Origin of the sequence: Phocaeicola salanitronis DSM 18170, from assembly GCF_000190575.1 — a bacterium.
Taxonomy (GTDB): domain Bacteria; phylum Bacteroidota; class Bacteroidia; order Bacteroidales; family Bacteroidaceae; genus Phocaeicola; species Phocaeicola salanitronis.
Window position 1 is genome coordinate 2,132,042 of sequence record NC_015164.1, and the last position, 57,671, is coordinate 2,189,712.

The following is a 57,671-nucleotide window of genomic DNA, read 5'->3' on the forward strand; positions in this document are numbered from 1 at the left end:
CCTTCTGCCGTATGGTTGAAAACCACATCCAGGATAACTTCAATACCATTCGCATGAAGTTGCTTGATAAGATTTTTCAATTCATCCACCTGCATACCGAAACGCCCGGTAGATGCGTATGCGGCTTTAGGGGCAAAGAAGCCTACATTGCTATATCCCCATACGTTGTAAAGCATATGCCCATCAACCGGAGAAGGCTTGCTGTTCTCAAATTCGTCAAACTCATGAATCGGCATCAATTCCACGCAATTCACGCCTAACTCCTTCAAATAAGGAATCTTTTCGGCTATGCCGGCAAAGGTTCCGGGATGCTTTACATTCGCATCCGCACCGCATGTAAAATTACGGACGTGCATTTCATAGATGACCAGTTCATTTACCGGAGTTTCCAACGGAAGGTCGTCTTCCCAATCAAAGTCATCACAAACCACACGGGCACGGTATTGATATACATTGTCCCAATCGGGCTGGGCACCCCATACGTCACGTCCTGCAATCAACTTGGCATACGGGTCCATCAAGATTTTCGTCTTATCAAAACGATGACCTTCCTTCGGATTCCACGGCCCGTCCATCCGATAACCATATTCGATATTCTCGAAATCCAAATCGAAGACCATCATCGAGAATACATTTCCCATCTTAAATTCCTTCTGGAAAGGTATTTCGACAAACGGTTCCGGTTCATGATTATGGAAAAGAACCAACGTACAATCCGTAGCGTAACGGGAATAGACCGAAAAGTTTACAGCATTTCCCATTACGGTAGCCCCGAAAGGATAAGGACGCCCTGTACGCAATTTCAATCCTTTATACTCATGTGTCGGGAATAAATCTACTCGCTGCATACTTACCCTATTTGACTTTGACATTCTTCTACCGTATCGAAGTATTTAAAGAAATGTTCGAAGCCTGTAATAGCCATTACTTCCCTCACCTCTTTAGATACACCTACCAAGTACACATTCAAGCCATTGGATGCAGCTACTTTATAAGCATAAAGCATGACACGCAATCCGGCACTCGATACATACTTACATTCAGACAAGTCCAAAATCACACTTTTGTTTTCATCCAAAATAGACAATATGACTTGCTGTTCTTCTTTGCTGGATGAAGCGTCCAACACAGAACCTACTTTATGAACTTCCGCACTCATCTTTTTCAATCTTTAGGAACAATAACGACTTTGACTTTCGGACGATATTCTACGGCAGGCAGCTGTATGGTCAACTTATCTGCATCGAAATTCTTCCATTCCCGTCCGTCAATCCATACTTCCTGCAATTTCACGCTTCCTACAGGCAAGATATCGGGTTGTACACGCAATACATTATCCTTGAAACCATTTACCATAGGTTTGAAATATAAGGTCAACGGTTTCTTGGTATTCAGCAAATTGGTATAAGTAGCTGCCAGATAAGCTAATTCTACTGAATGGTAAGCACTCATCGAGTGGCTTCCCTTCTTACGTTCCGTACCCAGCAGGTAAGGCAAGCCATTAGCCAATACATTGAAATAAACGGCTCCGTCTTCATGGTCAAGGAAATAAGTATTATAGAAGGCAGCTGATTCACGTGCATATTTCAAATATTCCTCTTTGCCATAGATACCATACAGAATCTCGTATGCCAAAATCGCCTGCTCCTGTTGCCACCATGCCTTACGGTCGTGCCATGCGAAACGATAATATTCTTGATTGCCATGCAAACGGCGTTCCATCACATCATACCAACCGCCACGCTGTACGTCCAAACCTACTTGAGGCATGACCTCTGCAATGTGCTGGGCAAATTCTTCATACGATTTCTTCGGGCAGATGCTATTGATACGCATCAAGTTCCATGCAATCTTCAGATTATGCCCCACTACCGCACGGTCTTGTTGCCATCCCCATGTCAGGTCATGACTCCAATCGTCCATAAAACGCTCATTTACAAACGGGCTATTCTCATAATCCGGGAAATGTGTAGTGATAGTATCGGCTGTATATTCCAAGAAATCCTTGTATTTCTTTTCCTCAGTAGCCAGATACAAGTTAATCAAATAAGCAGGAGCATGATCACCTACAGAGTTCCAGTTCTTACGCATCCGGTTCGGGCCAAGGCTTGAACTGTCCGGACTCAACAATACCGGGTCTATATGCGAATAATATCCTTCTCCTTTCTTATCCTTGAAGAAACGTTCGAAAAGGTCGATAGTCAATTCAGCATCGCGCAAAATAGAAGGGTCACCGTTCACACGGTAAGTCTGAATCGGACCAGCCAATGCATAAATCTGCTCATACATCGGGATGGCATCGTAATCATCGCCAAACTCAGAAGTAAAGATTTTCTTTTCTTTGTCCCCATCAATGTCAATGCCATGATACCAATAAACCACATTCTCATCTACATCGTAGAAACGCATGTGTTTTTTCAGGTATTCCACACCTTTTTCAGCTGTTTCCAAGAAAATGTCTTCACCTGTCAGCATAAAAGCGGAAGCCATACCGTAAATCATACGTGAAATCGTATCGGTTTCCTGGCGGAAAGAGTTCACTTCCCGTTTGCCGCCCAGGCTTACCGCCGTACGGTATTTTTCATAATCGATTTCACCATCACCGAACTGCGCACGGACAAAAAAGTTACAGATACTTTTTGCCTGATTAGCCCACCAGTTGGATTCTTCAAAACGGAACTTACCTAATTCTCTTTCCGGAAAATCTATCTGTTTTGCTTCAAATGTATACTGCCCGTCATGTTGGGGATAGAAAATACCAAAGACAAAAGCCATACGGCCATTTTGAGACAAAAGCTGATAAAGATTACCAGTAGCATCCTGGTAAGGTTCGTCCAAATTACGCATCAAACGCGCAAATGTAGTATCTGTTAACAATACAGGGAAAGAACGTTTATCTGTTGTTGTCAACGTAAAACATTTCTCACTTTCATTAAAATCGCTTACATATCCGGCAATCAGATCTGTAAATTCAAACTGCATCTTATCGGCAGGTTTGAATACTTTAAAATTGTCTTTCATAAAAAAAGGTCTTTTATTGTACTACATGTGTTATTTCAATCGTTTCAATATCAACATCGTAATGTCATCGCTTTGAGGTTCGTTCCCGACAAAATCCTTCAAGTCTTCCAAAATAGCTTCCGCTATTTCTTCGCTCCCTGCACCCGGTACACTCTTCAAGGTTTTCTCTAATCCGCTTTCCGAAAACATTTCCCGGTTTTCATTAAAGGCTTCTGTCACACCATCGGTGTAGAGAATCAACGTGTCTCCCGGCTCCAAAGTCAAGCTCGAATTTGTATAGACAAAATCATCAAATACGCCTACGATAAAATTCTTGGAAAGCGGTAATGGTTCTACGGTATTATTCTTACGCAATAAATACGGAGGATTGTGCCCTGCATTCGTATAGTCCACCTCGCCGGTCTTGATATTGTAAATACCATAAAAGACCGTTACAAACATCGAGTCAAGACTTTCGTTACACAACAATTTATTAGCATAATTGATGCATTCATGAGAAGGGACTCCCCTGATGCCTGTAGCACGAATCAATGTCCGGCTTACTGCCATAAACAAGGATGCCGGGACACCTTTCCCCGATACATCGGCTATTACAAAGCCGATTCGTTCTTCGTCTATCTGGAAAAAGTCGTAGAAATCTCCACCCACATCTTTCGCCGGAGTCATTGAGGCATAAATGTCAACAACATCAGCCAACTTAGGGAATGGCGGAAATTTACGAGGCAATATAGCCTGCTGAATCTCACCAGCCACCGCTAAATCATTTTTAATAGACTCCAACTGATCATGTTCATTCTGCGATTCTCTGACAAAATTTATTTGCTCAATCGCCTTTTCTATCGTGCGTGACAAATCATCCAAATCAATCGGTTTAGTAGCGAAATCAAATGCACCGTTGTTCATCGCCGAACGGATGTTGTCCATATCGCCGTATGCAGACACCATAATGCATTTCAATGCCGGATTCCTCATCTCGTTGATGCGGGTCAACAAAGTAAGCCCATCCATTTCGGGCATATTGATATCACTCAAAATAATATCAAAGTCTTTCTTTTCCAACACCAATTGCAAGGCTTCCAAACCATTATGCGCAAAGGTGAACTCGTATTCACCCTTGCGGATTTTCCGACGAAAATACTGGGTCAGCAGTATTTCCAAGTCCTGTTCATCGTCTACGCTTAAAATTTTAATTGCCATATCTTATTCATTCTAATAATTTATACCTTTAAATTCTTTCTACGTCACTTCGTAGATATGCAATTTTCTAACGGTTTTTTCGGCAAAGTATGAGCAAATGCCACCACCAAAAAACCGATTATCACAGAAGTAACGGCACACACAATAAAACGCATTCTACCAGAACCATCCATCGAATTATCTACAAACAAGTCCGTATAAAGCGGAGACACAAATTGTCCCACTTGAGCCACCGACATGATAATAGCTACTCCTAAAGTCCGCTGGCGCGGAGTGACAATGCGCGGCAAGAAAAGAGAAATGGGAGGCAAAGCGAAGCCGCCGCCAAGCCCCACGACCAAACATCCTGCCATCAAGACGCTATACGAATGAGAGCAAGCGATAATGACATATCCTGCCGCCATTATCACCGTGGCAAAAGGCATGGTCCAGTCTTTCAGATTCCGCATAATCCAAGCCAACAACACACCGGCAATAATCGCCGGGATACGCATCAGAGAAAGCGCATAGCCACACTCTTTCGCATTGCCGATACCCTCCACGTCCATAAACAACGCCAAGTCGGTATTTATCACAAAGTAACAAGCAAATATCATCATGGCAAAAAACGCTAAAACAAATATCTTCTTATTCATTCCCGTTTTCTTGCCTACACCACCTGCAGCATTTTTGGGGGAAGCCAACGGTGGAATAGAAGGCATAAACAAAGCGGTCAATACGATTGATATAACCACAAAGGCGTAACACAAGAACGAATAACGCCACGAAATACTTGCCAACACACCCGACAAACTCATAAAAAGCAAACCGCCCAACTGGTTAAAAGAGCCTTGTAAGCCCAAAAGCTTGCTACGTTTATTGGTATCCGGAGCAAAATCAAATATCAGTGAAGTGGATAAAGGAGTCATAATGCCTAAACCTATTCCGAAAAACAAACGCATTAACAACAAAAGCCGGAAATCGTTCACAAAACCTCCAGCCACACCAAATACAAGAAAAAGTATCATCCCGGTAAGCAAAAGCTTTTTCTTGTCTATCTTAGCAGTAAGACGCGCGGAAAACAATCCTATCGGCATCATTATCAACGTAGGCAAGGTTAAAACCAACTTGGCTTGTGTTTCCGAAATATGCGGGAATGCATCCCGTATAGCAGCCAAGGCAGGAGATACTGCCGTAGGTGCCATAATAGTAAGCACAGATACCGATAAAATAGACGGTATCAACATTTTCGAATATTTCTTTGTCTCTTCCATTTTTATATTCAATTATCCTCCCATTTTTTATAAGAACATGCGGACAGGCTTGCCTACAGTCACACTCAAGCGCAGATAATTCACCACGCCTCCTATATACGAAGGCTTATCCGCATTGTAACGACAAAGCATCATTGATAAACAACTTTCTGCCAAACACATGTGCCGATGATGAACCGGCATTATCATTCAGGAAAGATATGGTAGAATAAATATTTGTCCGATCCGGCAAAAGAATTTTCCGTGCCATGAATGTCCGTATTCAACCTGATTAATATGTCCGGAAAATGAATATATACTTCATAAGCAATTCCAGTTAACTGCTACAGCCCACGAAGATAACTGACTTGGCAAAGTAAGTATATATTCATTTTGCACACCATTGCTCCGGTTCATTACGGACATGCATTTTTATATTTATACCCTCCCCAAACTGAAAGGCGGATACACTTCACTATCTACCAACACATCAATAATGCAAGGCTTGTTCAACGCGATGGCATCCTGCAACGCCGGCAAGAATTCTTCCAATTTTTCTACCCTATATCCTTTCGCTCCACATGCTTCGGCATACTTCACAAAATCCGGATTCTCAAACTGCATATATGCCTCGTCATTATACATATTCAGCAAGAACTTCTTGATGATATTAAATTCACTGTTATTGAATATAATCCAAATAACAGGAATGTTATATTGCACTGCTGTCATCAATTCGAATCCTGCCATCTGATAGCATCCATCACCCACGCCTGCAATCACCACTTTATCCGGATTAGCGCATTTCACTCCCAAGCAGCCGTTCGTATGGCTTGCCATCGGTCCGAAACTTCCCGGATTCTGATAGCGCTGATTCTTATTCAACTGCAAATAACAGCTCAACCACAACATGTGCGAACCGGCATCACCCATTACAATGGCATTGTCTGGCAGATTCTGAGACAAGACACGGACGATATCTCCCGGAAAAATCCGTTGGGCATCCGTATGCACCGGTTCCTCATAATAATGTCTGTTGGGCAATGTACCGATTTGCAAGGAGGGCAAATTACGTTTCTCCAACAAAGGCAATAACTCCTGAAGTGCCAATTTGATATCGCTTACCACCGCTACATCAGCTTTATACACTTTATTGATTTCAGCCGGATCAATATTCACATGAATCAACTGTTTATTCGCATATAAATCCGGTTGGAATGAGAATGTAGCATTTTGAGCGAACGAATTTCCCATCGCGAGCACGACTTCCGCCTCCTGAAAATACGTATTAGCAGCCTTGTCACCCGATGTTCCATACATGCCTAAACACAAAGGATGATTCTCCGGCAATAATCCTTTGGCATCCATTGTCTGGACAAACGGTATTTGATACCTTTCTATTAATTGGAGCAATTCGCCGGATGCCTCACTACGCACGCAACCATAACCAATCATCGCCAGCACTTTCTTATTCTTACTGATTGCATCAGCCAATGCATCCGCCGCTTTTTGCAGAGCTTCTTCCGTTGCCTTAACCGCTTTTACACGGATGTTAATCGGACGGAAATTGGTTACTTCTGCCGTAGTCACATCTTTCGGTATATGGATATGCACCGGTCCCGGACGCCCGTCGAATGCTGTATTTATAGCGTCTTCCAAGATATCACACGTATCTTCTGCCCGCTCCAATACATACGATTTTTTAGTCGTAGCCGAAAACATCACCTGCGAATCAGGCGTACGGCTCAATCCTGTAGATTCGTTCAACGCACCTTTTCCCCGTTGTCCCATTGAAGTATATCCTGTTATAGCCAATATGGGCAACGAATCGGATAATGCTACCGCCATGCCTGAGAACAAATTAAACGCACCCGGACCTCCCGTCGCAAAGCACACACCCAAATTATTCGGGTTAAACATAGTGTAGCCACATGCCATGAACGACGCCGCCTGCTCATTGCGGATAATAACGGTCTTTATTTTTTTCGAATCGCGCAGAGCCAACAACATAGAGGCGTTTACCTGTCCGCTCCCTCCAAATACATAGCTCACGCCGATATCTTCCAGTGCTTTTACGATGGTTTGGTTTACATCCATAATAAATCCTTTTTATTATATGTTAGTTTTACTTCTGTTTATCAGCCCACTCATCCTCGTTAAACTTTGCTTTCGCGCTTTTAGGAGGATTCTCAGAAAATAATTTTCCGCCTGTAGCTGCCTCGTTCAAACCGTATCCGTTAAAAAAAAGATAAATACGGTCTTTAGGCACTCCGCTTACTTCGGAAAAGGTAGAGATGAACTTATCGGCTACAATCTTCTTTTGCTCGTCGGTCATCTCAATGCTATGAATTATTATTGCCGGCATTTTGCTTTTTGATTAAAAAAGGAATAAGTCATGTGCGGAATTAACCCCACACATGACTCTCCTTATAATTATTATTTAAGAGAATTCAACACTTTCACAATCATATCACCGTATGCGATAGATGATTCTACCGAAGTACCGGTAATAAACGGATGATCGTAATAAACTTGCGGGTCTTCACGACTTGCATTGATACGTGCTATACAAGCGCCGTTAGGACCTACAGCGTCACGAACCAAGTCTTCGATAGGCCACAAGAATCCCGGAGTAATCACATTCGTACCGCAATTGTCAGGAGTTGCACCATACAATTCGTATGACATAGCCATACCCGGACCATAGAAATCCCATGCACGTGGATGAGCACAAATCTTCTTGCCATACACAATCGACTTATAATCATTTTCCGGGTCGCGGAGGAATACCAATGTAGAAACGGCATAGCACAATGCAGCCACAATCTTACCGCTCTTATAAGCATCCATAATCAGCTTATGCAATTCCCAGCAATTACACATATCCAACATAGCACCCGGACCGCCAGTCAAAGCAATCGCATCATAATCAGCCATGTTTACTTCTGAGAATTTCAACGGATGTGCCCATTCTTCGCCATCTACCAATTCCTTGCAGCGGTCGCAAACTTCTTTCGGATTAGTCTTGATATTCTGTACACCGTCTACAAAATCAGGGTCTACACTGATTTGGAAAGGAAGCGGTTTCTTTCCTTGCGGAGTAGCCAAAGTCACTTCAAAACCAGCTTTCTTACATGCATCCCACGGAGCCTGCAATTCCTCACCCCATGAACCATAATTCGTTGCAATAATTAAAACTTTCTTTGCCATAATCTCAATAGGTATTTAAAATTAAACATACAGGGAAAAAACCTGCTTTTTTAACACTCTTACTTTGTAATAACCAATTTATCCGCATTCAGAACTTGGAAGGTATCGCCACGTTGCATCGCCTCGTCACGCTGATAAACCAAGCCTTCAGCTTTTACATCCGACACGGCATTATCTCCCGTCAGTGTCAAACGAGTATGCGCGAAATCAAAGATTCCGCTATTGCAGACAAACAAATCTTTCGTTTCTGTAAAGTTCCGGGCTTCCGTATGCCATTCGCCTATCTCTACATGATACGGAAAATCTTTAGCCGACTGAGCGTTTACGCCCACTTCCGCTACCAGAAAATCATAGGGCCCCGACTTTGACACCGTAATCGAGCCGGTATTTTCCATGCGATGAATATGTTCTTCCTTGCCTACCATCTCGCTATAGATACCAAACGCAACCGCCTTCGGAGTAGAAGCCTCGCTTCCTTCCAAATGAATCTTCACCGTACCCTTATTGACCAAAGGAGGAACAAGCTGGGTATTCGGCAATGAATGTTCATAAAAAGCACATGCCAAAGGATAAGATTGGTACAAGAACGACACCTTATTAACAATGAAATGCGCACGCGAAACAATATCAATATCTCCGGCATTAATCAAATGCGTATTGGCAAAACGGGCTATCGTCATGATTCTTCCTGTCGAATTGATTCGGATAGAACCATAATTGGCAATCGTTCCGCCAGTACCTGTTGTAGCCAACACACGGACGGTAGAAGCCTTCTCGACATCCACATTGATTTTCCCGTTATTGATGATGGTCACATTATTGACCGGAAGAGCGATGACACGGGTCTGTGTATCGAATGAGCCGTTACCCAACAATTCGATAGTCCCATTATTGATAACCGTCGAATTCTCACCCGCCAACAACGTTTCTCCATATACAGCCGTTTCCAAATCCTTCTCCTGATCGAAATAAATCCGGATAATTCCCTCGTTGATAATGGTCGAATCCTTACCGGCAGCCATGGCAAAACATTTCACGAAACGATATGTTCCGTTCGGGTCATCAGGCGTAGCCTTTACTTGCGCCTTATAAGCGTCAACAATGTCATGCATATGTATCTCGATGACGCCTTCATTTATCAAAGTCGCATTCGGAGCCAAACGCTGCTGTCCCGGATTTTCTTCATCATCCATCAATGCCGCCAAAGCATACAGAACGATATTACGCCCCTTAAGCACTTTACCGGCGGCAATCGCCTGCTCAGTAATATCCGCTACATTACCTGCCTCTGGCTTAGTGATAACCAGATGTTCACGGTTGACATAATACCCTGCGCTCCCTACACGGACACTTTTTCTTACTATATTTTCCATATTCTATTTTCTGTTTTATTTGTCAGACAAAGACACCTGATTATTTTCTTTATCCCATGTCAGATTAACATTTCTTTCATCAGCTGCTTTTATGTCAAAGTTTTCATATCCGGAATACTCATAACGAAACATCGTTCTTCCTCCATTATAAAGCAATGCTTCCGGAGCTACACTGTAAGAAGTTCCGTCCACATAATCTTCTCCTTTCTTCAGCAGCAATTCTCCTCCGCCAAAATCCATATTGACACCTTGACCGTAAAACAAATCCTGAGTTTGGGAAAAATCGCGTAACGTCGTATTCCAACGTCCCAGCTTAATGCAGCAAGCTTCTTCTCTTACCGCAGGACGAGTTATGAATCCAGCCTCTGCCATTCTGAAATCTATCGGACCGCTTTGTGACACTTCGATGCTTCCATCATTGATGACATTCACCTGCAAATCTCCCCCTCCGGCACTCATCAAGTCACAATACATGCCATAACCTTGACTTACCGAATTAGAGCGTTCACTTCCTTCAATGGCAATGCTGATACTGCCCCGGTTCACCAAAGAAGGCATCTGCGTACGTCCGTCCGACAAAGGGTCGTACATCGCACAAACGACAGGATTCTCAGCGTTGCCCACAGCGGTATATCCTTCAGGAAGGTCAACCATGGTCAAGTCAACCACACCATTGTTTATCAAATTAGAATCCCCGTAACGGGTCATGCAAAGTATATAACCAGGTAACCGCATCTGCATCGTACCATCGTTTATCACATTCGATTTAGTACCGCCCGTAGTAATCATACGCGCGTCTTCACACATATCCAATTCTGCGGTCATGACACCGTTATTGAATGCGGAAATGCTATTACCGAATGTTGCCATACCACGCAAACGGGTAGCTACAGAACCGTTTCCATAAAAATGAATTTCGCCGTTATTAATCATCGATGAGTTTCCGCCTCCGTTCATTCCCATGACATAAATCGTAGAAGTCACAGACGGATCATGGTCAAAATACACATTGATGACCCCTTCATTAATAATCGTACTATTCGTTCCGACAAACATGGCGATCAAACGAAGATAAGTATAAGGACGTTCCGGGTCATCCGGAGTCTGAATCTGGTCCTTATACCGTTCCACTAAGTCTTTGGTATGAATGGTAATGGTTCCCCGATTGATAAGCACCACATCCTCTACCGTATTCAACGTATCCATTGCAAGCATCCCGCCATTATCCGTAAAGTTAATGCCAGCCATAGCGCAACAATTAAGCGTTGTCTCCGTCACACGGCCACTTGTCGTCAGAATAGTGGAAGTCATTTCGAATACCACATCGTCCTCGCTCATCCCCAAGACAATATCTTTCGTATTGACCACCGTAGTACCCGACTCACCCGTTATCAATATTTCTTCCTCTTCTTCCGGAACGAATACAGGCTCTTCATCCTCCGAGCAAGACGATATGGCAAACAGCAATATGCCCCAAAACCATAATCCAATAATTTTTTTCATCGAGAATCAACTATTTTGGTCCGATACTCATGCTTATTTATCCCACGGAAAAACTGTCTTGACCGGAGCGAACACATCAATGGCTTCCGTTTCACCTATAGCTACAAAACCATGAGGCACATCTGCGGGAACCAAATAAGCATCGCCTTCTTTCAGTTCATATTCCTTATCGCCAATCGTAAGGCGGAAACCACCCTTGATGACATATCCGAATTGTTCCTGCGGATGCGTATGCATACCTACCACACTTTGGTCAGACATATTCCAGTGCAATACATTCAGATTCTTGCCCATGGCGAAATCTTGACGGATTACACCTTTACCCATATCTACTTTTTCTACTTCTTTGTGATTAATCACCATCTTGTTGTCCATAATTCTCTATATTTTAATGATATAACATTCATTCCTACTTGCTGATTATACATGTGTCACCCCGATGCAAAGCAACAGGAAGCTGATAAACCAATTCAGATACATCAGGCAGTACACCTCCATCCTCCAATATTAAGTTTAGCTCCGACAAGTCAAAACACGCACTTTGGCACACGAACAAGTCGTGTGTCTGCGAGAAGTCACGGCTGTGCGTTTTCCACGTACCGATTTTCAACTTCACCGGATTGTCTTCTTTCAACTGCATGTTCACGCCCAATTCTCCCGTTACATAATTCACAGGTCCTTCTTGAGTTACTTCCACTGTCCCTTCATTGGAAACGAAACGAACCGGAGTTTCCCCATTATCTTTATTTTCCATCTGATAATAAAATCCGAAAGCAATCGCATCAGGACCAGAAGCTTTGCTACCTATCAAATGCACCTTAATCACTCCCCTATTGACTATCGGACTCGGCAATAAAGCACCCGGACGGAAATGCTCATACATACCCGTGGCCATTGGCGGGAAATTAAATAAATAAGGAATCTTCCCTTCAATCAAAGTGGCCAATGAAGTAACATAAATTTCACCGTCATTAAGCATTTGTGTACCTGTCACGCTTCCCATCGTCATCACACGTCCGGCCACACGCACTTCAATACGCCCTTTATTCCAAAGCGAACCATACATACCGGCTGTATGTAACACACGGGTTTGGAAAGCACGTTCCACATCTACCGTAATCAGTCCTTCATTCACCACATGCAAATGGTCGGCTACACCTCCTACACCACGCACCAATGCTTGCCAGGAACCATTGCCATAGAAATGAATTTCTCCTTTATTAACCAACATCGAATCAGCTTCCGCCCACATGGCACAACAATACATCGTAGTCTCGGCATCGGCGTCATGATCCATATAGACATTAATGACACCTTCGTTTATCAATACCGAATTTGCACCTGCAGCCATTGCATACCCACGCAAGGCATCGACCTGATAAGCATCCCCACACCGCTGTGCATTCCGAATATGAGCAGCATACAATTCTTTGAAATGAATGTCAATGACACCTTTATTTATAAGAGTAGCATTCGGAGCCAACATCATATCTCCTGGCGAAGAAGGATCTTCCGTCAATGCCACCAATCCGCAAATCACATTATTCTGCAGCTTCCGGCTGACATTGAATTGTGCTCCGGCGGCATAACGATAAATAAACAGATTCTGTTCCGAGGCATCTTCTATGCTTAAATGAAGTTCATTGACAGCATAAGCTCCTTCTCCAACTATCATCGCTTGAGGTGATACGATATTTTGTTTCATATCTGATTTCTGTTTTATTCAATTCATAAAATTTATTTTTGCTCAAATGCATGTCAAAGCTAGTACAAATTAAAGACTTGACCTACCTCTTGCTTCTACACTTTATTTCAAAAAGTCCGAAAAGATGTATCAAACGCCTCTTAATGCAATATCAAAATGTCCTAAATGAATATCAAAAAGTCTATTTATCACTACTTGCTATTGATTTACAACAGCCTGCAACATGCAATATATAATACATCACTTTTTCAGATTACATTTTAAACCTATTTTGTCTGGACACAAAATTCACCCATTAAATAAAAAACAAAATGTAGCTTATGGGCGTAAATATACTCATTATTTTATTTAAACGCAATCTTTTTAATGTATATTCATCATATTAAGAACAAAGTTAGGCAGTACAAGTTAACATGCCCTACAATGTGGGCTAGAAAAGTTTCATGAAAATCACCACTATGTCTCACGAAAATCACATCAGGCAAGCAATAAACTGATTATCAAAAGTTCTCTCCTTTCAGAAACTGTTTTGAATTAATCAAAGAATCAAAACAGTTAAAGTTGCTGATTGGGTCATATTATCAATCCAAATGGTATCTTTTTATAGTTTCCATCTCAAAACCGTACGTTCTCCAATTGAAAACCGTACGTTCTCGATATGAAAACCGTACGGTTTCCATATGGAGAACGTAAAAAGAAGACAGTTTGAAACAGATACTGAACCTTTCAATCATACATTGATTTGTATCTGCCAAACAAACTTATCGGAGAAATTAAGGAGCTGTTTTGAAATGTGCAAGGTATCCGTCACCTCTTTAAACGGATGTTTCCGGTTCCTCGCTTGCGGTTCTAAAATCTTTGGTATAACTTGCCACTGTTTTTCAATCAGGTCGGGTGGATAGTGTGTCATTCCTGTGTCTTTCCGTGTTTTCTGTGTTCCATTAAAATGCACAATTTCATACCGCGTGAAGTATAAATCAATTCAAAAACAGTTTCTTATTTTTCCTCGTCCAACGAAAGTTCTCTGCTTCTAAATTCAGAAGGCTTCATGCCATACCGCTTATGGAACTGGATATTAAAAGCTCCTTTAGACATTTGAGCTTCTTTGGCGATTGCGTCCAACGTCCACTGTGGGTGCTCACGCATTAAGCGGACAGCATAATCAAGGCGGCAATTTTGTATGTACTGGGAAAAGCTGCAACCGGCAAACACCTTAAACAAAACCGCAAACTTATTGGCTGGGACATGAATCTCTTTCAACAATTCCTTCTTGTTAAATCCCGGACACAGATACAGCCGGCGGCTCATGATTTCATAACTCACACGGTCGTATAATGCACGGTCTCTTTCCGTTAATTCCGGAAGGGAAGGCACATCGTCTGCTTCTTCTTCCGCACCTGCCGTCTCAGGCTCCGGATTATCCGGCGCGTTATCCAACCGCTGCAGTTCTTCCCGCAAACGGATATTTTCTTCTTGGCGGATAAAAAGCTCATCTTTGTAAGCCATCAGTTCGTCAATCGTCCGCGCCATCGTATCATTTTTCAAACGGATTGTGCGGTTCGATTTCAATATATGGCGGATATATAAGCACGCTACAACCAAAATAACGATAAAACAGACAATATACATGTTGCGCTTCTGAATGGAAGCCGCCTGCCGCTCTATCCGGTACGCCTGTTCATCCGTCTTATAAATCTCGGCAAGCTCCAACGCATCTTCTTTCCTCTCCTTTTTGCGAAGCGAATCAATCAGGGCAAGCATCGTCTCCTGCACACGCGAAGCCGCCTTCCAATCTCCCTTTCCCTGATAAGCCTCCAGCTCGGTCTGCAAATGCGGATTGATGTAATCCCAATTGACCGTATCTGTGGTCTCTTTCAAGATTTGTTTTTCGCGCCCTATATAATAAAGGGCTTCATCGAAACGTTTTGCCAATATCAAGCAAGGAATGCGGATATACTCCCCATCGGATGTAGAGGAATAAGCGTTCTGTTCCACCCTACGGTACAGGCTGTCCCCTTCCGCCTTGTTCCCTATTGTGTACGCTATACAACAATAAACCACGTCCGTCTCGGCACGACGCATGTCAAAAATACCTTCGGGCGTATCTTCACTCGCCTCCAGTCCGCGTAAAGCCTTCGCAATAAGGGGACGCATGGCAAGGGCTTCTGCGTAACGGTCTTTGTCCCACAACAACGAAACTTTCATGCCAAGCGCATAAAAAAGGTCATCCCATGTCTTATAGCAAGGATGCTTACGGACTTCCTCATCCAATATGCCGATAGCAAGGTTCATGTGCCGGAAAGCCTCATCGTATTGTTCCATTTCCATCAGGTTCATCCCCCACATGACATGCAGGTTCGCCTCGTATGTCTTGTCCCCGGTCTCTTGTATTAGCTTCATCCCTTCGGCACAATATTTCACACTCCCGGCATAATCTCCGTTATTGTGACAATCTTCTGCCATCGTAAACACAAGCGACAAAAAACGTTCGGGGTCTTTGCGTGACTCAGGCAGCGCATATGCCTTACGCGCATAAAACAAAGCCGTCTTATAATGCGACAAACCATTATGATAAACAAAACAACGCAAATCGTTAATGTCGAAGGGGGAAAGCAAGCGCCGGTCTTCTGCCGTATCAAGCAAAGCCAGCGCCTCGTCCGGACGGACAAATGTTATCTGCTGTATATGTCCGGCCGTATACAAACTGTCCCACCCCGTTTCCTTTCCCCGATGGGGGTCAGAGACACAGGCACTGAGAAGAATTGCCGTCAGCAAAGAACATATAGCAAACACCGTCTTACCCATATTGAATCTATTTATCCGTCCGCAAACTTACAATAAATTGTGGAATATCCAACGGATAAAATACATAATGAGAAGATTAATGTAATAAAAATAACGGAATGACGTTTCGTTAACCTAGTTAGTCACGGCGATTACGCCGGATTACAAAATCCGGCGTAACAAGCATCATCCGAAAGCGAAAGGGATTAGAACTTGAAGCCTGCGCTGAAGAAGAGGTCATAATTACGCGGGCCGTCCTTATAAAGCCTGCACAAGCCGAAATCGGCATCCACGCCCACTATCCAATGGGGGAAATCGAGCGCGGCACCGATTCCGATACCGGCATCGAAGCGGCGGAAGCCGTCCCAAATTTGAGTCCCGCCGACATCTCCATCCTTAAACGTTTTCCATGACATAGTCATGTCATCCACATCAACTTCCGTTTTACCGTTTACGCCTACGGCGATATACGGGCCTGCCGTAAATACCAAATCAAAATTATCGGTGGCGCGCATGTGGAACGCCGCCATCAAGGGAACCTGAAAATAATTCTGGTTTATCTGCACATCGCTGTTTACGCCTTGTGAAGAAATGTCCGACTTAACCCCCTTCGAGACCCAGCTCAGCCCGGGCTGGAAAGAGAACCATGCGTTCAACGGGATATCTGCCGATATTCCGACACGCGGATTGAACAACGCATTCGAACCCTTTGCCGCATCACCCGTCCAGCCGCTCATGCCGATGCCCACCTCGAACATCATCGTCGGCCTCATCTGTGCCGACACCGTAAGCATCGACAACATACATACCGCTAACAGAAATAACTTTTTCATACGCTTATCATTTTAGTTTGTTTTGCATAGAACAAATATAAGGCTTTTAATCGGTATGCAAAACAAAAAACGGCGATATTGCACAGAAATCATTACGTTTCGACAAAGTTTTTCTTCCGGAGACGCGGAGGAATGCATGCATCCGGTCAACCGTTTTTATGCCGGTTGGCACGGCGGCGGCGGTATTCCGCCTTCATCTTTGCCGAACCGGAGCCGTGCGCACCGGTGATATAGCCTTTCTTTTTTGCCTTTGTCTTTACTTTCTCTTCTTTCTTCTTTTTCGGAGCGGCGCCCTTAAAGACAATCCTTTCCGTTAAAATTTTCTCTATATCCATAGGTTTTGGGTTTTATTCAATTAGGTAAAATGCGGATATTCATTTTATTCAAAATAAACAATCTCTATGTCTTGGGCCTCTGCAAACTCTTTCATCAGCCCTACCATATAATCGACGGATTCGGCCAGCCCCTCGCTCCCGCCATACGCATTCATTATCGCCAACACGTGCGTGGTGCCGATGCTCATCTTTGTCCGTTCGTGGTCGCTGGTAGGGGTACCGATTCCGCCCGCCGCATCCCGGTAGACCGGCATGCCCTCGATGTTCAGCGTGCCCCTGCCGATGCCTTCGTATGGTTCGCCCGCCCGTCCGATACCCAGCACCAGGCGGTCGCCCTGAATCTTGTCGCGGTCGAAACCTCCTATCGAATTCCCGCTATAGATAGAAGCCAGGTTTATCAAGTCGACCAGCGTGTCAATCTGATACAACGGGATGCCCCGCAAGATGCGCCGGCACAACGCCTCGGACGAAGGGCGGTAGCGGCTGGGGTCTTTCCCGCATTTCTTATAAGCCTGGCGGGTGGCCTGAATGGCAGGCATTTCCTTGATGGAATCGACGGTATATTTCGCGCGATACAGGGCGGTAAACTCGTCAATCCGTTTCCATAATCCGGCATTGTAAGCCGAATTCTTTACCGTAGCAAATACTGCCGCTCCCCGGAACTGAGGCCATGCGCGGCGTAATTCGTCTGATACTTCTATTTGCATAAGTTTTTTTGAGTTCGTAAGTTTTTGAGTTTGTAAGTTTCCAATGTCACGCTGGATTTGTAATCCAGCGTAATCAAGCCCTTGCGGAACCGTAGGTCGGCGAAGCCAATTGCAATCCGCATTATCAGCTATTGGGTTCGGATTACAAATCCGATGCTTTCATTACGCCGGATTACAAATCCGGCGTGACCAAAATCCGGCGTGACCCAAAAAAATAATAATCCGCGAAAATCTGCGTTAATCTGCGTTTCTGAGCAGACACATTATATACTTAAAACTCAACACATCATTATGCCCGACAATATCCGCCCGGAAGCGGTGCCTTGCCTGCGTGCGGAGAAAAAGTCTTCATTATCCGTATACGTACAGATGCCGCTCACTTCGATACGGGACGGCTCTATGCCGAAAGCCATGAGCTGCATCCGGTTGGCTTCCCATAAGTCGATGTGCCACTTCTCTTTACGGACGGCTATGCGCTCCATATCGAAGCCTGCCCGGCGGAACGCCTCGCAGACCTCATCGCCTACCTCGAACGCTTCTTGCGAAATGCCGGGGCCGATGCAGGCGCAAACGTCTTTCCCTTCCGTCCCGTAGGCTTGACGCATCTTTTCCAAGGTTTTGCTTACGATGCGCGACACCGTCCCGCGCCAACCGGCATGGATTGCGGCTATCGCCCGGCGGCGGACATCATAGCACAACACGGGGATGCAGTCGGCGGTAGAGATGCACAGGCAGGCTTTCGGCACATCGCTCACCAGCGCATCCACCCCTTCGAGCAGACGCGCCTTTTCGCTTTCAGGCTTCCGCAAAAAAGCCTCGTCTATCACCCGCACTTCCGTTCCGTGTACCTGGTGCGGAATCAGCAATCCGGCGTCCTCGGGCAACAACGAGCAAAGCAACCCGCGGTTTTTCCTTACGGCATCGCAAGCGTCACCGCAATAGGCGTTGCAATTGAATGTGGCGTACGCCCCTTCGCTATACCCTCCATGACGGGTCGTAGAGAAACAAAAAATGTTGGAATACAATTCCGTCAAACCGTATTTCAACATTCTTTTATCGCTGGTCAGCCGTCCGTCATTTTTCCGGTTCATCGTCCCAATCTTCCTCCTCGTATTCATAATCGAAGTCGTCATCGTCTTCTTCATACGCATATCCGAAGTCTTCGTCTTCGCCCATTTCCTTCAATTCCTGAGACAACGCACTGATGTCTTTCGGGCGGTGCACAATCGAGGCGTGGCGCAAGCCCTCCAGCTGATTGCTGTCCTTATTCAATTCGGTCCACAGGATATCTTTCAATTCCTGAATGCCCATGCCCGTAACGGAAGAAATAAACACGTGGGGCACATTTTCGGGAAGCGTCGGCTTCAGCATCTCCATCAGCTCCTCGTCGAGCACATCACACTTCGTAACGGCAAGCACGCGCTGCTTGTCAAGCATTTCGGGATTGAACTTCGCCAGCTCATTCAACAGCACATCATATTCATGACGGATGTCATCGGCATCGCCCGGCACCATGAACAGCAGCAAAGAGTTGCGCTCGATATGGCGCAAGAAGCGCAAGCCAAGCCCTTTCCCTTCGCTCGCCCCTTCGATGATGCCCGGAATATCCGCCATCACAAACGATTTCCCGTCGCGATAAGACACGATGCCCAGGTTTGGCTCGAGCGTCGTAAAAGGATAATCGGCTATCTTCGGACGGGCTGCGGAAATCGTAGAAAGCAAGGTCGACTTGCCGGCATTGGGAAATCCCACCAAACCGACATCGGCAAGCAGCTTCAACTCCAATATCACCATCATCTCCTGCATCGGTTCGCCCGGCTGGGCAAAACGGGGAGCCTGACGGGTGGGCGTGCGGAAATGCCAGTTTCCCAAGCCTCCACGGCCGCCTTTCAAGAGCACCACTTCCTGCCCGTGTTCGGTAATGTCGCACACGTATTCGCCGGTCTCGGCATTGTATGCCACCGTCCCGCAGGGCACTTCGATAATCTTATCGGCACCGTCTTTCCCGAAGCTCCTGCTTTTCGAGCCGTTTCCTCCGTGCTCGGCAAATACATGGCGCTCGTATTTCAAATGGAGCAACGTCCAATAGTTGCGGTTTCCCCGCAAAATCACATGACCTCCTCTTCCGCCGTCTCCCCCGTCGGGACCGCCATTAGGCATGTACTTCTCCCGACGCAAGTGTGCAGACCCGCGCCCTCCCTTGCCGGAGCGGCAATATATCTTCACATAATCTACAAAATTCGATTCAGCCATACGATGTAAGTTATTGAGTTTGTAAGTTCTTAAGTTTGTGAGTTATTGAGTTTGACTTGTCACGCTGGATTTGCAATCCAGCGTAATCAAACCTTTGCGGATTTGCAATCCGCATTGTCAGTAAATGGTTTCGGATTATAAATCCGATTCTTTCATTACGCCGGATTGCAAATCCGGCGTGACAAGTGTTTTTAAGTTTCCGAGTCATGCCGCTAAAAACTTATCAACCCAAAAACTTAAAAACTTATTCGCCTTACAGGCTCTCTACCGCCTTGCAGATGTCTGCAAAAATCCCGTCCATCGTGCCCAAGCCGTTGATGTGCAGGTACTTACCGTCGTTCTTGTACCAGTCAATCAGCGGAGCGGTCTGCGAATGATACACCACCAGGCGTTTCTTGATGGTTTCTTCGTTATCATCGGCACGTCCGGTTTCCTGCCCGCGCTTGATCAGGCGGACCATCAGTTCGTCTTCGGGCACTTCCAAATCCAACATGATTGAAACTTCCTGCCCGCGTTCGTCCAACATCTTCTTCAAGGCTTCGGCTTGCGCAATGGTGCGGGGGAAACCGTCGAAGATAACGCCTTTGCTGTCCTTAAAACTATCGAACACACTTGCAAGTATATCAATCATCAAGGCATCGGGTATGAGCTGGCCGTTGCTTATGTATTCGTTAGCCGTCTTGCCTAACTCCGTCCCGTTCTTTATCTCGGCACGCAACACATCTCCCGTAGAAATGTGGTTCAAGCCATATTTTTCTACAATACGCGCGCTCTGAGTCCCTTTGCCCGAACCCGGAGCTCCAAAAATTACAATATTCAACATCTTGTTTACCTTATTATTAAATAATACAATAAAAAATGCGATTACTCTACTACGGAATAAATGTCCCGATAGTTGCGCCCGAAACCTTCATAGTCTAACCCGTATCCTACGATAAAATCGTTCGGGATACGCATCGCCACATAAGGAATATCCAAATCCACCTTCAGCTTGTCGGGCTTCACCAGCAGCGTGGCTATCCGGATTTCCTTCGGATTCCGCGCGCGAAGCGTTTCCAGCAGGCGCTGCATCGTCAAGCCCGTGTCTACAATATCCTCCACGATTACCACTGTACGCCCAGCGATGTCTTCGCCCAGCCCTACCAGTTCTTTTATCTTCCCGGAGGAAGACATTCCCTCGTACGAAGCCAGCTTTACGAATGAGATTTCACAAGGTATCGTAAGCCGTTTCATCAAATCGGCAGTAAACATAAAAGAGCCGTTCAACACACTGATAAAGAGCGGATTGGCATCCGCCAAATCCCGATTGATTTCACTTGCCACACGCTCTACCTCCTTCAGGATATCGGCTTCCGGAATAAACGTTTTAAACTGCTTTTCCTTGATCTGAATAACATCCATACTGATACTGCTTTATAAAATTGGGACAAAATTACGAATTTTCCCTCAAACTTCTGTACTTTTTTTGTACTTTTACCCGCAAAACAGCTATTAAGACATAAAGATGAAAATACTTACTTGTACACAACAGAAAGAGGCGGATGCATATACCATCGCCAACAACAACATACTTTCCATTAACCTGATGGAAAAAGCGGCATCGCTCGTCGCCGATGAAATCTGTAAACGCTGGGACCGCTCGCACCGCATCATCGTGTTTGCCGGAGCGGGAAATAACGGTGGAGACGCCGTAGCTGCCGCACGCATCCTGTTTACGAAAAATTATGATGTGGAGGTCTACTTGTTCAATATCAAAGGTACAATCTCGGAAGATTGCATGACCAATATCCAACGCCTTCAGGAATGCGGCTTCACGGCTTATCACGAGATTAGCAACAGCTTCGAGCCCCCCAAACTGGAAGCCGAAGACGTAGTAATAGACGGCCTGTTCGGCTCGGGACTGAACAAGCCTCTGAGCGGCGGCTTCGCATCCGTAGTAAAATACATCAATGCCTCCAGCGCGCAAGTGGTCTCCATCGACCTTCCTTCAGGGCTAATGGGCGAAGACAACTCGAACAACGCCCGCGCCAACATCATCCGGGCAAACCTGACCCTAAGCATACAATTTCCCAAACTCGCCTTCCTCTTCCCCGAGAACGAAGACATCGTAGGCGAATGGAAGCTGCTTCACATTGGCATCAGCCCCGAATTCATCGCGCAGGCAGATACACCTTATTATATTACCGAAGCGCAAGACGTGAGCCAGCTCATCAGGTCGAGAAAGCGTTTCGCGTTCAAGAACAACTTCGGACACGCCCTGCTTATAGCCGGCTCAAACGGAATGGCAGGGGCTTCTATCCTGGCGGCACGCGCCTGCCTGCGCTCGGGAGTGGGGCTGCTCACCGTACACACTCCCGTATGCAACCACGACATCCTGCAAACGGCTGTACCCGAAGCCATGGTGCAGAACGACGTGCATGAACATTACTTCGCCGAACCGGTCGACCTCGACAACTACCAAGCCATCGCCATCGGACCGGGCATCGGCCAGGAAGAAGAAACGGCACTTGCCACCTTCGACCAGCTTGCAGACTGTTATATCCCCGCCATACTGGACGCGGATGCCATCAACATCATAAGCTCGCACCGCAATTACCTGAACCGCCTGCCCCGCCAAAGCATCCTCACCCCGCATATAGGCGAACTGGAACGCATCATCGGAAAGTGCAACAACAGCTTCGAACGGCTGACAAAAGCCAAAGAGCTTGCCGCTTACCTGCAATGCTACATCGTATTGAAAGGCGCCTACACGGCGGTAATCACCCCCGAAGGGAAATTCTATTTCAATCCTACGGGAAACCCGGGCATGGCTACGGGAGGAAGCGGAGACGTATTGACTGGAATCATCCTTGCCCTATTGGCACAAGGATACCCGCAAGAAAACGCCGCACGCCTGGGGACATATATCCACGGACTTGCCGGCGACATCGCCTGCCGGCGCATGGGAGAAATCTCTCTGACCGCCGGCGACATCATTGACGCATTACCCGAAGCATGGAAAATTCTTTCAGAAATCAAATAATGAGACGTAATATGAAAAAAAACGTTTTTGCGCTAAGCCTCCTTGCATGCACGGCGCCCATCGCCGCACAAGACATCAGCCCGTACCTTCCGGGCGAAGACGAAGGCATCGTCTATTTCCTGCCGAAAACAATGCTGGAAGTAAACGTGATAGCCACACGCGTCACGTATCATCCCGGAGAATTATGCCAATACGCAAACCAGTATTTACGGATGAACAACGTAAGTCCCGAACCGGAAACGTATTGGGAAATCAAGCAAATAGAAGTACGTTCCGCAGGAGTGCCCGACTCTACAAAAGCCTACCTCGTCAAATTGAAGGACAAAAGCAGCATGAGCAACGTGGAACTGACCGAAGAAGGGCTGATTGAAGCGATTAACACTTCCGCACCCGAAAAAATGCCGATGGAATACGTGCTCGAAAAGCCGCAAAAGCACGAGAACCCACGCAGATACATGACCGAGGACATCTTGCTGGCAGGGTCTTCCGCCAAGATGGCAGACCTTACCGCCAAGGAAATCTATAACATCCGGGAAAGCAAAAACCTGATTTTACGCGGACAGGCAGATGCCATGCCTAAAGACGGGGCTTCCCTTCAATTGGTTATCGACAACCTGGACACACAGGAAAAAGCACTGACCCAGCTCTTTACCGGAACGACCGACCGTGAAGACAAAGTGTTCACCGCCCATATCGTCCCCCAAGACGGACTTACCGATAAAGTCGCACTGCGCTTTTCCCGTTCCTTAGGCGTCCTTCCAGCCGAAGATTTAGCGGGAGAGCCTATCTACATCAACCTGAAAAGCACCGTGCCGCTCCCCACTGTTACTGAAGACAATAAGAAAAAGAAAAAACTGGAAGGGGCTATCTACAATATTCCGGGCAAAGGGAAAGTAACGGTCAGCTACCAGGGAAAGACATGCTTTGAAGCTGAATTGCCTATCACACAATTCGGAACAACCGAAGTATTGGTCAACGATTTATTTAAAAAAGTCAATACCCGCGTCATTTTCAATCCCGAAACCGGAAGCATCCTGAAAATAGACAAAGACTAAGTCACGTCGATAGATTAAAAATATAGCTGCAAATGCAATAACTTGCAGCTATATTTTTACCCGTAATCAATAAGAAACGGCAAAAGCCTTACCTTTGTAAAATGATTCTAGAGGATTTCAAATTTTACAAGCCATGTAAGTTACTGCAACCTTACGTCAGGTATTATTGGGTATTCAAAAGCAATCAACCGCTGAATACCCTTACTTTTCCTATTGGTTGTCCTCAAATCATTTTTCATAAACAGACACCGCTCTATATCCCTGAACTAAACACGACCCAAGACAGACTGGCTATCAGCGGTCAGGTTAATTTCCCGTCACACCTATATGCAAACGGAAACGTAGAAATGATAGTGGTGGTATTCCACCCTCACACGATGAGTCTGTTTCTGAATTTACCCACATCGCTTTTCTACAACCAAGAGGTTTCCGGCTATAGCTTGGAAAATAAGAAATTGAATGAACTGGCTATACGAATATCCGGTTGTGAAGATAATTCTGTCTGTATAAACTATATCGAAAAATGGTTATTGTCACAAATTGCCAACAACTTGTCCGAAACTTCATATAACATCAAGAGAATGGATGCTGCTATACGGCAGATATACAGTTTTCCTCAAACAACCGTAACCGAATTGTCTTCCATTACCTGTCTAAGCAAAAAACAGTTTGAACGGTTATTCCATTCATTGGTGGGCATGAATCCCAAAGAATATGCCCGTATCGCCCGATTCCAAAAGGCTTTGGCACAAATGCAGCATCAAACGGGCAAAGAAATTAGCCAGGCACAAATAGCATACACAAGCGGCTATTCCGACCAATCGCACTTCATACGCGAGTTTAAGAAGCTCAGCGGATATACACCTATGTCTTTATTAAAAGTTTCAGCCCCTTATTCTGATTTGTTCACCAATCCTGTATAAATCTCCCATTTGTTTTACTCGGAATCCAACAATCCATATGCCTGACCTTTGCAAAACGTCAGACAGCTTTTCCTCTTCAGCATCTTCATATATCAGAAAATATATCCAATATTGTATTAAAACAACTTACAACCTGTTTGCATCTTGATTTAAACCAAACGTTCAAAACCAACATATAAACAAAAAAGCGATTACCTATTTTTAGATAACCGCTTGGATTTCAATCCTTTAAAAGTGATCCGCTTGGGGCTCGAACCCAAGACCCCAACATTAAAAGTGTTGTGCTCTACCTGCTGAGCTAGCGAATCAAACCTGTTTGCCATCATTTCTGATTTGCGAGTGCAAAGGTATGTCTTTTTTCTGAATCTGCAAAGGAATCTTCAAAAAAAGTACAAATATCTTTGCCTGATGCCTTAATAATCCTCAATTAACAGCTGACAGATTGATTTTTCTTTGTTTTTTCCCTACATTTGGCAAAGTATTTGTAAGTTTTCCTGAAAACCATTTTAAAGAATTGAATTATATGATGTATTGGATTTTATTTATCGGCATCGCCATTCTCAGCTATCTGGTGCAAGCCAACCTGAAAAGTAAATTCGACAAGTATTCACGTATGGCACTTTCCAACGGAATGACCGGACGAGAGATTGCCGAAAAGATGTTGCGCGACAACGGCATTTATGATGTACGGGTAACCAGTACCCCGGGAATGCTTACTGACCATTATAACCCAGCCAATAAAACCGTCAACCTCAGCGAAGGAGTGTACAATACCTGCAGCATAGCCGCGGCAGCTGTAGCCGCACACGAATGCGGACATGCTGTACAACACGCACGAGCCTACGCTCCGCTTCAGATGCGTTCGGCATTAGTTCCCGTAGTGCAGTTCTCTTCTTCCATCGTGCAATGGGTGTTATTGGCAGGAATGTTCCTCATCAATACTTTCCCCCAACTGATGTTGATTGGCATTTGCCTTTTTGCGATGACCACCTTGTTCAGTTTCATTACCCTTCCTGTGGAAATTGATGCCAGCCGACGCGCTTTGGTATGGCTGAGAAGTGCAGGAGTGACCAACAATTACAACCAATCTCAGGCGTTCGATGCCTTGAAATCGGCAGCATATACGTATGTAGTAGCCGCACTAGGCTCGCTCGCCACCTTAATATATTATATCCTGATTTTCACTAACCGCCGCGAGTAAGGACATTTTATATTTAACGTAACGGTTTTTTCCGTATTTTTGCACCGCTAAACTTTAAACCGATTTTATTATGGCAACAAAACCCTGCATACCCAAAGGAACCAGAGACTTTTCGCCGGAAGAGATGGCGAAACGCAATTATATATTCAGTACAATCCGTGAGGTATTCCGCCTCTACGGATTCCAACAGATAGAAACCCCCGCTATGGAGAACCTCTCCACCTTAATGGGGAAATATGGCGACGAGGGCGACAAGCTCTTATTTAAAATACAGAACTCGGGCGATTACTTCTCAGGACTGACCGATGAAGAACTGCTCTCACGCAATGCAGCCAAACTCGCCTGCAAATTTTGCGAGAAAGGCTTACGCTACGATCTCACCGTACCGTTTGCACGCTACGTAGTGATGCACCGTGATGATATCGCCTTTCCCTTCAAACGTTTCCAGATTCAACCCGTATGGCGTGCCGACCGTCCGCAAAAAGGACGTTACCGTGAATTTTACCAATGCGACGCCGATGTAGTGGGAAGCGATTCACTCTTGAACGAAGTGGAACTGGTGCAGATGCTCGACACTGTATTCTGCAAGTTCGGCATACGGGTAGCCATCAAAATCAACAACCGAAAAATCCTGAGCGGCATAGCTGAAATCATCGGTGAGGCAGATAAGATAACAGATATTACCGTCGCTATCGACAAACTAGACAAAATCGGATTGGAGAACGTCAATGCCGAACTGGCTTCGAAAGGTATCCCACAAGAATCCATCGCCAAGCTCCAGCCCATCATCCTGTTGAGCGGGACAAACCAAGAAAAGCTCGCCACCTTGAAACAGACGCTGGCTTTGAGTGAAACGGGTATGAAAGGAGTAGAAGAAAGCGAATTCATCCTGAATACGATTGCAGGACTGGGCATCCGTTCGGAAGTGGAACTTGACCTCACCTTGGCGCGTGGACTGAATTACTATACAGGAGCCATCTTCGAAGTGAAGGCGCTCGACGTACAAATAGGAAGCATCAGCGGAGGAGGACGGTATGACAATCTGACAGGCATATTCGGTTTACCGGGCGTATCAGGCGTAGGCATCTCTTTCGGTGCCGACCGTATCTACGATGTATTGAACCAACTCGACCTCTATCCGAAGGACGCTTCGGCAAGCACACAAGTATTATTCGTTAACTTCGGCTCAGCAGAAACCGCTTACGTACTCCCCATCTTGGCAAAAGTACGCGAAGCAGGTATTCGTGCAGAAATCTTTCCCGATGCTTCGAAGATGAAAAAGCAGATGAGCTATGCTAACGCCAAAGCCATCCCCTTCGTGGCGATAGCGGGAGAGAACGAAATGCAGGAAGGCAAGCTCACGCTCAAGAATATGACAACGGGCGAACAGCATCTGGTCACTCCCGATGAACTAATCGCAACCGTAAAACTTTAACTTAAGACACAGAGACGCAAATGATTCCTTATACTACATTTGCGTCTCTGCGCTTTTATCCTGCACCACCTTATCACGTAGCAGCCATTGCCTTTCGACTTTAACACTTAGGGCATGAGCGCATTTGGATAGTTGGCAGAGATTTACTATCTTTGCAAGACTTTATAAAAACAAAGTGTATGATACAATCAATGACCGGATACGGCAAAGCGACCGTTTCATTCGGAGATAAAAAAATAAACGTCGAAATCAAATCACTTAACAGCAAGGCACTTGACCTTTCGACACGCATAGCCCCTCTCTATCGGGAAAAAGAAATGGAAATACGGAATCGTATTTCGAAAGCACTGGAACGTGGGAAAGTGGATTTCTCCCTTTGGATTGAAAAAGAAACAGGCGAAACCGCTACCCCTATCAATGCCACACTCATAGAAAATTATTACAAACAAATCTGCCACATTGCCGAAACCTATCATATTCCGGTGCCGGAAGACTGGTTTGCCACACTGCTCCGCATGCCCGACGTACTGACACGGGTAGAAGTACAAGAACTCTCGGATGAAGAATGGAGCGTAGCCAGTCAAGCCATCGACGAAGCGATACAGCACCTCGTAGACTTCCGCAAGCAAGAAGGAGCGGCACTGGAAAAAAAATTCCGTGAAAAGGCAAACAATATTGAACGCCTGTTACACTCACTGGAAACTTACGAAAAAGAGCGGGTGACAAAAATACGCGAACGCATCACCGATGCGCTGGAAAAGACCATTCAAAAGGATTACGACAAAAACCGGCTGGAACAAGAATTAATCTACTATATCGAGAAGCTGGATATCAACGAAGAAAAACAGCGCCTTGCCAACCACCTGAATTATTTCCGCGAAACGCTTGACAACGGAATCGGTCAGGGCAAAAAGCTGGGTTTCATAGCACAAGAAATGGGACGCGAAATCAACACTACCGGAAGCAAATCGAATCATGCATTGATGCAGAACATCGTGGTACAAATGAAAGACGAGCTGGAACAAATCAAAGAACAAGTACTGAACGTAATGTAAATTTCATACCACCACAGATTACACAGATTTCATAATTAATTGATAATAGCTGTGTAATCTGTGGTGAAAAACAATATTTCTATGAACGGAAAACTGATCATATTCTCCGCACCTTCGGGTTCGGGCAAGTCGACTATTATCAACTACCTGCTAAAGCAAGGGCTGAACTTACGGTTCTCCATCTCTGCCACCAGCCGTCCGCCCCGTGGTACGGAACAGAATGGAGTGGAATATTTTTTTCTCTCGCCTGAAGAATTCAAGGAAGGCATAGCGAACAATGAATTCGTAGAATACGAAGAGGTCTATCCCGGCCGTTTTTACGGGACTTTGAAATCGCAAGTAGAAAAGCAACTTGCTGAAGGACAAAACATCATTTTCGATGTAGATGTAGTAGGCGGATGCAACATCAAGCGCTTTTATGGCGACCGCGCTCTATCGGTCTTCATCCAACCGCCTTCTATCGAAGAACTGCGCAAGCGTCTGGAAGGACGAGGAACCGACTCACCGGAAACAATTAATAGCCGGATAGCCAAAGCGGAATTCGAACTTAGCTATGCCCCGAAATTCGACATTGTCGTAGTAAATGACCAATTGGAGAAAGCCGAAGCACAAACGCTGGAAGCCATCCGTAATTTTTTAAACAGCTGATTCACCTGTTTCGTTTAACCCAAAACTTACACACAATGCCTAAAGACCCGAAAAAACTCCTGCTCATCCTGATGATTGTAGCGGTTTTCATTGCGCTGACCGCTTTAGCCGTAGGTATATTTGCCCTCAGCCTGAAACAATACATCATTGCCGCGGCAATGTTCATAGTAGCCGCATGGCAAGTAGTAAATTTCTTCAAATGGAAAAAACTCATTTAAAAGCAGGAATATTCGGAGGAACGTTCAACCCAGTACACATCGGACACCTCGCCCTCGCCAATTATTTGTGCGAGTACGAAGACTTGGACGAAGTGTGGTTTCTTGTGACTCCGCAAAATCCGTTTAAAAAGGATATCCGCCTGTTGGATGACCGTATCCGGTTGGAAATGGTAAAAACCGCAATAGACGGCTATCCCCGCTTCCGAGCTTCCGATTTCGAATTCAGCCTGCCTCGCCCTTCTTATACCGTCGATACACTCCGGAATCTATCCGACACTTATCCGGAACGGGAATTTATCCTGATTATCGGAGCAGACAACTGGGAAAAGTTCAGCCTATGGAAGTCCCCCGAAGAAATCCTCCGAAAGCATCGGATTCTGGTTTATCCACGCTCCGGATACAGCCTGCATATCCCCGATGCTATGTCAAAACAGGTGAAAGCAGTACAAACGCCCTTGCTCGAAATCAGTTCTACTTTCATCCGGAAATCAATAGCTGAAGGGAAAGACATCCGTTACTTCGTACATCCCGCTGTGTACCGCATCATCCTAGAAAAACGACTTTATCAAGTGAATAATGAATAAGCAAATACATTATGAGTGAAAACGTTAAACCCAATTCCCTTCAAGCCTGGATATTGGCGGCACGCCCCAAAACATTGACTGCTGCATCCATCCCCGTCATGATAGGATGCGCGTTAGCAGAAGCACACGGACATTTTCATGCCATACCTGCCGTCCTTTGTTTCCTGTTCGCCTTTCTGATGCAGATAGACGCAAATTTCATCAATGACCTGTATGATTTTCTGAAAGGAAGCGACCGCGAAGACCGGTTAGGTCCTGAACGGGCCTGTGCACAGGGCTGGATTTCACCAAAAGAAATGAAACGGGGCATCCTCCTCACCACTATTCTTGCCGGAGCAAGCGGACTTGGGCTTCTTTTCTATAGCGGATGGGAAATGATTCCTGTGGGCATAGCCTGTATCATCTTCGCTTATCTCTATACCAAACTTGCCTATCAGGGCTGGGGCGACCTCCTGGTATTGGTGTTTTTCGGTTTTGTACCCGTCGGATGTACTTATTACGTAATGGCGCACACATGGAACCTGCCCGTCACCATTGCATCGCTCGCCAGCGGACTGGTTATCGACACTCTATTGATGATAAATAATTTTCGTGACCGAGAACAAGACAAGATTAGCGGGAAACGTACATTAGTCGTCCGTTTCGGAGCGAAAGCAGGACTGATTATCTACTTTTTTTTAGGTTTTACGGCATGCTGGCTTTGCTTTTATTTTCTTGGACAAGGCAAATTATATGCAAGCCTTCTTCCTCAGATTTACTTGCTCCTCCATATTCTGACCACCGCACGTATGGCACGCATCGGAAAAGGGAAAGCTCTGAACGTCATCTTGGGAGAAACATCAAGAAACATGTTCCTCTTCGGCATCCTGCTCTCCATCGGCTTGGTGCTATAATCCTTTCGATATCAGTGCTACGGCGTATGCCGAGATGCCTTCCTCACGCCCTGTAAAACCCAACCGCTCGGTAGTAGTGGCTTTAATCGAGACATCTTCTACGTCCACATCCATTACTTCTGCCAGCACCTGCTGCATCTGCGGAATAAAGTTCTTCAACTTCGGGCGTTCGGCACATACCGTTGCATCGATATTCCCTACCGTATAACCTTTTGTAGCAATAAGCGCAACGGTCTTCTTCAACAATATTTTGCTATCAATGTGTTCAAACTCACCTGACGTATCGGGAAAATGATAACCAATATCACGCATATTGGCTGCGCCTAATAAGGCATCGCAAATGGCATGAATCAACACATCGGCATCTGAATGCCCCAACAAGCCCATTGAATGTTCAATCTTTATCCCACCCAACCAAAGGTCACGTCCTTCTACCAAACGATGGACATCAAACCCAAATCCTGTACGTATCTTCATCGTATGTTAAAATCAAGTACTTTTCTGTCTTCCAAATATCCTTCCAAATGATTGCCTATCGTTACGGGACCAACACCCGCCGGCGTACCCGTATACAAAAGGTCACCAATCTTTAAGGTGCAGAACTGACTTACGTAAGCGATAATTCTATCTACAGGAAAAAGCATGTCGCACGTATTCCCTTCCTGCACTTTGCAACCGTCAATATCAAGACGGAAACGTATATTCTGAATAGTGGCAAACTGTTCCACCGGAATCCAATCGCCGATAGCTGCAGAATTATCGAATCCCTTACATAATTCCCAAGGCTTGCCTTCAGAGCGGAAACGGCGTTGCAAGTCACGTGCCGTAAAATCAATACCTACCGTTACAGCATCATAATACCGGTGCGCGAACCGTTCGGCAATATTTTTCCCTAACCGGCTGATACGCACCACCAACTCGGTTTCATAATCCACCTGCCGGCAAAAGTCCGGGATAAAAAAAGGCTTGCCATCTTTCAAGAGCGCCGAATCGGGCTTCATAAAAATAACCGGCTCTTCAGGCAAAGGCTCCGTAGCGTGCAACTCCTTGCAATGCAAGGGATAATTCATTCCTACTGCTATAATCTTCATTTTCCGTATTCGTATAAGTTTTCACCACTGGGAAACACAGAGTGCCACAAAGGAAATTAAACATTAAAGGCTCTGCATACTTCAGTGGCAAGATTCGATTCAAGTATTCATTTCATTCAACCGATTAAACATCACCGCCAGATGGGCATAGAGCGAGGTATTCTGCACCACAATGTGTTCGGGCACCCGGATACGGAAAGGCGTAAAGTTCCATACCGCTTTGATACCTCCAGCCACCATTTTATCGGTAATTTCCTGAGCGATGGAAATAGGAACAGTCAATACTCCGATATTCACCCGCTCCGTCCGCATACGTGCTTCGAACTCATCAGTATGATAAATAGGAATCCCATTAATGCTAGTCCCTAACAACTCGGGTTTGATATCGAAAGCGCCCACTATCTTTAGTCCGAAATGCGCCAACCCCGAATCACCTAACAAAGCTCCTCCCAAACTTCCCACGCCAAACAAGTAAGCACGATGCAGATTGGTGAAACCCAAAAAGTCCTCAAGCACCTGCACCAGCCGTTCTATTTCATACCCGACACGTGTACGCCCCGTAATATCCACATACGACAAATCTTTGGCTATCTGCGATGCATCAATATTGATTTGCCTCGAAATTTGCGTGGAAGAAACGAACTTTTCGCCTTTCTCTCCCATCAATTTGGCACACGAAAGATACCACGGAAGCCTGCGCAAGGTAGGTTCGGGAATCTTATCCGTATTTTTAGCTGATTGTAGTGTCATGGCTCCTATTTTCGTTCAATTTCCGCAAAAATACGCCATTTATTTGAAATTTATGCACAAAATACTGAAAAATGTATTTAACTTTGGATGTACTTTAAAACATATTATATGAAAAAAAACGACTGGAAAGACCGACTGAATATTGTATATTCCACAAACCCCGACTTTCACTACGAACAAGCAAGCGAAAAAGAGACTGAAACTCTTGACAAAAACAAGCAGCCTTTACGGGTAAATATCGAGAAAAAAGCAAGAGGCGGAAAAACCGTAACCCTCATAAAAGGATTTGTCGGTACGGAATACGACCTGAAAGAACTGGGCAAACTACTCAAAACCAAATGCGGGACAGGAGGCTCGGTTAAAGACGGTGAAATCCTGATACAAGGAGATTTCAAGCAACGCTTGGTTGAAGTATTACGCAGCGAAGGATACACACAGACCAAATAAATCCTAAGCCTAACACAGGATGGCAGACTTTTCCTGCCAACTTGTCAGTCAGGCTGTTTGGCACGGTTTTAGTAGAAAGAAAAGTGACTTGCTTCGGCAAGCGAGACAAAAAACGTATAACAACAAAAAACAATATTACATTATGAACATTAAACCATTAGCAGACAGAGTGCTGATTCTTCCGGCACCTGCAGAAGAAAAGACAATCGGTGGCATCATCATCCCCGATACAGCAAAAGAAAAACCGTTGCAAGGTGAAGTTGTAGCCGTAGGCAATGGCACAAAAGACGAAGATATGGTCCTGAAAGCAGGCGACCAAGTATTATATGGCAAATATTCGGGCACAGAAATCGAACACGACGGTGTAAAATACCTGATTATGCGTCAAAGCGATGTGCTCGCCGTACTCAATTAATAATGAATAATGAACAATTAAAAACGAAGAATCATGGCAAAAGAAATACTTTTCAATATTGATGCCCGCGACCAGTTGAAGAAAGGCGTGGACGAACTGGCAAATGCCGTAAAAGTGACACTGGGTCCGAAAGGACGTAACGTCATCATCGAAAAGAAATTCGGTGCTCCGCAAATCACGAAAGACGGTGTAACCGTAGCAAAAGAAATCGAACTGGCAGACGCTTTCCAGAACACCGGCGCACAGTTGGTGAAATCTGTAGCTTCGAAAACCGGCGACGATGCAGGCGACGGTACAACTACCGCAACCGTACTGGCTCAGGCTATCGTAGGCGTAGGACTGAAGAACGTAACCGCCGGTGCCAACCCGATGGACTTGAAGCGTGGTATCGACAAAGCCGTAGCGAAAGTCGTTGAATGCATCAAGGCTAAGGCTGAAACCGTAGGCGACAACTATGACAAGATAGAACAAGTAGCTACTGTATCTGCCAACAACGACCCGGTTATCGGTAAACTGATTGCCGACGCTATGCGTAAGGTTTCGAAAGACGGTGTCATCACCATCGAAGAAGCCAAAGGTACCGACACCACCATCGGCGTTGTAGAAGGTATGCAGTTCGACCGTGGATATCTGTCTCCTTACTTCGTAACGGATACAGAAAAGATGGAATGCGTAATGGAACGTCCGTACATCCTGATTTACGATAAGAAAATCAGCAATCTGAAAGACTTCCTGCCTATCCTCGAACCTGCCGTACAGAGCGGACGTCCTTTGCTGGTTATCGCAGAAGATGTAGATAGCGAAGCCTTGACCACATTGGTTGTCAACCGCTTGCGTGGCCAGTTGAAGATTTGTGCCGTTAAGGCTCCGGGCTTCGGCGACCGTCGTAAAGCCATGCTGGAAGATATCGCTATCCTGACGGGTGGTGTTGTCATCAGCGAAGAAAAGGGTTTGAAACTGGAACAAGCCACTATCGACATGCTGGGTAGCTGCGAAAAAGTTACCATCACGAAAGAAAACACAACCATCGTGAACGGTGCCGGTGACAAAGACAACATTTTGGACCGTATCAACCAAATCAAAGCTGAAATCAAGAACTCTACTTCCGACTATGACAAGGAAAAACTTCAGGAACGTCTTGCCAAATTATCGGGCGGTGTAGCCGTGCTTTACGTAGGTGCAGCCAGCGAAGTGGAAATGAAGGAAAAGAAAGACCGTGTAGACGATGCTTTGTGCGCGACACGTGCGGCTATCGAAGAAGGTATCGTTCCGGGCGGTGGCGTAACCTACATCCGTGCCATCGATGCACTGGAAGGCTTGAAGGGTGATAATGCCGATGAAACTACCGGTATCGAAATCATCAAACGTGCCATCGAAGAACCGTTGCGCCAGATTGTTGCCAACGCCGGTAAGGAAGGTGCAGTAGTTGTTCAGAAAGTACGTGAAGGCAAAGGTGACTTCGGCTACAATGCACGCACAGACGTTTACGAAAACCTGCATGCCGCAGGCGTGGTAGACCCTGCCAAGGTAACCCGTGTAGCATTGGAAAATGCGGCTTCTATCGCCGGTATGTTCCTGACTACAGAATGTGTCATCGTAGATAAGAAAGAAGACAAGCCCGAAATGCCGACACCCGGAATGGGAGGCATGGGTGGCATGATGTAATATATCTCTTACCCGATAAAAAGAAAGCGGGGGTACGTAAAAGTGCCTCCGCTTTTTTGTGTTTTTCACTGAACCGCAGATTAACGCAGATTTTCGCAGATATAGTTAATCGGAAATGGATTGCGAAAAATCAGTGTGATTCTTTATCGAACACAGAGACGCAGAGACACGGAGAAATAATTATATAGAAAAAGCAAAGATCATAAAGCCAGCACTTTGCACCGTGAACTCTGTTCTCTCAAAGAAATAAAACTCTGTGCCTTTGTGTCTCTGTGTTCCAATCCATTTTTCGCAAACCAATTTTGTTCTACTATAATATTGCAAGAAAGACTCTGTAAAAATAAAATAATCCGTGAAAATCTGCGTTAATCTGCGGTTTTCTTCGTACTTTTAGGGACACGAAACTTAAACCTGAAAGCTTATGACGAAAGAAGAATTGATGCGCAAAGCTATAGAACTGTCGGTACGCAATGTAGCCGAAGGAGGAGGCCCCTTTGGAGCCGTCATCGCACGCAACGGGGAAATCATCTCCACAGGTACCAACCGAGTAACCCCCGACCACGACCCTACCGCCCATGCCGAAGTAAGCGCCATCCGTGCAGCGTGCCGGGAACTGGGTACGTTCGACCTGAGCGGATGCGAAATCTACACCTCGTGCGAACCTTGCCCCATGTGTCTGGGAGCCATCTATTGGGCGCATCTGGACCGCATGTATTACGGAAACGACAAACACGATGCCGCCCGTATCGGATTCGATGACGCATTCATCTACAAAGAACTGGAACTGAATCCTGAAGACCGCCGCCTGCAAGCGGAACGCCTCTTGCCCGAAGAAGCCCTCAAAGCTTTCACCGACTGGGAAAATAAGACGGACAAAACCGCCTATTAAGCCCTTGCAACTGTTAATCTTCGCAAAGTACAGGAGGTCTGATGAAATAAGAGCCTGTTTAAATTTTATGAATGTCCTCATTTTGCCAAATTGCCTGTAGGGGCGTATCGCATACGCCCGAATACGTCAACTAATCCACGTGGATGTCTTCAGGGCGTATGCAATACGCCCCTACATTGGCTGTTTGCGGATATTCATATTAAATTTTCCAATAAAGTAATATTCTATCAGGTTCTTTTTCGTTTGTTTCCGGTCTGTTTCCCCGATTTTATTCGTCAGATAGCCCGCTATCCTCCTCATAAAATCAGAAAAACATCCTCGAAAACAATTCACAAAATTAACCTGAGCAAAATTTTAACAGGCTCTAAATATGTGTGCAAAATTAATCGATACCTCACCACAGAGACACACAGCGTTTTTAAGGAATATGCCTCCTTCGGATGAACATAAGTGCATCGGCCGTTGAACATAAGTGCGTCGGTCATTTAACATAAGTGCATCAGCCATCGCACTTATGTTCATTCATCATGCCACTCAGCATGGCAACATGAAGACATTCATTCAAGTTTATTACCCCGCATAACCCGCAATAAAAAACAAAAAAGGCTGCAAAGCTTTACGCCCTGCAACCTCCATTATTCATTCCATTTTCATTTACTTTTTACCTACATTCAAAAAAATCCTAATCTTCTGTCAACGTGTCATGTCTTCCCAGATACGCACATTGTTGTTCTTCATTTCCAGAAGACCTGTTACAAGAATTTTTTTCACCCTTTTAAGCATACTAGTTATCCTGTTTTTATGTTTTACGACACAAAAATACAGGTTTTATGGCATACATTGTCATGTTTTACAACACATATTTATACAAATCAGCCAAATTCTTGATGTAAGTCAATCTTTAGCAGGCTTCAGGCTTTTTTCTCCTTGGTTTCGGTATGCGCCTCCACCACATTCACCACATAATCACCCAACTTCTCACACTCGGCGATAAGGTCCATATAATGTACGCCTGTCTGGTAATTGTATGCCTTCTCGTTGATATCCACTACATTCCGGTCTTTCAACTGGTCGCGGTAATTGTTAATCTCGTGTTCCAAGTTGAACGAACGGTTCACATCCACCGCATGATGTGTATCCTCAATTAAAGCTATCATCTGCGTCAAGGCAGTATCGGTCAACTGAAACATCTGCTCAATGTGACCATACTGCTCATCGGTAAACTCCACATTGGCACGCCGCTTGTGGCTCATCGTGCGTGCCAGATTGTAACAGCTGTCCCCGATGCTTTCTATTTCGCTCACCTCACGCAACATTTCGCGTATTTCCAGCTTGCTTTCCGAACTTAACCTCCCTTCAGACACTTGGGTTAAGTATGTGGCAATCTCCACCTCCATGTTATCGCTAATGCCTTCATATTTCTCTATGCGGGCAAACAACTTATTGAACTCATTCTCATTCGTGGTATGAAGCAAGTTACGCACCATTCCGAACATTCTCTGAATACGTTCGGCAAAGAGATTGATTTCCTTACGGGCCTGCAAAAGAGAAAGCTCCGCCGTAGAAAGCATACCGCCCGAAATGAATTGCAGACGATATTCCTCTTCCGTTTCCTTTTGCGGAATCAGCCTGCATACCGTCCGTTCTATTAACTTGACGAACCATATCAGAATCAACACATTGCATACATTAAAACACGTATGAAACGCCGAAAGCTTGAACGAAACCGCAACTCCACCCGCATTACTTACCTGCATCCAATCGTCAATAATCCAGTCCACCATACTCAAGAAGGGCTTAAATAAGATTAACACCCACATCACGCCGAAAACATTAAACATCAGGTGCGCCAAGGCAGCCCTCCTCGCCTGCGTATTGGCGGTAAGCGCCGCAAGATTGGCGGTAATGGTTGTCCCGATGTTCTCGCCCAGCACCAACGCCGCTCCAAGCTCGAAACTAATCCAGCCATTGGCACACATAATCAAGGTTATCGCCATCGTAGCGGAAGAAGCCTGCACAATCATCGTCAAAACCGTTCCGATAAGCACAAACAAGATAACCGAAAAGAATCCCATATCGGTATAATTCTGCACAAATGCCAGCATATCGGGGTTCTGACTCAAATCAGGGGCATTCTTTTTCAATAAATCAAGCCCCATGAACAGGAAAGAGAAACCGAAGATAAACTCGCCGATAGACTTGCGCGAACTTTTTTGCGAAAAAAGAAGCGGAACGCCGAAAGCCAAAAGCGGAAGGGCAAAGACGGAAATATCCACCTTAAAGCCCAAAGCCGAAATAATCCAAGCGGTGACCGTAGTCCCGATGTTGGCACCCATAATGACACTGATGGATTGTGATAAGGTCAACAAACCCGCATTTACGAAACTCACGACCATAACCGTCGTAGCGGAAGAAGATTGCACCAATGCGGTGATGAGCGTACCGGTCAACACACCTGTCACCCGGTTAGTCGTCATTGCTGTCAGGATATTCCGAAGGCGGTCACCCGCAAATTTCTGAAGTCCCTCGCTCATGATTTTCATGCCATACAGGAAAAGGGCAAGCGAGCCTAGCAATGCTAAAAAATCATAAAAACTATACTCCATTTATAATTAAGTTAAGATGTCAATTGGCATTCGGCGTTTATTCCGTAAATTAACGGCAAATTCTGATTAAATGCAACACGTATTACAATTATGTTACAAATATATTGTAAAAACATCAATCAAACAAGAAGTTTCCCCGAAGGAAGCAATCTTTTGGAGATTTACAAGGGCTTCGGACTGAATATGCCGTACGGCGTAGTAAGCGCAAAAGTCAACAACAAGGTAGAAGACCTCAACTTCAGAGTGTACTACAACAAGGACGTAGAATTCCTCGATGTCACCAACCCTTCGGGGATGCGCACCTACTTCCGTTCGCTTTGCTTCATTCTTGCCAAAGCAGTAGAAGACCTCTACCCACAGGGAAGTATCTCGCTGGAACACCCCGTATCGAAAGGATATTATTGCGACCTGCACCTGGACCGCTCCATAGGGCTTGACGACGTTATCCGCATCAAGCAAAGGATGCAGGAAATCATCGATGCCGACATCCCTTTCCAACGCATTGAATGCCACACGGCGCAGGCGGCGGAAATGTTCCTCCATCACGGAATGATGGACAAAGCGAAACTGCTCCGCACTTACGACCAGTTATATACGTTCTACTACCGGCTGGGAAACACCACCGATTGCTATTACGGAAGCCTCGTGCCCAGCACGGGCTACATCCGCCTGTTCGACATCGTGAAATACTACGACGGGCTGCTGCTCCGCGTACCCAACCGGAAAGACCCTACCCGGCTGGAAGACGTGGTGAAGCAAGAAAAAATGCTTGAAGTGTTTCAGGAATACCACCGGTGGAACGAGATTATGGGTATCGCCACCGTGGGTGACTTCAACATCGCATGCCACAAGGGCTTTGCCACCGAACTGGTCAACGTATCCGAAGCACTTCAGGAAAAGAAAATCGTCCGCATTGCCGATGAAATCACCCACCGCGACCGGAACGGAGAACGTGTCAAGCTGGTCTTGATTTCGGGACCCTCTTCATCGGGCAAGACCACTTTCAGCAAGCGCCTGAGCGTGCAGCTCATCACGAACGGCATGCGCCCCTACCCCATCTCGCTGGACGATTATTTCGTGAACCGCGAGGACAGCCCGCTGGACGAAAACGGAGAGCACGACTTCGAATCGTTCTACACCCTCGACCTGCCCTTCTTCGAAGCGCAGATGAAAGAACTGTTAGCCGGAAACGAAATAGAACTTCCCCGCTTCAACTTCGTAACGGGCAAACGAGAGATGAGCGGGAAGAAACTCCGCATCAAGGATAATATGATTCTGATACTGGAAGGCATCCATGCGCTCAACCCCGAGCTGACCGCACAAATCCCCGATGAGAATAAATACAAGATATACGTATCGGCACTCACCACCATCCAACTGGATAACCACAACTATATCCCCACTACGGACAACCGCCTCATCCGGCGCATCATCCGCGACTCGAGATACCGGGGGAACAGTGCCGAAGATACAATCAACCGCTGGGAAAGCGTGCGTGCCGGCGAAGAGAAATGGATATTCCCTTATCAGGAGAATGCCGATGCCATGTTCAATTCGGCTCTGCTCTTCGAGCTTGCCGTGTTGAAAGACTATGCCGAACCGCTCTTGCGCAAGGTGCCCAATAATTGTGCGGCATATTCCGAAGCGAACCGCCTCCTCCGCTTCCTGAGCTATTTCACGTCTATCCCCGATGACCAGTTGCCTCCCACCTCGCTTCTCCGCGAGTTCTTGGGCGGAAGCAGTTTCAGGTATTAATCAGGCAACAAATTGACAACTTAAAAAACAATGAATAACAGGACTTATACATTCGAAGTATGCGCCAACTCCGTAGAGAGTTGCCTCGCCGCACAAGAAGGAGGGGCACAACGCGTAGAATTATGCGCAAGCATTCCCGAAGGAGGAACTACCCCGTCGTATGGCGAAATCAAGACGGCACGACGCTTGCTTGACATCCGCCTCCATGTCATTATCCGCCCCCGCGGAGGAGACTTTCTATATACCCCAACCGAAATAGAAACCATGCTGGAAGACATCTGCGTGGCACGCCAAGCCGGAGCCGACGGACTGGTTTTCGGATGCCTCACGCCGGAAGGCGATATCGACCTCTCCTTGATGAAAAAACTAATGGAAGCCAGCGGGAATACCCCTGTCACCTTCCACCGTGCCTTCGACCATTGCCGGAATCCCTACCGTGCCCTCGATGAGCTGGCATCATTGGGCGTGGCACGCATCCTGACCTCGGGGCAGCAACCCACGGCTCCCCAAGGTGCTCCGCTCCTCAAAGACCTGCAGTCATACGCCCGCGGACGCATCATCCTCCTTGCCGGATGCGGCGTGAATGAAAAGAATATCCGCCAATTAGCACAAGAAACCGGCATCCATGAGTTCCATTTCTCCGCGCGCGAACAGGTAAAGAGCCGCATGCTTTTCACCAACCCCGAAGTTACAATGGGAAACAAGGATGCGGATGAATATACCCGCAACGTGACCACCTCCCGGCGGGTGCGGGCTACGATTGAAGCCTTATGTAAGGATTTAGAGTCTGTTTAAATTTTGCTCAGGTTAATTTTGCGAATTGTTTTCGAGGATGTTTTTCTGATTTTATGAGGAGGATAGCGGGCTATCTGACGAAGAACAGGAGCGGAAAGGACCAAAAAATCGCCCAAAGCACACACGAAAATGGATACATCAAGCCAAGAAAAACTTTTTGGAAAAATTCAAAACAGCTTCTTAAACAGGCTCTTATAAAACCCCGAAGTGTTTCAGCGCGTTCAAGATGCCGTCCTCGTCTACCGAAGAGGTTACATAATCGGCGGCATTTTGCACCTCGGGTGCGGCATTCCCCATAGCGACCCCGATGCCTGCATGGCGGAGCATGGGAATGTCATTTCCACCATCGCCGAACGCCATGGTATCTTTCAGGTCGATGCCATAATACTCGATTACCTTGTCGATGCCGTGGCTTTTGCTGTTCCCCCGTGCAATGATATCGGCAAAAAGCGGATACCAGCGCATCGGCTCGCAATGTTTTAGCACGTCCGAAAACACTTCCCCGTCTTCGCCAGCCTGAAAGTATCCCATAACCTGCAAGATTTCCTTGCCCCGCGCATATTCGGCAGGGTGCACAGGCGGTATATCTATTTTTATCAAGTCTGCCACTTCACGCACTGCATCGTTTACGCCCGTGATAAACCACGTATCATCGTGGACGAAGACGAAAGGCAGCTCCGGATGTTGCTTGTTGAACCGGATAAGGCGTTCGATATCCTCTTCCGGAATGGCTCCTTTATAAATGTCCTGATGACCGGCGGTAAAACAATACGCCCCGTTCAGGGTAATATAGCCATCGAAGTCCAAACCGCCTACCGCTTTCATCATCAAAACTTTGGGACGTCCGGTAGCAATGAACACCTTGATGCCCTTCTCGCGGAGCAAGGCAAGGGCTTTGCGGGCCGATTCGGGAATCGTGTGCGTCTTGAAGGAAACCAACGTTCCGTCTATATCGAAAAAGATAGCTTTGACCATAACCTAATTTGTATTTCCGGATGCAAAAGTAGGCAATTCCGCCGAGATTTACAAGTTAAGGTTTGTTGTCCCCTCCACCAGGCAAAGCAACAATACGCCTGCAGTGGCAAGGCAAATAACCATCAGCAAACAATAACCGAACATCAACAGGGTTTTCCAGAAACTCCTCCACCACGTGCAGAGGTAAAGCTGGCGGTAGTCCCACCAGAACAGCAGGAAGATAATCCATTCGGGCACTTCATACAAGTCGTCTACATGCGCCGTGCCGTTGAAAGGCACTACCAACGTACTAATCAACAAAATCTGCGCGGCAATATATGCCTGAATGAAGATGTGTTCCATGAGGTTGTATTCGGCAGGCTTCTTCCGCCGGTAAAATGCCCAGCGGGTGGCAATCGCAAGCAAGGGCAACGTAAGGAGGATATGGAACGCCTTATTCCCGTGCCCCCACCGCTTCATCAGACTCCATACGTTCGAAAGGAAAGGAACGCCCTCGATAGCCGTTTCCACTTTCTTAAAAAAGGAGATACTGGTGTTGACGAGGTTATCGTCTGGCTGAGGAGTGCCTGCAATGGAGTCCTGACGCTCTACCTTGGCAAGTTCTTTTTCTATTTCCCGGATAGAGATTTCGAGGTTCTTCTGCCCGATCGGATTATCGGAATCAGTCTTTATCTCTTCCAGCCCGCGAATGGCACGGCGCAATCCCTCCGCCTTGGTGAGCGGCGCTTCGCTTGCCTCCTCCACCTTCTCCCCTTTCCTCTCCCGTATTTCGGGCACAATCAGCTGGGCGGTCAGCATATAAAAAGCGGTCATCAGAAACACCATCGGAAGGGGTAGCGTGTAATTAACCCGCCTTCCCCGGATAAAGTCGCGCATCATGTGCCCGGGGCGGTAAAGCAATTCCAGGAGCGTATGGGCAAACTTCCCGTCAACCCGGAAAACGGTGCGGAGCACATTGCCCACGATGCCCTTCAGCACATAGCGCGGGGTGTTGCGGCTCTGCCCGCACCGGGGACAGAAGTTGCCCGTAAACGTATCGCCGCAATTCTTGCACGTGCAAGGCTTGCCGTTCAATGCCGGAGCCACATTGCCCCGTATCTGCCAGATATGGAAAGCACGGAAGCGCACCGTAAGCGGATGAAGCCAGCGCACAAGCGCATCGTGCCACGCAAGGGGAAGTATACGCCGGCGGCGCGCAATGTAAAACAAGCTCATCAGGAAAAGCAAAGGGAATAGAAACGTGTCGGCTTCTGATAAAGGAGTCAGTTCGTAATAACTTAGAAACAATAAAGAGAGCAGCCAAAAGATTTGGAGAACATGGATGCGTTTTTTCGTATGCGGAGCTCGATTCATGCTTTTTTGTTTGCAAACTTACGATTTTTTCCGGACATTTGGTCGATAAAAGCAAAGAATATAGGTAAAAAAGTCAATCCATACGTTCGCATGACGGAAGCCTACGGCAGTTTCAACCAGTTTCAACAGGCTGAAACTATTGTTTTTCCATACTAAAACACTTGTTTCTCCTTGTTAAAACACGATGAAAATGCGGCTGCATTCGGGAAAGCGTCCCGCATGCCTTTCCGAATCCTCCTCTTTCGTGAGGTTATTTCAAAGAATTTCCGTACATTTGTCGCAAGAGTGAATTACAACAATACATTTATAAAATGAACTATCCATATAACCGGATAACGGTAAAAATAGGGAGCAACGTGCTGACGCGGAAGGACGGGACACTGGACGTAACCCGCATGTCGGCACTGGTCGACCAAGTGGCAGAACTGCACAAGGCAGGAGTCGAGGTGGTACTGGTCTCGTCGGGAGCGGTCGCCTCGGGACGGAGTGAGATAAAAGTATCGCGTAAGCTGGACAGCGTAGACCAGCGGCAACTGTATTCCGCCGTAGGGCAGGCGAAGTTGATAAACCGTTATTACGAACTGTTCCGCGAACACGGCATCGCCGTAGGGCAAGTGCTGACCACCAAAGAAAGCTTCGGCACACGCCGGCATTACCTGAACCAACGGCATTGCATGCAGGTGATGCTGGAGAACGGCGTGATTCCGATTGTCAACGAAAACGATACCATATCGGTCACCGAACTGATGTTTACCGATAACGATGAGCTTTCGGGGCTGGTGGCGTCGATGCTCGACGCACAAGCCTTGATTATCCTGAGCAACATAGACGGCATCTACAACGGCTCGCCTTCCGAGCCGGGCACTTCGGTGATACGCGAGGTGGAGCAAGGGAAAGACCTTTCCGACTATATCCAAGCCGAGAAGTCGGGCTTCGGAAGAGGAGGGATGCTCACCAAAACCACGATTGCACGCAAAGTGGCAGACGAGGGCATTACGGTGATTATCGCCAACGGGAAGCGCGACAATATCCTGACAGACTTGCTGGAGCACCCTGCCGACACGGTTTGCACCCGCTTCGTACCCGCCTCCGAAGCCGTATCGAGCGTAAAGAAATGGATTGCCCATAGCGAAGGGTTCGCCAAGGGGGAATTACACCTCAATGCTCAAGCGGTAGAGGCGTTAAAAGGCAAAAAAGCCATCAGCATCCTTCCCGTAGGCGTGACACGCATCGAAGGGGATTTCGAAAAAGACGACATTGTGCGGATTATGGATGCCGGCGGGAACCAAATAGGCGTGGGACGCATCGGGGCAAGTTCGGAAGAAGCCCGCAAGATGCAGGGCGAGCACGGGCAGCGCCCTTTGGTGCATTACGATTACTTGTACTTGGATTAAGTGAAAAACGAACGCAGAGACACAAAGTTTTAAATGAATATCCGCATTTTGCCCAATAAGGAGTTAAAAGGAGTTATTTCAGGGAGTTAAAAGGAGTTAGAAGCCAATACTTTTGCTCATGGGAGCCATAGCAGGACTATTGGCATTTAACTCCTGCCGGAGGCATAACTCCTTCTAACTCCCTTTTATACTATGGGCATTTTGCGGATATTCAATAAGTTTTATTAATCGACAATTGATTTCAATAGAAAGAATCACAAGGTTTCCTTCTCCATTTCAGAATCTTTTCAGAATCGTTCTCCATCTTTGCATCAAACAAATGTAAAAGCAAGAATAACTATGAAGAAGTATTTAACCTTTTGGACACTCTTGATTAGCGGGATGCTTTTCTTTGTGTCGTGCAGTGATGATGACAACGGACCGGACGGCTCTAACGGCAAAGTGCCTCAATCTGTATTAGACGCTTTCCAAAGCCAATACGGACAGACACGCGCTGAATGGACAATAAAAGACGGATATGCCATAGCCGAGTTCAGAGGAGAGAACGGAGAGACAACCGCATGGTACACATTGGACAATGCGCGTTGGGGAATGACAGAAACCGAAATCCTTTATTCGAACCTGCCTCAAGCTATCCTGACGGCTATCTCCGAAAGCGCATACGCCGAATGGACTCCGGACAGGGAAGTGGACGTATTGGACCGTTCCGATGCAGAAAAGCTTTATGTCATCGAGATGAAAAACGGCGGGACGGAAGTTGACCTTTATTATACCGAAAGCGGCATATTGGTAAACGAATATGTGGACAACGACGGAAAGGACAACGACTATACCGGCTATCTGCCCCAAACCCCGACGGCAAGCGTGAATGACTGGATTGAGCAACATTTTCCCGGCGCACGGATTGTAGACATCGAGACGGAACGCAACGGAACGGAGGTTGAAATCGTGCAAAACGGCATGAAGCATGAAATCTGGTTCGACACATCCGGTTCGTGGATACAGACCAAGACGGAATACGGCAGAAGAAACGTGCCCGAAACGGTTCAGGCTTTTGTCAACGCGAATTATCCCGATTACCGCATAGACGATGCAGACCGCTACGAGACCGCAACCGATACATACTACTGTGTGGAACTGGAGCGTGGAGACCGCGAAAAGAAGGTATACCTGAATGAGCAAGGAGAAGAAATCGGCCGTCCCGATACGGGTACAGACATTCCTTCGGGCGGAGACACGGAAGTGACCACAGGCATTGAGGCGTTCATCCAGACAAATTATCCGGGCGCAGTTATCCGGGAGCGTGATTATGATGACGGACGCATCGAAGTGGAAATCTTCCATGACGGGCGCGAAAAAGAAGTGCTCTTCAACTTCAATGAAGAATGGCTGCGCACAACGTATGATGTACGTCCGGACGAATTGCCCGAGGAGGTACAATCGGCACTAAAAGCAGAGTTTGGCGAAAACGCTTACGGACGCGATGACTGCGAATGCGTGGAAACTCCCGAAGGCACGTTTTATGAAGTGGAAGTAAGAGGCGACTGGGATGTATATATCAGCGCTGAAGGCGACATCAAATGGGTGGAAGATTAATTGAGTGCATTTAAATAAATTTAAAGTCAGGTACGGACAAGGCTGAAAAAACCTAATCCGTACCTGTTTTCATTTGGTTCGTATTGTTTTTCAGCCTATCTTTGTCTTAGAAACATAGGTAAAAGAAATGAAGATTTTAAGATTTTTCCTTATTCTATTGGCAGGTTTGGGCTTTAACAACATCCATGCTTCGAAATCAGGCAATCAAGTTATTACTCCTGAATACATCCAGCAAATTCATTTGCAGGACCCTGCGCGGGCATTGCATTTGCTCGATTCGGCAGAACAACACCACTTGCCGGGCATCCGTCCTTTCGAGACAGACATCTTGCGGACAATGTGTTACGAAGTAACGGGCGAGTGCATTTTAGAAGAAAAATACGCTCGCCGCGCTCTGGCTTCCGACTCGGTACAATTGGTTCCTTCCCGGAAAATCCGCATGTTGGTGGCATTAATGAGATCGTTGGTAGAACAAGGCAAGAATGAAGACGCAATCCGTTGCGGGGAAGAAGCGATAGGCCTGGCACGCCTGTTGCACGATGAAGGAAGAGAAGGAGAAACACTCCGCAACATCGGAAATATTTACCGGAACATGAACCGTCCGGGCGAAGCGTTGAAACTTTACCGCCAAGGGATAGAGGCGATGAAAAAATCCACGAATGTACTCATTCTGGCAAACCTTTCCACATCGTACGGTGAGATGATGGCATTGCTCATGAACGAAAAACGGTTGGAGGAAGCGGTAGAAACCGGTAAGGAACGCGAAGCATTGATTAAGCGCATGGCAGGGATGCCCGGTCCTCCTCCCGGCTATATCGACCAACAATACGGATTCCATTATTCGAAAATGGCTTATCTGCTGATGTTGAAAGGAGATGCCCAAAAAGCTGAAGCGTATTACCGGAAATATCTGCAGACCGATTTTTCGCAATCCTCTTCCAATGCAGGGCAGATCATCCCCTACTTATTAGAAGCACAACGATACGCCGATGCTTTAAAGCTGAACCAAAACGACAGAAAGAACTATCAGGAAACATACGGAAACGACACGATAAACTATACCTACCTGATAATTCTGGACCGCTTTGCCCAAGCATACAGGGGGCTGCGTTTATATAAAGAAGCCGATGCCTACCAACAGCTGCTGAGCATCGTGTCTGACAGCATTTACAGCCGCGAACAAGCCAGCCGGGCACACCAGTATGCCATGGCATTTAACTTACACGAGAAAGACTTGCAATTAGTCCAAAGCCAATTGCAATCCCAAAAGCGCGGATTCTTATTAATCGGCTCCTTCGTTGTCATACTTATGCTATGTGCCCTAACCGGCATAATCTTACGAAACTGGCGTGTAACGCTTCGCCGGAACAGAATTGCAGCAAAACAAATTAATGAATTATTAGCACAACGTGAAGAAGCGCGCAACACATGCTGCCAACATACGATAACCTTACTCGATGCAGAAAAAGAAGAACAAGGACAGACAGATAAGCCGGAAGACACCCCACAGAATGCCGTCGGGAAAGACAGCAATTCACTGGAATACGAACGTTTCCTCCGCATGGAATATACACTGGTCCATGAGAACCTTTTCCTCCAGCCCGATTTTGGCCGCGACGAACTGATAAGCTTGAGCAATACCAACAAGAACGACTTGCCGCGTATTCTCCGGAAGTATGCCAATGCAGATAACGTAAGTTCTTATCTGAATCGGTTGCGTGTGGAATATGCGATAAAGTTGATGAAAGAAAAACCGAACCTGTCATTTGATGCGATAGCCAAAGAAGCAAGTTTCAACAGTCATAGCACTTTTTACCGTGCTTTCTATAAGGTGTGTGGCATGACTCCGGCACAATATATGAAGGCATTCGGAAAAGAGAACGATTCTCCGTTTGAATGAAATCATACAAACAGAGAGTCGTCCGGATTCCGGTCGGTGTGCATAAATTACCGAAGGTCGATTTCCAGCAGAATATTTCCGTAAGAAATAACGCTGCCTCCCAGATTTCCTACCAGTCCTACCTGATAACTGATAGCCAGAGTAACAGGCTCAGAAACACTGAGTCCGGCATCCCGTATTACCTGATTATAATCGTGTCCTGCCATCTCGTTAAGGGTTTGACTGCCTACTTGCTTTGCCATATCGTCGAAATCAGCGTCTGTAAGTTCGGTATGATCGGTGGTGACGGATATATGGCGGTTTATCAACCCTTGCTGGTCCTGGTATTCCAAGATGGCTTCAACAATGGTTGGGTCTATGGTCATAGGTGAATGCCCCTGGTATACCACTGTATAATCTACAGTACTGCTTTCATCCGAAGAACAAGATGAAAAGATGGGCAACAAACAACAAATGAGAAGCATCATTTGTTTTATTCTTTGAATTTTTCGCTTTGTTTTCATACTTTTTATTTTAGGATTATTAATCTCATCTTCTGACGGTAACCACTAATGTGCTTCCGTTGTCTAATGCCGTTTTTATTTCTTTCTCTCCTTTTGTAACTTTGCATAGGCTTAATTCCTCTCCCAGTACCTCTTCTACTTTCAAACGGCCGATTTCAATCCGTGCCTCTTTCCCGGCAATCTCCTTTACCGAATAGACATCAAACTGCTGGCCTTTGTAAGCACTCAGCGAAGTGCCTAAATCGATGTATACCGTTTTTTGTTTTTCTTTTTTTATTTCACCCCGCTCTATGATAGCGGCATTGACGGGATATCTGGCATTGAAATAACCGGCAATGACTCCGGAAAGGTTACTGAGAGCTTCCGTCACCGCCTTGTCCTCGCTGGTCGTATCAGAACCACTGGCATTGAAAGTACGGCTGTCTTCCATTACACCGGTATATGCATTCTTTACATTAACGGTTACACTTATGGTGGCTTCCACATTCGTATAAGGTGTAAACGCTGAATTTTTCAGTCTTTTCCGTTCCTTGAGCGAAGGGCCGTTGGATGTTGCACTGATGCTGACAATGGTGCCGTCTGTGTAAAGAAGATTCTTGTCCCGAAGTTTTTCGTTTTGAAATGTTTTCCCGTCTATCACCTGCAATCGGACTACATTCCCGAATCCTTTGGCGATACTTGCCCTTACATCATCGGCATAATCGGACAGTTGGGTAGTATTTTTTCCTTTTATAATTGATGAAGTGATATTTTTCAATACTTTGCCGGCATTGTCATTTTCTCCTTTCGGAGTGTAATTAAAGTGCCCTATACCTATTTTATAAATAGCGTTTCGTTCTACTTGTGCTTGTATGTCGTGTACAGTTGATAACATAAAGCATGTTGCCAATAAAAAAAGAAGTCGTAAATTCATAAGCTTACATTGTTATAAGACATTATTTTTTGGCAAAGTTATTAATTCTTTGTATCAGGCAAAGGGCTAAGAGTTGTCTGTCGCTTTCACTTTGTCCGTTATTGTATCTTATTTTGTCTAATGAAATGAGTAAGAGACCTTTTTGACTTGAAAGCGTACTATTTTTATAATTTTTCCAATTTTCTGCCGTTCCTTATTAAAATCTTTCGTAATTTTGGCGTGAACTAACAGAAATAAGAATATGGACGAACAGATAAAACAAATTGCCGAGCGTTTGCGGGGATTGCGCGACGCATTGGAGCTAAGCGTGGAAGAAGTGGCATCGGACTGTAAACTGACAGCAGAAGAATACCGTGCCCTTGAATCAGGAGAAAGCGACCTCTCGGTCAGTCTTTTGCAACGCATCGCCCACAAATATGGCATTACGTTAGATGAATTGATGTTTGGTGAGGAGCCGAAGATGAAATCGTATTTCCTTACCCGTAAAGGGACAGGAGTTTCGGTAGAACGTACCAAGGCTTATAAGTATGAATCACTCGCTTCGGGATTTAAGGACAGGATAGCCGACCCGTTTATCGTAACGGTAGAGCCTAAACCCGAAGGTACTGCCGTATACTTTAACACACACGAAGGACAAGAGTTCAACTTAGTAATAGAAGGCCGCCTGTTATTGAACATCAATGGGAAAGAACTGATACTGAATCCGGGCGACAGCCTGTATTTCGATTCGAGCAAGCCGCACGGCATGTTGGCGCTTGATGGAAAAACCGTGAAGTTCCTTGCGGTAGTGATGCAATAAAATTGGTTTATATAATGGAAATTCACCATAGGGGACACAGGGTATCACAGAGGTTCTAAATATTCCTCCGTGTACCTCTGGTGAAAAAAACAAAACACGTATGTTAGAAAGATTTGTAAGTCAGACAACTTTCTCCTCGCAAGAGGATTTCATCAAGAATTTTAGAGTAAATGTGCCTGAGAATTTCAATTTCGGGTACGACATCGTGGATGCTTGGGCAGCAGAACGTCCGGAAAAGAATGCACTGTTGTGGACCAATGACAAAGGCGAATGTATCCAGTTCACTTACGCTGATTTGAAGAAATATACCGATATGACCGCTTCTTATTTCCAGAGTCTGGGAATAGGCAAGGGCGACAAAGTGATGTTGATATTGAAACGCCGCTATGAGTTCTGGTTTTCGATTATCGCTTTGCACAAGATAGGAGCTGTGGCGATCCCCGCTACCCACCTGCTGACGAAGAAAGACATTGTCTATCGGTGTCAGGCAGCTACCATCAAGATGATTGTAGCTGCGGGTGAAGGAGTGATTCTGAAACATATCGTAGATGCAATGCCTCAGTCACCCAGCGTAGAAAAACTGGTCAGCGTAGGTCCTGAGTATCCCGAAGGATTTGAGGATTTTCATAAAGGCATCGAAAATGCTGCACCTTTCACACGTCCCGTGAATGTAAACACCAACGATGACATCATGTTGATGTACTTCACCTCGGGCACTACCGGCGAACCGAAGATGGTGGCACACGATTTCACCTATCCTTTGGGACATATCACTACGGCGAGCTTCTGGCATAACCTGCACGAAGACAGCCTGCATTTTACCATTGCCGATACAGGCTGGGGCAAGGCTGTATGGGGAAAACTGTATGGGCAGATGATAGCAGGGGCTAACATTTTCGTCTACGACCACGAGAAGTTTACACCTTCTGATATTCTGAAGAAGATTCACGATTATCACATCACTTCACTTTGTGCACCTCCCACCATTTACCGCTTCCTTATCCGTGAGGACTTGAGCAAATACGACTTGTCTTCATTGGAGTATTGTACCACGGCGGGTGAGGCGTTGAACTATTCGGTTTACGAAACCTTTTTGAAGATAACAGGCATCCGCTTGATGGAAGGCTTTGGACAGACCGAAACTACCTTGACACTTGCCACTTTCCCGTGGATGGAACCCAAGCCGGGAAGCATGGGCGTGCCTAATCCTCAATATCAGATAGACCTGTTGAAGCCTGACGGCCGCTCTGCCGAGGATGGCGAACAAGGACAAATTGTGATACGTACTGACAAAGGCAAACCGCTGGGGTTGTTCAAGGAATATTATCGTGCGCCCGAACTGACCCGTGAGGCTTGGCACGATGGAGTATATTACACCGGTGATGTGGCTTGGCGTGACGAAGATGGTTACTATTGGTTTGTAGGACGTGCCGATGATGTCATCAAGAGTTCAGGGTATCGCATTGGTCCGTTCGAAGTGGAAAGTGCCCTGATGACCCATCCTGCAGTGGTAGAGTGTGCCATAACGGGAGTGCCTGATGAAATCCGCGGTCAGGTGGTGAAGGCTACCATTGTATTGGCAAAAGATTATAAGGCAAAAGCCGGTCCCGACTTGATAAAGGAACTTCAGGATCATGTGAAGCGGGTAACCGCTCCTTATAAATATCCGCGTGTGATAGAATTTGTCGAAGAATTGCCTAAGACTATCAGCGGGAAAATCCGCCGCGTGGAAATCCGGGAAAAGGACAATGGATAAATAAAACAAGACCGGGCATCGTTGCTGAAACGCAGGATGCCCGGTCTTGTTATGGAACAAAATACGAAATTTTATTTCTTAATGCGGTTGTAACGGTTCATGAACTTATCAACACGACCTGCAGTGTCTACCAATTTAGACTTGCCGGTATAGAACGGGTGAGAAGTGTTAGAAATTTCCAACTTTACCAACGGATAAGTTTCGCCTTCAAACTCGATTGTGTCTTTTGTCGCACAAGTAGAACGAGACAAGAACATGTCACCGTTTGACATGTCTTTAAATACTACCGGACGGTAGTTTTCTGGATGAATGCCTTTTTTCATTTCAGTATATACTTTATTGTTATTATTATTTGCAAATAGTTTTGGTAACTTTCCACCCTTTTTCAAAGGGTTTCCGTGTAATGGTCTGTTTCGGCTTGCAAAGATACGGCTTTTCTTTGAAATAGAAAAAGTTTTGAATGTTTTTTTCATTTATCCCCCCAAAGCCGCCTGTCCCGGTACGTCTCCAGCATTTGCAACCTTTACATTGCATCCTTGCCCGTTCTTTTAACATCCGCGGCATTTTTTGATAAAACACTTTAATGCGCGGCGCATTTTTTAGGGAAGATGATGCAGAATTGACGCTTTTATTTTTACATTTGCAGTGGAATTAATTCACTAACAATTATAAATTTTACAACAATGGTTAATTACAAAGAATTGGGCTTGGTAAACACCAAAGACATGTTTGCCAGAGCAATTAAAGGCGGATACGCTATCCCTGCGTTCAACTTTAATAACATGGAGCAATTGCAGGCTATCATCAAAGCTGCAGTAGAAACTAAATCTCCGGTTATCCTGCAGGTTTCTAAAGGCGCACGCAACTACGCGAACCAGACTTTGCTGCGCTACATGGCAGAAGGTGCTGTAGCATACGCCAAAGAATTGGGTTGCGAACATCCGGAAATCGTACTTCACCTCGACCATGGAGATTCATTCGAACTCTGCAAATCTTGCGTAGACCTTGGCTTCTCTTCAGTTATGATTGATGGTTCTCACTTGCCATACGAAGAAAACGTAGCCTTGACTAAGAAAGTCGTTGAATATGCTCACCAATACGATGTAACCGTAGAAGGTGAATTAGGCGTATTGGCTGGTGTAGAAGATGAAGTGTCAGCAGAACACCACACTTATACCAATCCTGAAGAAGTTATCGATTTCGCTACCCGCACAGGTTGCGACTCATTGGCTATTTCTATCGGTACTTCTCACGGTGCTTATAAGTTCAAACCCGAACAATGCCACGTAGATCCGAAGACAGGCCGTCTGGTTCCTCCTCCTTTGGCATTCGACGTATTGGATGCAGTAATGGAAAAACTGCCGGGATTCCCTATCGTATTGCACGGATCGTCTTCAGTTCCTCAGGAATACGTAGATATGATCAACCAATACGGCGGAAAGTTGGAAGCTGCCATCGGAATCCCCGAAGAAGAATTGCGTAAGGCTGCCAAGTCGGCTGTTTGCAAAATCAACATTGACTCAGACTCTCGTTTGGCTATGACAGCTGCTGTACGTAAGGTATTCGTTGAGAAACCGGCAGAATTCGACCCGCGTAAATATTTAGGTCCGGCTCGTGACGAAATGGAAAAGATGTACAAGCATAAAATCCTTAACGTATTGGGTTCAGACGGCAAGCTGGCTCAATAAATGAACGCGACATAAAATAATAAAGACTTTATACACCTATAACTATAAATGCGAAGCTGCTTCTCCGGGGTGGAGAGGCAGCTTCTTTTTTATTATTTTATCCTTATATTCAACGAGGCATAACCGTTACCTTTTCCCCGTTTTGCTCTTTATAGGTAACGCTGCCGTCTTCGTTCATCGTCATCAGTTCGAATGTCTGGCCTTCTGCCACCGCATTCCATGTACGGTTTTCTTCATTATAAACCAAATCCAGCGGGCGGTCTGTTTCACCCATCTTCGTTATGGTATAACCGTCTTCATTGGTACGCACCAGGTATTCACCGTTTTCCCCCTGAATAACCTTATCCGTACCTACATCTGCCAACGGATTAGAGCCCGACCAGAATTCAATGGAATTCAGCACAAGCACATCTGCCAGATAAGCCACCTCATACACCGGAATGATATGGAAAGCGATAAACACAATTTCATTCACCGCTTTATGCCCGATACCCATATTCCAATCTTTCAATCGATTCCAAGCACTAAATGAACCGATGCAGGAAGAACAAAGCAAGCTTCCTCCCAACACCGCACAAAGTGCCGTTAGTTTCATCTTTCTCATAAATTTAAGTTTTAGTCAGTTAATATGCCCTCAAAGTTAGAACTTATTTTGATAAATGAAACAAAAAACCATGAAAAGAAGTATCTTTGTTGCGCTATTTAACGAAAAAGTAAAACTATATAAATAAAAAGACAATGAAAGAACAAATCCAGAAACGCCTGAGCGACTCGAAAGCCGCTCGCTGGACGGCACTCATCATCGTGTCGTTCACCATGATGTGCGGTTATTTCCTGACCGACGTCATGGCTCCCCTTGAAAATCTGTTGACAACAAAAGGGAAAGTAGTCTATTTTACTGACAATACTTCGATGCCTGCCGACACCCTCGTGGCGAAAGTAGCGCTCTTTGCCGAAAGCAATGCCTTGTCTTCACCCGACCTTACCGTACAGAAACTGGAAGAAGGAGCACGTTACCAATACATCGAGACCGTAGAAGGCAAGCAAGAAACAGTAGAAAAGACCATCAGCACCGTATCTTCAGGGAAAGGCTGGAGCAGCACCGAATACGGATTTTTCTCAGGAGCCTACGGATACATCAACGTGTTTCTGCTCATGCTGTTCTTTGGAGGAATCATCCTCGACAAGATGGGCGTACGGTTTACAGGTGTCATGTCATCCGGACTGATGTTCGCCGGAGCCTTGATTAAATGGTATGCCCTGCAAGCCGATTTCGGCGATGCGATGCTGTGGGGCATGAACCTGCAAGTAATTATAGCCGCATTAGGTTTCTCTATTTTCGGTATGGGAGCTGAAATAACAGGCATCACCGTTTCGAAAGTCATCGTGAAATGGTTCGCTGGGAAAGAGCTTGCCCTTGCCATGGGGCTGCAGGTAGCCATGGCACGTATCGGAACAGCACTTGCGCTCGCTGTCAGCCTGCCCGTAGCCCGCATGATGGGTGATGTATCCGGTTCTGTGCTTGTCGGAGCCATAGCCTTGTGTGTCGGCTTTATTTCCTATCTGGTCTATTGCGTCATGGACCGCAAAGAAGATGCAGCCATATCTGCCGCCCGCGCAGAAGCCGGAGAAGCCCCCGAAGAAGGTTTCAAGCTATCCGACTTGAAACTGATTCTTTGCAATAAAGGTTTCTGGCTCATCACGCTGCTCTGCCTGATGTTTTATGCCGGCGTATTCCCTTTCCTGAAATTTGCCACCAAACTGATGATATACAAGTATGAAGTGCCCGAATCGTTCGCCGGACTCATTCCTGCCCTCTTGCCCTTCGGAACGATTCTGCTTACTCCCGTATTCGGAACGCTCTACGACCGAATCGGGCGTGGAGCTACACTGATGATTATCGGTTCGGTAATGCTTACCACTGTCCATGTGCTGTTTGCTCTACCCATTATGAACTATTGGTGGTTCGCCGTTATCGTAATGATTGTGTTAGGCATCGCCTTCTCGTTGGTACCCAGCGCCCTATGGCCTTCGGTTCCTAAGATTATCCCCATGAAACAGCTCGGCTCGGCATACGCCATTGTCTTTTACATCCAAAACATCGGCCTTGCCATGGTGCCCACACTTATCGGTTTTGTCATCGACCGCTTCTCTACACAATACAATGCTGCAGGAGCCATTACCGGATACGACTATACAGCCCCCATGGTTATTTTTGCCATTTTCGGCTTATGCGCAATCGTCATTGCCGGCATACTGAAACAAGAAGACCGCCGCAAACATTACGGGCTGGAAGAATCGAATATCAAGAAGAAATAACAACAAGCGGTATCGCTGAACATAAAAAATCTCCGAAGAGTCATCGTTTATCCTTCGGAGATTTTTTATTGCCATTTTTCAAAAGTACACGTTCATCTCTACGTGCATCACTTCTTCGCCATCGGGCATTTCAGAATCAAATTCAATCTTATTTTCACGTGCCAACCACCCGATAGCCGCATTCAGGTCGCGGTCGGAAAGTTTTGTCTCTTTTTTCAATTCTTCATACTTCCAGGCCCTGCCGCTACTGTCTATCGTCCGCCAGACAATGCCTGCATTTACTCCAATTGTTGTTTTGTCCATAATACAAAAATTTTAGTTGGTTCTCATTCAATTATATACAAAGGTAAGGTTTCTTCATGAAAAGCAATGTTCCTTTCATCAGAATTTTTGGTTAAAAAGCCATTACGTTTCTGTCCGTTAACGTCCTGTTGCCTGCAAATACTCACGCTTCTTCACTGCATATTGAGCATACGCTTCCACATATCGGTCGCGGCTTTGCTGGAAAAGAGTCTGCGCCTCCAACAGGTCGCTCATGGTGCAGGTACCGGCATGATAGTAGTCGGTCTGCAAACGAAGGTTCTCTGCCGACTGCCCGATACTCTCGATAGCTATACGTACTTGCTTATAGGCATCGGTCACTGCATTCCATGTGTTCTGCATGTTAATGACCAGCAGTTCGCTGCCGTTGCGCAGGTTGTTTTCCTCGGTACGCACCGCCAGCTTGCTGCGCTTCAGACTATGGCTGCCTTCCCACCAGCCGCTCAGAGGCACGCTTACCGTAGCGAAGCCCACCCAATAATTGCGGTCGCGGTCCAGCAGGTTATCATAAACAAATCCGCCGCCTATCGCTACCGTAGGCAATTGCTTGCCAA

At 46.0% G+C, this 57,671-nt stretch carries 55 protein-coding genes and 1 tRNA gene (2 of these 56 running past the window's edge); 23 read left to right on the plus strand and 33 right to left on the minus strand.

Annotated features, from left to right (window positions below; all coding sequences use genetic code 11):
* From glgX to hpt, 20 genes are all read right to left on the minus strand, one after another.
* A protein-coding gene (gene glgX / locus BACSA_RS09150; protein ID WP_013617823.1) for a glycogen debranching protein GlgX crosses the window boundary here: on the minus strand, window positions 1-848 show its beginning. 1,270 nt of this gene lie to the left of the window's left edge; 848 of the gene's 2,118 nt are visible here — the first part of the coding sequence; the start codon lies at window positions 846-848; its stop codon lies beyond the left edge, outside the window.
* Between the two features lie 2 nt (window positions 849-850).
* Window positions 851-1,159, minus strand: coding sequence for an STAS domain-containing protein (locus BACSA_RS09155; RefSeq protein WP_013617824.1), 309 nt, complete (start codon window positions 1,157-1,159; stop codon window positions 851-853).
* A gap of 5 nt (window positions 1,160-1,164) precedes the next feature.
* Window positions 1,165-3,021, minus strand: coding sequence for an AGE family epimerase/isomerase (locus BACSA_RS09160; protein WP_013617825.1), 1,857 nt, complete (start codon window positions 3,019-3,021; stop codon window positions 1,165-1,167).
* Between the two features lie 30 nt (window positions 3,022-3,051).
* The gene (locus tag BACSA_RS09165) at window positions 3,052-4,218 is read right to left on the minus strand and encodes a PP2C family protein-serine/threonine phosphatase (RefSeq protein ID WP_013617826.1); all 1,167 of its coding nucleotides are present in this window, start codon (window positions 4,216-4,218) and stop codon (window positions 3,052-3,054) included.
* Window positions 4,219-4,262: 44 nt separating this feature from the next.
* Window positions 4,263-5,471 (minus strand): MFS transporter, encoded by a 1,209-nt coding sequence (locus BACSA_RS09170; RefSeq protein WP_013617827.1) that lies wholly within the window; start codon window positions 5,469-5,471, stop codon window positions 4,263-4,265.
* Window positions 5,472-5,888: 417 nt separating this feature from the next.
* Window positions 5,889-7,547: a thiamine pyrophosphate-binding protein gene (locus tag BACSA_RS09180; protein ID WP_013617829.1), complete on the minus strand. Its 1,659-nt coding sequence runs from the start codon at window positions 7,545-7,547 to the stop codon at window positions 5,889-5,891.
* 28 nt (window positions 7,548-7,575) lie between these two features.
* Window positions 7,576-7,815 carry a tautomerase family protein gene (locus BACSA_RS09185; protein ID WP_013617830.1) on the minus strand — a complete coding sequence of 80 codons (240 nt, stop codon included), beginning with the start codon at window positions 7,813-7,815 and terminating at the stop codon, window positions 7,576-7,578.
* Window positions 7,816-7,886: 71 nt separating this feature from the next.
* Window positions 7,887-8,660, minus strand: a complete 774-nt coding sequence (locus tag BACSA_RS09190; protein ID WP_013617831.1) for a type 1 glutamine amidotransferase domain-containing protein — start codon at window positions 8,658-8,660, stop codon at window positions 7,887-7,889.
* A 59-nt stretch (window positions 8,661-8,719) separates the two neighbouring features.
* The gene (locus BACSA_RS09195) at window positions 8,720-10,033 is read right to left on the minus strand and encodes a hypothetical protein (protein WP_013617832.1); all 1,314 of its coding nucleotides are present in this window, start codon (window positions 10,031-10,033) and stop codon (window positions 8,720-8,722) included.
* 15 nt (window positions 10,034-10,048) lie between these two features.
* Window positions 10,049-11,536 carry a hypothetical protein gene (locus BACSA_RS09200; RefSeq protein ID WP_013617833.1) on the minus strand — a complete coding sequence of 496 codons (1,488 nt, stop codon included), beginning with the start codon at window positions 11,534-11,536 and terminating at the stop codon, window positions 10,049-10,051.
* A gap of 33 nt (window positions 11,537-11,569) precedes the next feature.
* Window positions 11,570-11,911, minus strand: a complete 342-nt coding sequence (locus tag BACSA_RS18915) for a cupin domain-containing protein (RefSeq protein ID WP_013617834.1) — start codon at window positions 11,909-11,911, stop codon at window positions 11,570-11,572.
* A 34-nt stretch (window positions 11,912-11,945) separates the two neighbouring features.
* Window positions 11,946-13,241: a hypothetical protein gene (locus BACSA_RS09210; protein ID WP_013617835.1), complete on the minus strand. Its 1,296-nt coding sequence runs from the start codon at window positions 13,239-13,241 to the stop codon at window positions 11,946-11,948.
* Window positions 13,242-14,237: 996 nt separating this feature from the next.
* A complete protein-coding gene (locus BACSA_RS09220; RefSeq protein ID WP_013617836.1) occupies window positions 14,238-16,046 on the minus strand; it encodes a helix-turn-helix domain-containing protein in 1,809 nt (602 codons plus the stop codon).
* A gap of 185 nt (window positions 16,047-16,231) precedes the next feature.
* Window positions 16,232-16,858, minus strand: coding sequence for a porin family protein (locus BACSA_RS09225; protein WP_013617837.1), 627 nt, complete (start codon window positions 16,856-16,858; stop codon window positions 16,232-16,234).
* Window positions 16,859-17,004: 146 nt separating this feature from the next.
* Window positions 17,005-17,193: a hypothetical protein gene (locus BACSA_RS09230; RefSeq protein ID WP_013617838.1), complete on the minus strand. Its 189-nt coding sequence runs from the start codon at window positions 17,191-17,193 to the stop codon at window positions 17,005-17,007.
* Window positions 17,194-17,237: 44 nt separating this feature from the next.
* Window positions 17,238-17,900: a B3/B4 domain-containing protein gene (locus BACSA_RS09235; RefSeq protein ID WP_013617839.1), complete on the minus strand. Its 663-nt coding sequence runs from the start codon at window positions 17,898-17,900 to the stop codon at window positions 17,238-17,240.
* A gap of 278 nt (window positions 17,901-18,178) precedes the next feature.
* A complete protein-coding gene (pgeF, locus tag BACSA_RS09240; protein WP_013617840.1) occupies window positions 18,179-18,991 on the minus strand; it encodes a peptidoglycan editing factor PgeF in 813 nt (270 codons plus the stop codon).
* Window positions 18,975-20,153 carry a GTPase ObgE gene (gene obgE / locus BACSA_RS09245; RefSeq protein WP_013617841.1) on the minus strand — a complete coding sequence of 393 codons (1,179 nt, stop codon included), beginning with the start codon at window positions 20,151-20,153 and terminating at the stop codon, window positions 18,975-18,977. Before obgE ends, pgeF begins: the two co-directional genes overlap by 17 nt.
* A 253-nt stretch (window positions 20,154-20,406) precedes the next feature.
* The gene (locus BACSA_RS09250) at window positions 20,407-20,976 is read right to left on the minus strand and encodes an adenylate kinase (RefSeq protein WP_013617843.1); all 570 of its coding nucleotides are present in this window, start codon (window positions 20,974-20,976) and stop codon (window positions 20,407-20,409) included.
* A gap of 41 nt (window positions 20,977-21,017) precedes the next feature.
* On the minus strand, window positions 21,018-21,554 hold the full coding sequence (hpt, locus tag BACSA_RS09255) for a hypoxanthine phosphoribosyltransferase (RefSeq protein WP_013617844.1): 537 nt from the start codon (window positions 21,552-21,554) through the stop codon (window positions 21,018-21,020).
* Window positions 21,555-21,657: 103 nt separating this feature from the next.
* Here hpt and BACSA_RS09260 point away from each other — a divergent pair, with 103 nt between their 5' ends.
* The 3 genes from BACSA_RS09260 (at window position 21,658) to BACSA_RS09270 (ending at window position 25,153) form a co-directional block, all read left to right on the plus strand.
* On the plus strand, window positions 21,658-23,175 hold the full coding sequence (locus BACSA_RS09260) for a bifunctional ADP-dependent NAD(P)H-hydrate dehydratase/NAD(P)H-hydrate epimerase (RefSeq protein WP_013617845.1): 1,518 nt from the start codon (window positions 21,658-21,660) through the stop codon (window positions 23,173-23,175).
* A gap of 11 nt (window positions 23,176-23,186) precedes the next feature.
* Window positions 23,187-24,230, plus strand: coding sequence for a DUF4831 family protein (locus BACSA_RS09265; RefSeq protein ID WP_013617846.1), 1,044 nt, complete (start codon window positions 23,187-23,189; stop codon window positions 24,228-24,230).
* Window positions 24,231-24,331: 101 nt separating this feature from the next.
* Window positions 24,332-25,153: a helix-turn-helix domain-containing protein gene (locus BACSA_RS09270; RefSeq protein ID WP_013617847.1), complete on the plus strand. Its 822-nt coding sequence runs from the start codon at window positions 24,332-24,334 to the stop codon at window positions 25,151-25,153.
* Between the two features lie 235 nt (window positions 25,154-25,388).
* Here BACSA_RS09270 and BACSA_RS09275 read toward each other — a convergent pair.
* Window positions 25,389-25,461 (minus strand) — tRNA-Lys (locus BACSA_RS09275).
* A gap of 215 nt (window positions 25,462-25,676) precedes the next feature.
* Between BACSA_RS09275 and BACSA_RS09280 the strand changes: the two genes are divergently transcribed.
* From BACSA_RS09280 to menA, 7 genes are all read left to right on the plus strand, one after another.
* Window positions 25,677-26,354, plus strand: a complete 678-nt coding sequence (locus BACSA_RS09280) for a zinc metallopeptidase (RefSeq protein ID WP_013617848.1) — start codon at window positions 25,677-25,679, stop codon at window positions 26,352-26,354.
* Between the two features lie 70 nt (window positions 26,355-26,424).
* A complete protein-coding gene (hisS, locus tag BACSA_RS09285; protein ID WP_013617849.1) occupies window positions 26,425-27,789 on the plus strand; it encodes a histidine--tRNA ligase in 1,365 nt (454 codons plus the stop codon).
* Between the two features lie 179 nt (window positions 27,790-27,968).
* On the plus strand, window positions 27,969-28,844 hold the full coding sequence (locus BACSA_RS09290) for a YicC/YloC family endoribonuclease (protein WP_013617850.1): 876 nt from the start codon (window positions 27,969-27,971) through the stop codon (window positions 28,842-28,844).
* An 81-nt stretch (window positions 28,845-28,925) separates the two neighbouring features.
* Window positions 28,926-29,492 (plus strand): guanylate kinase, encoded by a 567-nt coding sequence (gmk, locus tag BACSA_RS09295; RefSeq protein ID WP_013617851.1) that lies wholly within the window; start codon window positions 28,926-28,928, stop codon window positions 29,490-29,492.
* 35 nt (window positions 29,493-29,527) lie between these two features.
* Window positions 29,528-29,710, plus strand: coding sequence for a hypothetical protein (locus tag BACSA_RS09300; RefSeq protein WP_013617852.1), 183 nt, complete (start codon window positions 29,528-29,530; stop codon window positions 29,708-29,710).
* Window positions 29,692-30,294, plus strand: a complete 603-nt coding sequence (nadD, locus tag BACSA_RS09305; protein WP_013617853.1) for a nicotinate (nicotinamide) nucleotide adenylyltransferase — start codon at window positions 29,692-29,694, stop codon at window positions 30,292-30,294. The genes BACSA_RS09300 and nadD overlap by 19 nt, the downstream gene beginning before the upstream one ends.
* 11 nt (window positions 30,295-30,305) lie before the next feature.
* Entirely contained in the window at window positions 30,306-31,187 is an 882-nt protein-coding gene (gene menA, locus BACSA_RS09310; protein WP_013617854.1) for a 1,4-dihydroxy-2-naphthoate octaprenyltransferase, read from the plus strand.
* Here menA and ispF read toward each other — a convergent pair.
* The 3 genes from ispF to BACSA_RS09325 all read right to left on the minus strand — a co-directional run bounded on the left by ispF (window position 31,182) and on the right by BACSA_RS09325 (window position 33,028).
* Window positions 31,182-31,664 carry a 2-C-methyl-D-erythritol 2,4-cyclodiphosphate synthase gene (gene ispF, locus BACSA_RS09315; protein ID WP_013617855.1) on the minus strand — a complete coding sequence of 161 codons (483 nt, stop codon included), beginning with the start codon at window positions 31,662-31,664 and terminating at the stop codon, window positions 31,182-31,184. The genes menA and ispF overlap by 6 nt on opposite strands.
* Complete coding sequence (locus BACSA_RS09320) at window positions 31,661-32,278, minus strand: fumarylacetoacetate hydrolase family protein (RefSeq protein ID WP_013617856.1); 618 nt, start codon at window positions 32,276-32,278, stop codon at window positions 31,661-31,663. Before BACSA_RS09320 ends, ispF begins: the two co-directional genes overlap by 4 nt.
* A gap of 99 nt (window positions 32,279-32,377) precedes the next feature.
* The gene (locus BACSA_RS09325) at window positions 32,378-33,028 is read right to left on the minus strand and encodes a redox-sensing transcriptional repressor Rex (protein ID WP_013617857.1); all 651 of its coding nucleotides are present in this window, start codon (window positions 33,026-33,028) and stop codon (window positions 32,378-32,380) included.
* A gap of 108 nt (window positions 33,029-33,136) precedes the next feature.
* Here BACSA_RS09325 and BACSA_RS09330 point away from each other — a divergent pair, with 108 nt between their 5' ends.
* The 4 genes from BACSA_RS09330 (at window position 33,137) to BACSA_RS09345 (ending at window position 36,444) form a co-directional block, all read left to right on the plus strand.
* On the plus strand, window positions 33,137-33,475 hold the full coding sequence (locus BACSA_RS09330) for a translation initiation factor (RefSeq protein ID WP_041584334.1): 339 nt from the start codon (window positions 33,137-33,139) through the stop codon (window positions 33,473-33,475).
* A gap of 142 nt (window positions 33,476-33,617) precedes the next feature.
* Complete coding sequence (locus BACSA_RS09335; RefSeq protein WP_013617859.1) at window positions 33,618-33,890, plus strand: co-chaperone GroES; 273 nt, start codon at window positions 33,618-33,620, stop codon at window positions 33,888-33,890.
* A gap of 33 nt (window positions 33,891-33,923) precedes the next feature.
* Window positions 33,924-35,555 carry a chaperonin GroEL gene (gene groL / locus BACSA_RS09340; RefSeq protein WP_013617860.1) on the plus strand — a complete coding sequence of 544 codons (1,632 nt, stop codon included), beginning with the start codon at window positions 33,924-33,926 and terminating at the stop codon, window positions 35,553-35,555.
* Window positions 35,556-35,976: 421 nt separating this feature from the next.
* Window positions 35,977-36,444 carry a nucleoside deaminase gene (locus BACSA_RS09345; RefSeq protein WP_013617861.1) on the plus strand — a complete coding sequence of 156 codons (468 nt, stop codon included), beginning with the start codon at window positions 35,977-35,979 and terminating at the stop codon, window positions 36,442-36,444.
* 911 nt (window positions 36,445-37,355) lie between these two features.
* Here BACSA_RS09345 and BACSA_RS09350 read toward each other — a convergent pair.
* Window positions 37,356-39,050 carry a Na/Pi cotransporter family protein gene (locus BACSA_RS09350; protein WP_013617862.1) on the minus strand — a complete coding sequence of 565 codons (1,695 nt, stop codon included), beginning with the start codon at window positions 39,048-39,050 and terminating at the stop codon, window positions 37,356-37,358.
* An 81-nt stretch (window positions 39,051-39,131) separates the two neighbouring features.
* Here BACSA_RS09350 and BACSA_RS09355 point away from each other — a divergent pair, with 81 nt between their 5' ends.
* Together BACSA_RS09355 and BACSA_RS09360 are read left to right on the plus strand one after the other, a co-directional pair.
* Window positions 39,132-40,805, plus strand: coding sequence for a nucleoside kinase (locus tag BACSA_RS09355; protein WP_174490728.1), 1,674 nt, complete (start codon window positions 39,132-39,134; stop codon window positions 40,803-40,805).
* A 30-nt stretch (window positions 40,806-40,835) separates the two neighbouring features.
* Window positions 40,836-41,600, plus strand: a complete 765-nt coding sequence (locus BACSA_RS09360; protein ID WP_013617864.1) for a copper homeostasis protein CutC — start codon at window positions 40,836-40,838, stop codon at window positions 41,598-41,600.
* Window positions 41,601-41,792: 192 nt separating this feature from the next.
* Here the strand turns inward: BACSA_RS09360 and BACSA_RS09365 are convergent, their stop codons facing one another.
* Both BACSA_RS09365 and BACSA_RS09370 read right to left on the minus strand, forming a co-directional pair.
* Complete coding sequence (locus BACSA_RS09365; protein WP_013617865.1) at window positions 41,793-42,575, minus strand: Cof-type HAD-IIB family hydrolase; 783 nt, start codon at window positions 42,573-42,575, stop codon at window positions 41,793-41,795.
* A gap of 48 nt (window positions 42,576-42,623) precedes the next feature.
* Window positions 42,624-43,928: a DUF3667 domain-containing protein gene (locus BACSA_RS09370; protein WP_013617866.1), complete on the minus strand. Its 1,305-nt coding sequence runs from the start codon at window positions 43,926-43,928 to the stop codon at window positions 42,624-42,626.
* A 311-nt stretch (window positions 43,929-44,239) separates the two neighbouring features.
* On the opposite strand from BACSA_RS09370, the gene proB reads away from it, so the two are divergent.
* The 3 genes from proB (at window position 44,240) to BACSA_RS09385 (ending at window position 48,818) form a co-directional block, all read left to right on the plus strand.
* Window positions 44,240-45,322: a glutamate 5-kinase gene (gene proB / locus BACSA_RS09375; RefSeq protein ID WP_013617867.1), complete on the plus strand. Its 1,083-nt coding sequence runs from the start codon at window positions 44,240-44,242 to the stop codon at window positions 45,320-45,322.
* A 339-nt stretch (window positions 45,323-45,661) separates the two neighbouring features.
* Window positions 45,662-46,918, plus strand: a complete 1,257-nt coding sequence (locus BACSA_RS09380; protein WP_013617868.1) for a PepSY-like domain-containing protein — start codon at window positions 45,662-45,664, stop codon at window positions 46,916-46,918.
* 127 nt (window positions 46,919-47,045) lie between these two features.
* The gene (locus tag BACSA_RS09385) at window positions 47,046-48,818 is read left to right on the plus strand and encodes a helix-turn-helix domain-containing protein (RefSeq protein WP_013617869.1); all 1,773 of its coding nucleotides are present in this window, start codon (window positions 47,046-47,048) and stop codon (window positions 48,816-48,818) included.
* 47 nt (window positions 48,819-48,865) lie between these two features.
* Here BACSA_RS09385 and BACSA_RS09390 read toward each other — a convergent pair whose 3' ends face one another.
* Both BACSA_RS09390 and BACSA_RS09395 read right to left on the minus strand, forming a co-directional pair.
* Window positions 48,866-49,183: a hypothetical protein gene (locus BACSA_RS09390; protein WP_144005209.1), complete on the minus strand. Its 318-nt coding sequence runs from the start codon at window positions 49,181-49,183 to the stop codon at window positions 48,866-48,868.
* Window positions 49,184-49,346: 163 nt separating this feature from the next.
* Window positions 49,347-50,195, minus strand: coding sequence for a hypothetical protein (locus BACSA_RS09395; protein ID WP_052305979.1), 849 nt, complete (start codon window positions 50,193-50,195; stop codon window positions 49,347-49,349).
* 280 nt (window positions 50,196-50,475) lie between these two features.
* On the opposite strand from BACSA_RS09395, the gene BACSA_RS09400 reads away from it, so the two are divergent.
* Entirely contained in the window at window positions 50,476-51,033 is a 558-nt protein-coding gene (locus BACSA_RS09400) for a helix-turn-helix domain-containing protein (protein WP_013617872.1), read from the plus strand.
* A gap of 100 nt (window positions 51,034-51,133) precedes the next feature.
* Window positions 51,134-52,789 carry an AMP-binding protein gene (locus tag BACSA_RS09405; protein ID WP_013617873.1) on the plus strand — a complete coding sequence of 552 codons (1,656 nt, stop codon included), beginning with the start codon at window positions 51,134-51,136 and terminating at the stop codon, window positions 52,787-52,789.
* Window positions 52,790-52,860: 71 nt separating this feature from the next.
* Here BACSA_RS09405 and BACSA_RS09410 read toward each other — a convergent pair whose 3' ends face one another.
* Window positions 52,861-53,112, minus strand: coding sequence for a type B 50S ribosomal protein L31 (locus BACSA_RS09410; protein ID WP_013617874.1), 252 nt, complete (start codon window positions 53,110-53,112; stop codon window positions 52,861-52,863).
* 360 nt (window positions 53,113-53,472) lie between these two features.
* Between BACSA_RS09410 and BACSA_RS09420 the strand changes: the two genes are divergently transcribed.
* Window positions 53,473-54,477: a class II fructose-bisphosphate aldolase gene (locus tag BACSA_RS09420; RefSeq protein ID WP_013617876.1), complete on the plus strand. Its 1,005-nt coding sequence runs from the start codon at window positions 53,473-53,475 to the stop codon at window positions 54,475-54,477.
* 109 nt (window positions 54,478-54,586) lie between these two features.
* On the opposite strand, the gene BACSA_RS09425 is transcribed toward BACSA_RS09420, so the two are convergent.
* On the minus strand, window positions 54,587-55,081 hold the full coding sequence (locus BACSA_RS09425; protein WP_052305980.1) for a DUF3332 domain-containing protein: 495 nt from the start codon (window positions 55,079-55,081) through the stop codon (window positions 54,587-54,589).
* Window positions 55,082-55,215: 134 nt separating this feature from the next.
* Between BACSA_RS09425 and BACSA_RS09430 the strand changes: the two genes are divergently transcribed.
* Window positions 55,216-56,796 carry an MFS transporter gene (locus BACSA_RS09430; protein ID WP_013617878.1) on the plus strand — a complete coding sequence of 527 codons (1,581 nt, stop codon included), beginning with the start codon at window positions 55,216-55,218 and terminating at the stop codon, window positions 56,794-56,796.
* A gap of 78 nt (window positions 56,797-56,874) precedes the next feature.
* Here BACSA_RS09430 and BACSA_RS09435 read toward each other — a convergent pair whose 3' ends face one another.
* Both BACSA_RS09435 and BACSA_RS09440 read right to left on the minus strand, forming a co-directional pair.
* Window positions 56,875-57,099 (minus strand): winged helix-turn-helix domain-containing protein, encoded by a 225-nt coding sequence (locus tag BACSA_RS09435; RefSeq protein WP_013617879.1) that lies wholly within the window; start codon window positions 57,097-57,099, stop codon window positions 56,875-56,877.
* Between the two features lie 117 nt (window positions 57,100-57,216).
* Window positions 57,217-57,671, minus strand: the end of a protein-coding gene (locus BACSA_RS09440) for a TolC family protein (RefSeq protein WP_013617880.1). 829 nt of this gene lie beyond the right edge of the window; 455 of the gene's 1,284 nt are visible here — the last part of the coding sequence; its start codon lies off the right edge, out of view — the gene reads right to left on this strand; it ends in the stop codon at window positions 57,217-57,219.

Bases quoted from the DNA above. Each gene is read 5' to 3' on its own strand.
- BACSA_RS09155 (WP_013617824.1), bottom strand. From the start codon at position 1,159: ATGAGTGCGGAAGTTCATAAAGTAGGTTCTGTGTTGGACGCTTCATCC.
- BACSA_RS09160 (WP_013617825.1), bottom strand. From the start codon at position 3,021: ATGAAAGACAATTTTAAAGTATTCAAACCTGCCGATAAGATGCAGTTT.
- BACSA_RS09165 (WP_013617826.1), bottom strand. From the start codon at position 4,218: ATGGCAATTAAAATTTTAAGCGTAGACGATGAACAGGACTTGGAAATA.
- BACSA_RS09170 (WP_013617827.1), bottom strand. From the start codon at position 5,471: ATGGAAGAGACAAAGAAATATTCGAAAATGTTGATACCGTCTATTTTA.
- BACSA_RS09180 (WP_013617829.1), bottom strand. From the start codon at position 7,547: ATGGATGTAAACCAAACCATCGTAAAAGCACTGGAAGATATCGGCGTG.
- BACSA_RS09185 (WP_013617830.1), bottom strand. From the start codon at position 7,815: ATGCCGGCAATAATAATTCATAGCATTGAGATGACCGACGAGCAAAAG.
- BACSA_RS09190 (WP_013617831.1), bottom strand. From the start codon at position 8,660: ATGGCAAAGAAAGTTTTAATTATTGCAACGAATTATGGTTCATGGGGT.
- BACSA_RS09195 (WP_013617832.1), bottom strand. From the start codon at position 10,033: ATGGAAAATATAGTAAGAAAAAGTGTCCGTGTAGGGAGCGCAGGGTAT.
- BACSA_RS09200 (WP_013617833.1), bottom strand. From the start codon at position 11,536: ATGAAAAAAATTATTGGATTATGGTTTTGGGGCATATTGCTGTTTGCC.
- BACSA_RS18915 (WP_013617834.1), bottom strand. From the start codon at position 11,911: ATGGACAACAAGATGGTGATTAATCACAAAGAAGTAGAAAAAGTAGAT.
- BACSA_RS09210 (WP_013617835.1), bottom strand. From the start codon at position 13,241: ATGAAACAAAATATCGTATCACCTCAAGCGATGATAGTTGGAGAAGGA.
- BACSA_RS09220 (WP_013617836.1), bottom strand. From the start codon at position 16,046: ATGGGTAAGACGGTGTTTGCTATATGTTCTTTGCTGACGGCAATTCTT.
- BACSA_RS09225 (WP_013617837.1), bottom strand. From the start codon at position 16,858: ATGAAAAAGTTATTTCTGTTAGCGGTATGTATGTTGTCGATGCTTACG.
- BACSA_RS09230 (WP_013617838.1), bottom strand. From the start codon at position 17,193: ATGGATATAGAGAAAATTTTAACGGAAAGGATTGTCTTTAAGGGCGCC.
- BACSA_RS09235 (WP_013617839.1), bottom strand. From the start codon at position 17,900: ATGCAAATAGAAGTATCAGACGAATTACGCCGCGCATGGCCTCAGTTC.
- pgeF (WP_013617840.1), bottom strand. From the start codon at position 18,991: ATGAACCGGAAAAATGACGGACGGCTGACCAGCGATAAAAGAATGTTG.
- obgE (WP_013617841.1), bottom strand. From the start codon at position 20,153: ATGGCTGAATCGAATTTTGTAGATTATGTGAAGATATATTGCCGCTCC.
- BACSA_RS09250 (WP_013617843.1), bottom strand. From the start codon at position 20,976: ATGTTGAATATTGTAATTTTTGGAGCTCCGGGTTCGGGCAAAGGGACT.
- hpt (WP_013617844.1), bottom strand. From the start codon at position 21,554: ATGGATGTTATTCAGATCAAGGAAAAGCAGTTTAAAACGTTTATTCCG.
- BACSA_RS09260 (WP_013617845.1), top strand. From the start codon at position 21,658: ATGAAAATACTTACTTGTACACAACAGAAAGAGGCGGATGCATATACC.
- BACSA_RS09265 (WP_013617846.1), top strand. From the start codon at position 23,187: ATGAAAAAAAACGTTTTTGCGCTAAGCCTCCTTGCATGCACGGCGCCC.
- BACSA_RS09270 (WP_013617847.1), top strand. From the start codon at position 24,332: ATGATTCTAGAGGATTTCAAATTTTACAAGCCATGTAAGTTACTGCAA.
- BACSA_RS09280 (WP_013617848.1), top strand. From the start codon at position 25,677: ATGATGTATTGGATTTTATTTATCGGCATCGCCATTCTCAGCTATCTG.
- hisS (WP_013617849.1), top strand. From the start codon at position 26,425: ATGGCAACAAAACCCTGCATACCCAAAGGAACCAGAGACTTTTCGCCG.
- BACSA_RS09290 (WP_013617850.1), top strand. From the start codon at position 27,969: ATGATACAATCAATGACCGGATACGGCAAAGCGACCGTTTCATTCGGA.
- gmk (WP_013617851.1), top strand. From the start codon at position 28,926: ATGAACGGAAAACTGATCATATTCTCCGCACCTTCGGGTTCGGGCAAG.
- BACSA_RS09300 (WP_013617852.1), top strand. From the start codon at position 29,528: ATGCCTAAAGACCCGAAAAAACTCCTGCTCATCCTGATGATTGTAGCG.
- nadD (WP_013617853.1), top strand. From the start codon at position 29,692: ATGGAAAAAACTCATTTAAAAGCAGGAATATTCGGAGGAACGTTCAAC.
- menA (WP_013617854.1), top strand. From the start codon at position 30,306: ATGAGTGAAAACGTTAAACCCAATTCCCTTCAAGCCTGGATATTGGCG.
- ispF (WP_013617855.1), bottom strand. From the start codon at position 31,664: ATGAAGATACGTACAGGATTTGGGTTTGATGTCCATCGTTTGGTAGAA.
- BACSA_RS09320 (WP_013617856.1), bottom strand. From the start codon at position 32,278: ATGAAGATTATAGCAGTAGGAATGAATTATCCCTTGCATTGCAAGGAG.
- BACSA_RS09325 (WP_013617857.1), bottom strand. From the start codon at position 33,028: ATGACACTACAATCAGCTAAAAATACGGATAAGATTCCCGAACCTACC.
- BACSA_RS09330 (WP_041584334.1), top strand. From the start codon at position 33,137: ATGAAAAAAAACGACTGGAAAGACCGACTGAATATTGTATATTCCACA.
- BACSA_RS09335 (WP_013617859.1), top strand. From the start codon at position 33,618: ATGAACATTAAACCATTAGCAGACAGAGTGCTGATTCTTCCGGCACCT.
- groL (WP_013617860.1), top strand. From the start codon at position 33,924: ATGGCAAAAGAAATACTTTTCAATATTGATGCCCGCGACCAGTTGAAG.
- BACSA_RS09345 (WP_013617861.1), top strand. From the start codon at position 35,977: ATGACGAAAGAAGAATTGATGCGCAAAGCTATAGAACTGTCGGTACGC.
- BACSA_RS09350 (WP_013617862.1), bottom strand. From the start codon at position 39,050: ATGGAGTATAGTTTTTATGATTTTTTAGCATTGCTAGGCTCGCTTGCC.
- BACSA_RS09360 (WP_013617864.1), top strand. From the start codon at position 40,836: ATGAATAACAGGACTTATACATTCGAAGTATGCGCCAACTCCGTAGAG.
- BACSA_RS09365 (WP_013617865.1), bottom strand. From the start codon at position 42,575: ATGGTCAAAGCTATCTTTTTCGATATAGACGGAACGTTGGTTTCCTTC.
- BACSA_RS09370 (WP_013617866.1), bottom strand. From the start codon at position 43,928: ATGAATCGAGCTCCGCATACGAAAAAACGCATCCATGTTCTCCAAATC.
- proB (WP_013617867.1), top strand. From the start codon at position 44,240: ATGAACTATCCATATAACCGGATAACGGTAAAAATAGGGAGCAACGTG.
- BACSA_RS09380 (WP_013617868.1), top strand. From the start codon at position 45,662: ATGAAGAAGTATTTAACCTTTTGGACACTCTTGATTAGCGGGATGCTT.
- BACSA_RS09385 (WP_013617869.1), top strand. From the start codon at position 47,046: ATGAAGATTTTAAGATTTTTCCTTATTCTATTGGCAGGTTTGGGCTTT.
- BACSA_RS09390 (WP_144005209.1), bottom strand. From the start codon at position 49,183: ATGACCATAGACCCAACCATTGTTGAAGCCATCTTGGAATACCAGGAC.
- BACSA_RS09395 (WP_052305979.1), bottom strand. From the start codon at position 50,195: ATGTTATCAACTGTACACGACATACAAGCACAAGTAGAACGAAACGCT.
- BACSA_RS09400 (WP_013617872.1), top strand. From the start codon at position 50,476: ATGGACGAACAGATAAAACAAATTGCCGAGCGTTTGCGGGGATTGCGC.
- BACSA_RS09405 (WP_013617873.1), top strand. From the start codon at position 51,134: ATGTTAGAAAGATTTGTAAGTCAGACAACTTTCTCCTCGCAAGAGGAT.
- BACSA_RS09410 (WP_013617874.1), bottom strand. From the start codon at position 53,112: ATGAAAAAAGGCATTCATCCAGAAAACTACCGTCCGGTAGTATTTAAA.
- BACSA_RS09420 (WP_013617876.1), top strand. From the start codon at position 53,473: ATGGTTAATTACAAAGAATTGGGCTTGGTAAACACCAAAGACATGTTT.
- BACSA_RS09425 (WP_052305980.1), bottom strand. From the start codon at position 55,081: ATGAGAAAGATGAAACTAACGGCACTTTGTGCGGTGTTGGGAGGAAGC.
- BACSA_RS09430 (WP_013617878.1), top strand. From the start codon at position 55,216: ATGAAAGAACAAATCCAGAAACGCCTGAGCGACTCGAAAGCCGCTCGC.
- BACSA_RS09435 (WP_013617879.1), bottom strand. From the start codon at position 57,099: ATGGACAAAACAACAATTGGAGTAAATGCAGGCATTGTCTGGCGGACG.